Source organism: Lacinutrix salivirga, assembly GCF_053604675.1.
Genome location: NZ_JBSHNP010000088.1, coordinates 1 through 57,671 on the forward strand (window position 1 = coordinate 1; position 57,671 = coordinate 57,671).

General features: G+C 32.0%; 51 protein-coding genes and 1 pseudogene (1 of these 52 running past the window's edge). 26 read left to right on the top strand and 26 right to left on the bottom strand.

From position 1 onward, the window contains the following. Window positions 1-103, top strand: a pseudogene (locus ACVC5O_RS04325) (IS110 family transposase); the annotation flags it as partial. A gap of 152 nt (window positions 104-255) precedes the next feature. Here ACVC5O_RS04325 and ACVC5O_RS04330 read toward each other — a convergent pair. From ACVC5O_RS04330 to mnmA, 3 genes are all read right to left on the bottom strand, one after another. Then, window positions 256-576 (bottom strand): antibiotic biosynthesis monooxygenase, encoded by a 321-nt coding sequence (locus ACVC5O_RS04330; protein WP_452220240.1) that lies wholly within the window; start codon window positions 574-576, stop codon window positions 256-258. 185 nt (window positions 577-761) lie between these two features. Further along, window positions 762-1,703 (bottom strand): NAD(P)H-dependent flavin oxidoreductase, encoded by a 942-nt coding sequence (locus tag ACVC5O_RS04335; RefSeq protein ID WP_452220241.1) that lies wholly within the window; start codon window positions 1,701-1,703, stop codon window positions 762-764. 176 nt (window positions 1,704-1,879) lie between these two features. Further along, window positions 1,880-3,070 (bottom strand): tRNA 2-thiouridine(34) synthase MnmA, encoded by a 1,191-nt coding sequence (gene mnmA, locus ACVC5O_RS04340; RefSeq protein ID WP_452220242.1) that lies wholly within the window; start codon window positions 3,068-3,070, stop codon window positions 1,880-1,882. Window positions 3,071-3,248: 178 nt separating this feature from the next. On the opposite strand from mnmA, the gene ACVC5O_RS04345 reads away from it, so the two are divergent. Continuing rightward, window positions 3,249-4,238 carry a fasciclin domain-containing protein gene (locus tag ACVC5O_RS04345; RefSeq protein WP_452220243.1) on the top strand — a complete coding sequence of 330 codons (990 nt, stop codon included), beginning with the start codon at window positions 3,249-3,251 and terminating at the stop codon, window positions 4,236-4,238. A gap of 145 nt (window positions 4,239-4,383) precedes the next feature. Here ACVC5O_RS04345 and ACVC5O_RS04350 read toward each other — a convergent pair whose 3' ends face one another. From ACVC5O_RS04350 to ACVC5O_RS04360, 3 genes are all read right to left on the bottom strand, one after another. Continuing rightward, on the bottom strand, window positions 4,384-5,082 hold the full coding sequence (locus ACVC5O_RS04350) for a toxin-antitoxin system YwqK family antitoxin (protein WP_452220244.1): 699 nt from the start codon (window positions 5,080-5,082) through the stop codon (window positions 4,384-4,386). A gap of 94 nt (window positions 5,083-5,176) precedes the next feature. Further along, window positions 5,177-7,087, bottom strand: a complete 1,911-nt coding sequence (gene yidC, locus ACVC5O_RS04355; protein WP_452220245.1) for a membrane protein insertase YidC — start codon at window positions 7,085-7,087, stop codon at window positions 5,177-5,179. Window positions 7,088-7,240: 153 nt separating this feature from the next. Next, the gene (locus ACVC5O_RS04360) at window positions 7,241-8,851 is read right to left on the bottom strand and encodes a CTP synthase (protein ID WP_452220246.1); all 1,611 of its coding nucleotides are present in this window, start codon (window positions 8,849-8,851) and stop codon (window positions 7,241-7,243) included. Between the two features lie 229 nt (window positions 8,852-9,080). Here ACVC5O_RS04360 and ACVC5O_RS04365 point away from each other — a divergent pair, with 229 nt between their 5' ends. The 7 genes from ACVC5O_RS04365 (at window position 9,081) to ACVC5O_RS04395 (ending at window position 14,505) form a co-directional block, all read left to right on the top strand. Then, entirely contained in the window at window positions 9,081-9,326 is a 246-nt protein-coding gene (locus ACVC5O_RS04365) for a hypothetical protein (protein WP_452220247.1), read from the top strand. Between the two features lie 164 nt (window positions 9,327-9,490). Continuing rightward, window positions 9,491-10,312 carry a S41 family peptidase gene (locus ACVC5O_RS04370; protein ID WP_452220248.1) on the top strand — a complete coding sequence of 274 codons (822 nt, stop codon included), beginning with the start codon at window positions 9,491-9,493 and terminating at the stop codon, window positions 10,310-10,312. Window positions 10,313-10,674: 362 nt separating this feature from the next. Then, window positions 10,675-11,082 carry an ACT domain-containing protein gene (locus ACVC5O_RS04375; RefSeq protein WP_452220249.1) on the top strand — a complete coding sequence of 136 codons (408 nt, stop codon included), beginning with the start codon at window positions 10,675-10,677 and terminating at the stop codon, window positions 11,080-11,082. An 83-nt stretch (window positions 11,083-11,165) separates the two neighbouring features. After that, window positions 11,166-12,239 (top strand): ligand-binding sensor domain-containing protein, encoded by a 1,074-nt coding sequence (locus ACVC5O_RS04380; RefSeq protein WP_452220250.1) that lies wholly within the window; start codon window positions 11,166-11,168, stop codon window positions 12,237-12,239. Window positions 12,240-12,432: 193 nt separating this feature from the next. Then, complete coding sequence (locus tag ACVC5O_RS04385; RefSeq protein WP_452220251.1) at window positions 12,433-12,930, top strand: hypothetical protein; 498 nt, start codon at window positions 12,433-12,435, stop codon at window positions 12,928-12,930. 202 nt (window positions 12,931-13,132) lie between these two features. Then, a complete protein-coding gene (locus ACVC5O_RS04390) occupies window positions 13,133-13,720 on the top strand; it encodes a DUF6705 family protein (RefSeq protein ID WP_452220252.1) in 588 nt (195 codons plus the stop codon). Window positions 13,721-13,956: 236 nt separating this feature from the next. Beyond that, window positions 13,957-14,505: a DUF6705 family protein gene (locus ACVC5O_RS04395; protein WP_452220253.1), complete on the top strand. Its 549-nt coding sequence runs from the start codon at window positions 13,957-13,959 to the stop codon at window positions 14,503-14,505. Window positions 14,506-14,689: 184 nt separating this feature from the next. Here ACVC5O_RS04395 and ACVC5O_RS04400 read toward each other — a convergent pair whose 3' ends face one another. The 4 genes from ACVC5O_RS04400 to guaA form a co-directional block, all read right to left on the bottom strand. After that, complete coding sequence (locus ACVC5O_RS04400; protein ID WP_452220254.1) at window positions 14,690-14,929, bottom strand: DUF3820 family protein; 240 nt, start codon at window positions 14,927-14,929, stop codon at window positions 14,690-14,692. A 4-nt stretch (window positions 14,930-14,933) separates the two neighbouring features. Continuing rightward, window positions 14,934-15,473: a DUF922 domain-containing protein gene (locus ACVC5O_RS04405; RefSeq protein ID WP_452220255.1), complete on the bottom strand. Its 540-nt coding sequence runs from the start codon at window positions 15,471-15,473 to the stop codon at window positions 14,934-14,936. A 5-nt stretch (window positions 15,474-15,478) separates the two neighbouring features. Continuing rightward, window positions 15,479-17,443 carry an amino acid ABC transporter substrate-binding protein gene (locus tag ACVC5O_RS04410; protein WP_452220256.1) on the bottom strand — a complete coding sequence of 655 codons (1,965 nt, stop codon included), beginning with the start codon at window positions 17,441-17,443 and terminating at the stop codon, window positions 15,479-15,481. Between the two features lie 171 nt (window positions 17,444-17,614). Next, window positions 17,615-19,147: a glutamine-hydrolyzing GMP synthase gene (gene guaA, locus ACVC5O_RS04415; RefSeq protein ID WP_452220257.1), complete on the bottom strand. Its 1,533-nt coding sequence runs from the start codon at window positions 19,145-19,147 to the stop codon at window positions 17,615-17,617. Window positions 19,148-19,355: 208 nt separating this feature from the next. Here guaA and ACVC5O_RS04420 point away from each other — a divergent pair, with 208 nt between their 5' ends. From ACVC5O_RS04420 to ACVC5O_RS04430, 3 genes are all read left to right on the top strand, one after another. Then, the gene (locus tag ACVC5O_RS04420; RefSeq protein WP_452220258.1) at window positions 19,356-21,233 is read left to right on the top strand and encodes a tetratricopeptide repeat protein; all 1,878 of its coding nucleotides are present in this window, start codon (window positions 19,356-19,358) and stop codon (window positions 21,231-21,233) included. Window positions 21,234-21,469: 236 nt separating this feature from the next. Further along, window positions 21,470-23,158: a hypothetical protein gene (locus tag ACVC5O_RS04425; RefSeq protein ID WP_452220259.1), complete on the top strand. Its 1,689-nt coding sequence runs from the start codon at window positions 21,470-21,472 to the stop codon at window positions 23,156-23,158. A 71-nt stretch (window positions 23,159-23,229) separates the two neighbouring features. After that, window positions 23,230-24,270, top strand: a complete 1,041-nt coding sequence (locus tag ACVC5O_RS04430; protein ID WP_452220260.1) for a T9SS type A sorting domain-containing protein — start codon at window positions 23,230-23,232, stop codon at window positions 24,268-24,270. Window positions 24,271-24,323: 53 nt separating this feature from the next. Here ACVC5O_RS04430 and bshC read toward each other — a convergent pair whose 3' ends face one another. Further along, complete coding sequence (bshC, locus tag ACVC5O_RS04435) at window positions 24,324-25,919, bottom strand: bacillithiol biosynthesis cysteine-adding enzyme BshC (RefSeq protein ID WP_452220261.1); 1,596 nt, start codon at window positions 25,917-25,919, stop codon at window positions 24,324-24,326. A 119-nt stretch (window positions 25,920-26,038) separates the two neighbouring features. Here bshC and ACVC5O_RS04440 point away from each other — a divergent pair, with 119 nt between their 5' ends. The 4 genes from ACVC5O_RS04440 to ACVC5O_RS04455 all read left to right on the top strand — a co-directional run bounded on the left by ACVC5O_RS04440 (window position 26,039) and on the right by ACVC5O_RS04455 (window position 30,576). Beyond that, window positions 26,039-27,292, top strand: coding sequence for a carboxypeptidase-like regulatory domain-containing protein (locus ACVC5O_RS04440; RefSeq protein WP_452220262.1), 1,254 nt, complete (start codon window positions 26,039-26,041; stop codon window positions 27,290-27,292). 139 nt (window positions 27,293-27,431) lie between these two features. Continuing rightward, a complete protein-coding gene (locus ACVC5O_RS04445; protein WP_452220263.1) occupies window positions 27,432-28,472 on the top strand; it encodes an MBL fold metallo-hydrolase in 1,041 nt (346 codons plus the stop codon). A gap of 189 nt (window positions 28,473-28,661) precedes the next feature. Continuing rightward, entirely contained in the window at window positions 28,662-30,167 is a 1,506-nt protein-coding gene (locus ACVC5O_RS04450; RefSeq protein ID WP_452220264.1) for a hypothetical protein, read from the top strand. Beyond that, window positions 30,130-30,576 (top strand): ASCH domain-containing protein, encoded by a 447-nt coding sequence (locus tag ACVC5O_RS04455; RefSeq protein ID WP_452220265.1) that lies wholly within the window; start codon window positions 30,130-30,132, stop codon window positions 30,574-30,576. The genes ACVC5O_RS04450 and ACVC5O_RS04455 overlap by 38 nt, the downstream gene beginning before the upstream one ends. A 117-nt stretch (window positions 30,577-30,693) precedes the next feature. Here the strand turns inward: ACVC5O_RS04455 and rimO are convergent, their stop codons facing one another. From rimO to ACVC5O_RS04500, 9 genes are all read right to left on the bottom strand, one after another. Next, on the bottom strand, window positions 30,694-31,998 hold the full coding sequence (gene rimO, locus ACVC5O_RS04460; RefSeq protein ID WP_452220266.1) for a 30S ribosomal protein S12 methylthiotransferase RimO: 1,305 nt from the start codon (window positions 31,996-31,998) through the stop codon (window positions 30,694-30,696). Window positions 31,999-32,085: 87 nt separating this feature from the next. Continuing rightward, complete coding sequence (gene ftsY / locus ACVC5O_RS04465; RefSeq protein WP_452220267.1) at window positions 32,086-33,060, bottom strand: signal recognition particle-docking protein FtsY; 975 nt, start codon at window positions 33,058-33,060, stop codon at window positions 32,086-32,088. Window positions 33,061-33,277: 217 nt separating this feature from the next. After that, entirely contained in the window at window positions 33,278-33,430 is a 153-nt protein-coding gene (locus ACVC5O_RS04470; RefSeq protein WP_452220268.1) for a DUF4295 domain-containing protein, read from the bottom strand. A gap of 36 nt (window positions 33,431-33,466) precedes the next feature. Next, the gene (rpmG, locus tag ACVC5O_RS04475) at window positions 33,467-33,649 is read right to left on the bottom strand and encodes a 50S ribosomal protein L33 (protein ID WP_044399393.1); all 183 of its coding nucleotides are present in this window, start codon (window positions 33,647-33,649) and stop codon (window positions 33,467-33,469) included. Window positions 33,650-33,677: 28 nt separating this feature from the next. Then, a complete protein-coding gene (gene rpmB, locus ACVC5O_RS04480; protein ID WP_452220269.1) occupies window positions 33,678-33,914 on the bottom strand; it encodes a 50S ribosomal protein L28 in 237 nt (78 codons plus the stop codon). Between the two features lie 78 nt (window positions 33,915-33,992). After that, complete coding sequence (locus ACVC5O_RS04485) at window positions 33,993-35,243, bottom strand: competence/damage-inducible protein A (protein ID WP_452220270.1); 1,251 nt, start codon at window positions 35,241-35,243, stop codon at window positions 33,993-33,995. Beyond that, window positions 35,243-35,584 carry an Hpt domain-containing protein gene (locus ACVC5O_RS04490; protein WP_452220271.1) on the bottom strand — a complete coding sequence of 114 codons (342 nt, stop codon included), beginning with the start codon at window positions 35,582-35,584 and terminating at the stop codon, window positions 35,243-35,245. Before ACVC5O_RS04490 ends, ACVC5O_RS04485 begins: the two co-directional genes overlap by 1 nt. Window positions 35,585-35,588: 4 nt before the next feature. After that, window positions 35,589-36,200: a fumarylacetoacetate hydrolase family protein gene (locus ACVC5O_RS04495; RefSeq protein ID WP_452220272.1), complete on the bottom strand. Its 612-nt coding sequence runs from the start codon at window positions 36,198-36,200 to the stop codon at window positions 35,589-35,591. A gap of 91 nt (window positions 36,201-36,291) precedes the next feature. Beyond that, complete coding sequence (locus ACVC5O_RS04500) at window positions 36,292-37,065, bottom strand: exonuclease domain-containing protein (RefSeq protein WP_452220273.1); 774 nt, start codon at window positions 37,063-37,065, stop codon at window positions 36,292-36,294. Between the two features lie 79 nt (window positions 37,066-37,144). Here ACVC5O_RS04500 and ACVC5O_RS04505 point away from each other — a divergent pair, with 79 nt between their 5' ends. Genes ACVC5O_RS04505 through ACVC5O_RS04515 form a run of 3 tightly spaced genes read left to right on the top strand, consistent with a single transcriptional unit; the run spans window position 37,145 to window position 38,800 of the window. Then, window positions 37,145-37,789 carry a glutaredoxin family protein gene (locus ACVC5O_RS04505; RefSeq protein WP_452220274.1) on the top strand — a complete coding sequence of 215 codons (645 nt, stop codon included), beginning with the start codon at window positions 37,145-37,147 and terminating at the stop codon, window positions 37,787-37,789. A gap of 51 nt (window positions 37,790-37,840) precedes the next feature. Continuing rightward, on the top strand, window positions 37,841-38,425 hold the full coding sequence (locus ACVC5O_RS04510) for an N-acetylmuramoyl-L-alanine amidase family protein (RefSeq protein WP_452220275.1): 585 nt from the start codon (window positions 37,841-37,843) through the stop codon (window positions 38,423-38,425). A gap of 6 nt (window positions 38,426-38,431) precedes the next feature. Further along, the gene (locus ACVC5O_RS04515) at window positions 38,432-38,800 is read left to right on the top strand and encodes a DUF2200 domain-containing protein (protein ID WP_452220276.1); all 369 of its coding nucleotides are present in this window, start codon (window positions 38,432-38,434) and stop codon (window positions 38,798-38,800) included. 175 nt (window positions 38,801-38,975) lie between these two features. On the opposite strand, the gene ACVC5O_RS04520 is transcribed toward ACVC5O_RS04515, so the two are convergent. The 3 genes from ACVC5O_RS04520 to recR all read right to left on the bottom strand — a co-directional run bounded on the left by ACVC5O_RS04520 (window position 38,976) and on the right by recR (window position 42,115). Continuing rightward, on the bottom strand, window positions 38,976-40,292 hold the full coding sequence (locus ACVC5O_RS04520) for a dihydrolipoamide acetyltransferase family protein (protein WP_452220277.1): 1,317 nt from the start codon (window positions 40,290-40,292) through the stop codon (window positions 38,976-38,978). A 102-nt stretch (window positions 40,293-40,394) separates the two neighbouring features. Next, window positions 40,395-41,492, bottom strand: coding sequence for a glycosyltransferase family 2 protein (locus ACVC5O_RS04525; protein ID WP_452220278.1), 1,098 nt, complete (start codon window positions 41,490-41,492; stop codon window positions 40,395-40,397). Between the two features lie 5 nt (window positions 41,493-41,497). Continuing rightward, window positions 41,498-42,115 (bottom strand): recombination mediator RecR, encoded by a 618-nt coding sequence (gene recR / locus ACVC5O_RS04530; protein WP_452220279.1) that lies wholly within the window; start codon window positions 42,113-42,115, stop codon window positions 41,498-41,500. Window positions 42,116-42,197: 82 nt separating this feature from the next. On the opposite strand from recR, the gene ACVC5O_RS04535 reads away from it, so the two are divergent. Continuing rightward, complete coding sequence (locus ACVC5O_RS04535) at window positions 42,198-43,637, top strand: sodium:solute symporter (RefSeq protein WP_452220280.1); 1,440 nt, start codon at window positions 42,198-42,200, stop codon at window positions 43,635-43,637. Window positions 43,638-43,668: 31 nt separating this feature from the next. On the opposite strand, the gene ACVC5O_RS04540 is transcribed toward ACVC5O_RS04535, so the two are convergent. Next, on the bottom strand, window positions 43,669-44,031 hold the full coding sequence (locus ACVC5O_RS04540; protein WP_452220281.1) for a CoA-binding protein: 363 nt from the start codon (window positions 44,029-44,031) through the stop codon (window positions 43,669-43,671). A gap of 117 nt (window positions 44,032-44,148) precedes the next feature. Between ACVC5O_RS04540 and ACVC5O_RS04545 the strand changes: the two genes are divergently transcribed. After that, the gene (locus tag ACVC5O_RS04545) at window positions 44,149-46,617 is read left to right on the top strand and encodes a TonB-dependent receptor domain-containing protein (RefSeq protein WP_452220282.1); all 2,469 of its coding nucleotides are present in this window, start codon (window positions 44,149-44,151) and stop codon (window positions 46,615-46,617) included. A gap of 413 nt (window positions 46,618-47,030) precedes the next feature. Here ACVC5O_RS04545 and ACVC5O_RS04550 read toward each other — a convergent pair whose 3' ends face one another. Next, window positions 47,031-48,041, bottom strand: a complete 1,011-nt coding sequence (locus ACVC5O_RS04550; protein WP_452220283.1) for a 3-oxoacyl-ACP synthase III family protein — start codon at window positions 48,039-48,041, stop codon at window positions 47,031-47,033. Window positions 48,042-48,248: 207 nt separating this feature from the next. Here ACVC5O_RS04550 and ACVC5O_RS04555 point away from each other — a divergent pair, with 207 nt between their 5' ends. The 3 genes from ACVC5O_RS04555 to ACVC5O_RS04565 all read left to right on the top strand — a co-directional run bounded on the left by ACVC5O_RS04555 (window position 48,249) and on the right by ACVC5O_RS04565 (window position 54,808). After that, window positions 48,249-50,666: a prolyl oligopeptidase family serine peptidase gene (locus tag ACVC5O_RS04555; RefSeq protein ID WP_452220284.1), complete on the top strand. Its 2,418-nt coding sequence runs from the start codon at window positions 48,249-48,251 to the stop codon at window positions 50,664-50,666. Between the two features lie 177 nt (window positions 50,667-50,843). Further along, a complete protein-coding gene (htpG, locus tag ACVC5O_RS04560) occupies window positions 50,844-52,733 on the top strand; it encodes a molecular chaperone HtpG (RefSeq protein WP_452220285.1) in 1,890 nt (629 codons plus the stop codon). A 227-nt stretch (window positions 52,734-52,960) separates the two neighbouring features. Further along, entirely contained in the window at window positions 52,961-54,808 is a 1,848-nt protein-coding gene (locus ACVC5O_RS04565) for a cystathionine beta-synthase (RefSeq protein WP_452220286.1), read from the top strand. 7 nt (window positions 54,809-54,815) lie between these two features. Here the strand turns inward: ACVC5O_RS04565 and ACVC5O_RS04570 are convergent, their stop codons facing one another. Continuing rightward, on the bottom strand, window positions 54,816-55,466 hold the full coding sequence (locus ACVC5O_RS04570; protein ID WP_452220287.1) for a class I SAM-dependent methyltransferase: 651 nt from the start codon (window positions 55,464-55,466) through the stop codon (window positions 54,816-54,818). Between the two features lie 148 nt (window positions 55,467-55,614). On the opposite strand from ACVC5O_RS04570, the gene ACVC5O_RS04575 reads away from it, so the two are divergent. Then, a complete protein-coding gene (locus ACVC5O_RS04575) occupies window positions 55,615-57,447 on the top strand; it encodes a Xaa-Pro dipeptidyl-peptidase (protein WP_452220288.1) in 1,833 nt (610 codons plus the stop codon). 88 nt (window positions 57,448-57,535) lie between these two features. After that, window positions 57,536-57,671: the start of a tRNA dihydrouridine synthase gene (locus ACVC5O_RS04580; protein WP_452220289.1), read on the top strand. The gene runs 812 nt beyond the window's last position; 136 of the gene's 948 nt are visible here — the first part of the coding sequence; its start codon is at window positions 57,536-57,538; its stop codon lies beyond the right edge, outside the window.

Sequence of the window (57,671 nt, forward strand, 5' to 3'; positions counted from 1 at the left end):
ATTAATAGCAGTATGTAATAAGCTTTTAAAACAGGCTTTTGCAATTGCAAAATCGGGATTAATATATGATGATTCTTATAGAAGTACTTTAGTGAAAAATTAATGAGTTTTTACTTGTTTTTTACCACAGTACTTTGTTAGCTTTTAGTGCTTTTCTCAGTTTATAATTTGTTCTTTTTAAAATTCCTTAAACTTGCTCAAAACTCCGATTGAGTCTTATTCCGATTCCGATTACTGATTACTGATTACTGATTACTACAAGATTAATTCTTTTTTAAATTCATAATGTTGTGCAGTTTCTTCATATCTCGATAATACACGTTTTGCATTCTCAGGAATATATGCATTTTCATAATTTTCACCAGCGAACTTTTTCACTGAATCGATAGAATCGAATTGAAGAGTTAAAAAGAATTCAACCTCATTTTTTCTATTCTGTGTTGATATACTAACCTTTTCTAATCCATCAACTCCATTTTTTTTCACAGTTAGGAATACTTCATTAATAAGCATATCTTCGTAAATAGGTGCATTTTCTATTGTCGTCCAACCTTTCCAAGTTCTGATAATTTTCATTTTATTCTCCATTATATTCTTTTCCGAGTTTCGATTACACAAACTTGCTCTTGCATTTAAACTAACAGTTTTTGATATCAAACGTTTTAATGTTTAATATCATACGATAAGCTAAGTTAGCTTTTTTAATTTTTAAAGTCAATTCAATTATAGAATCAAAAAACGTATAAACACATTGTTATTAGTTATAGATTTTTCACTCTATTTTTAGCCTCCTCAAACTCTGTAACCATTTCCTTTACAATTTTAGCGACTGGTTTAATATCGTGTATTAAACCTGCTATTTGTCCTATTTCTAGTTCGCCTTCAATTAAATCGCCTTCGAACATGCCTTTTTTTGCTCTTGCTCGTCCTAATAATTCTTTAAGTTGTTCTGGTGTTGGTGCTGTTTTATATAAGGCTTCTAATTGGTTATAAAACTCGTTTTTTATTAATCGTACAGGAGCTAATTCTTTTAAAGTTAACTGTGTATCGCCTTCTTTTGCATCCACTACAACTTGCTTAAAAGCTTGGTGAGCACTAGACTCTTCGCTAGCTACAAAACGGCTTCCTACTTGTACAGCATCTGCTCCTAAAACCATACAAGCTAACATGGCTCTACCTGTTGCAATACCTCCTGCTGCTATTAATGGGATTTGCAGATGCTCTTTTACCATTGGTATTAAGGTTAGAGTTGTGGTTTCGTCGCGACCATTGTGTCCTCCTGCTTCAAAACCTTCGGCAACTACGGCATCTACTCCTGCATCTTGTGCTTTTAGTGCAAATTTTACACTACTTACTACATGTACAACTGTAATCCCTCTGTCTTGCAACCATTTGGTCCATGTTTTTGGATTTCCTGCGGAAGTGAATACAATTTTCACACCTTCTTCCACAATAATATCCATAATTTCTTCAATATTAGGATAGAGCATTGGGACATTAACACCAAAAGGTTTATTAGTTGCTTGTTTACATTTCTGGATGTGTTCTCTTAACACATCTGGATACATACTACCTGCACCTATTAGTCCTAAAATACCAGAATTACTTGCGGCAGAGGCTAAACGCCATCCAGAATTCCAAATCATTCCTGCTTGAATAATTGGGTGTTTTATATTAAAAAGTTGTGTTATTTTGTTTTGCATTTTAGTTTATGTTGTTAATTGACTGTTTGATTGACGTCTAAAATTATTTTGGTTTTACATATAAAGCACTTCGACTGCGCTCAGTGTGACGTTTTATTGGAACTGAAATTTAAGAATTTAATATAGTTTGGCAATTTTGAAACGTATTGTTATAATATTCCTGCTTTCGGAGGAATTTATGAAATCACTCCAGAACCAATAAGCTCATCCTCTAAATACCAAGCTACAAATTGTCCTTCAGTTATTGCAGATTGCAGGTTATCGAATTCTACATACAAACCAGAATCTACTTTATGCAATGTTGCTTTTTCCAAAGCTTGCCTGTATCTAATTCGTGCTAAAACCTGTAAAGTTTCGTCTGTGTTTAGTGCTAAATCTGGTCTTACCCAATGGAGTTCTTCATTAGACACAAATAAAGCTTTTTTATATAAACCAGGATGTGCTTTGCCTTGTCCTGTATAAATTACATTCTCTTTGACATCAGTATCAATAACAAATAAAGGCTCCACTTTACCACCAACAGATAAGCCTTTACGCTGTCCTTTGGTAAAATAATGCGCACCTTGATGTTTCCCAACCACTTCGCCATCTGCCACTGCATACTCAGCCTTACGTGATAAATACTGAAGTTCTTCCGTTTTTGTATTGAAAGTCTTTACTGTATTGTTATAATTAGAATTGCTTTTCGGGATTTCTACAATAACACCTTCTTTTGGTTTTAGCTGTTGCTGAAGAAACTCTGGTAATCTCACCTTTCCTATAAAACAAAGTCCTTGTGAGTCTTTCTTTTCTGCAGTAATTAAATCGGCTTTTGCAGCAATTTCGCGTACTTCTGATTTTTGTAATTCGCCAATAGGAAATAATGCTTTGGCTAACTGCGTTTGCGATAGTTGGCATAGAAAGTAAGACTGATCCTTATTACTATCTTTTCCTGCTAATAATTGAAATACCTCTTTTCCATCGTTTTCAATAACCCCTTTTCTACAATAATGACCTGTAGCTATATAGTCTGCTCCTAAATCCAATGCAATTTTCATAAAGACATCGAATTTAATTTCGCGATTACACAACACATCTGGATTTGGCGTGCGTCCTTTTTCGTATTCATTAAACATATAATCTACAATACGCTCTTTGTATTGTTCGCTTAAATCTACAGTTTGAAACGGAATACCTAGTTTTTCGGCAACTAACATGGCATCATTACTATCGTCCAGCCAAGGACATTCGTCTGAAATGGTTACAGAATCGTCGTGCCAATTTTTCATAAATAAGCCAATCACTTCATAACCTTGCTCTTTTAACAAATACGCAGCAACGCTAGAATCTACTCCTCCAGATAAGCCTACAATTACTCTTTTTTTCATCATTAATTATTGTGCTGCAAAGATACGTTTTAAAATAATTTAATTAATAAAATCCAATTTTGAAAACCACTCGTAGATTATAATAGAGACTAACTTGTGTAAGTTTAACAAAATTTTAAAACATTTTGTTTAACTTATACTTAAATTTGTTAAACAAACTATTAAAAAACAAAACATTATGAAAACATTAAAAAGTATTTTCCTTGTATTAACTCTTGCAGTATTCACCTTCTCATGTAGTAGTGATGATGACAATGGAGGAACTCCTCCTGCACAACCATTAAATATTGTAGAAACTGCCCAAGCGAGTGCAAATCTTAGCATTTTAGTTGAAGCAGCAATACAAGCTGGTTTAGTAGATGCATTATCCGCAGATGGACCAATGACGGTTTTAGCACCAACAAATTTGGCGTTTACAAACTTCTTAGCAGATAAGGGTTTTGACTCTTTAGAAGACGTACCGAACGATGTATTGAAACAAATATTATTAAATCATGTAATTGATGGCGAAGTACCATCTTCTGCTCTTTCAGGAAGTATGGGTTATACCAATACTATGGCAACAGGACCTAATGGAAACAATTTAAGCTTATATTATAATGGAGTTGGAGGAGTTGAATTTAATGGAGCCTCTTCTGTTTTAACAGCAGATGTTGATGCTACAAATGGAATTGTACATATAGTAGATGCTGTAATTGACATCCCTACTTTATTAACATTTGCAACTGCAGACGATACTTTTGCGAGTTTAGAAGCTTCAGTGTTATTAGATTCTCAAAGTGGAGTAGCAGCAGCTTTAACTAATGCAACACAAGCTAGTCCTTTAACCGTTTTAGCGCCAACAAATGATGCATTTACAGCGTTATTAGATTCTAATAATGATTGGAATGGACCTGCAGACATCGATGCTGCTTTATTAACTGCTGTATTAACACACCACGTGACTGCTGGAAATGTTGCCTCTGCAGATTTAACAAATCCGGGTACAACAACTGCAGCTAGTGTACAAGGTCAGGATTTTTCGATTACATTACCAGGAACTAATGGAAACATTGCAGATGTAACTGATGGAGCAGGAAATACAGATATAGGAATAATTGCTGTAGATGTACAAGCTTCTAACGGAGTTATACATGCAGTAAATAAAGTGTTATTACCAGCACAATAAAAAAAATAGTTAGTTAGTTAACGTTTTGTACGAATCCCTCTAATATATTGATTAATAGCATAACCATTAGTTTAGGTACAAAACAGAAAAAGTGTCATTATAAAATGACACTTTTTTTTATTGTTTTTTTGTTATTATTTTTTTGTTATTGTTTTTTTGGGTTTTTACTGCGTTTGGTAAAATCTTTTTGTCGCAATAATTTGCCATCTTTATAATATTTCCAGATACCATGCTTGCCATCGTTTCTGTATTGGCCTTGGATTAACAATTCTCCTTTTAAATCGTAACTTTTAAATGGACCATCGAGTATCCCATTTTTATAAGTTAAAAGTCTAATTAATTTACCATCGCGTTGATACCAATGCGCTTTACCTTCTAAAACACCATTAGCATAGAATTCCTTTTCTGCTACTTGTCCATTTTCATAATACACTAAACGCTCACCATCCAACTTTCCATTAGCGTTATAATTTTCAGAGATCATAATATCTTCTTTATTCTCATGGTTAAAACGCCATTTACCAACATAGGTTTTATGTTTCATTTTACCTTGGCTAATCATCAAACCTCTTGGATTATAAAAGGTAACGAGCGCTAAATCGTTATTGGTATTAAATACACGAGTTGCAGAGAGTACAGCTTTACCATTAATATTTTTATAAAACTTAAATGTATCTATTTCTTTACCATGGTTAAATTGCCCTTCGTAACGTAAGACCTTTGTATTCTCAAAGTTTTTAGACCATTTGCCATGGCGTTTACCTTGAGAGTCTAACTGATTTATGGTTTGCGCAGAAGCTACCATAGAAACCAGAACTAAAGCTATTAAGAGTATATTTTTCATAATGTGTTTAACGTATGTTGTAGTATTTAAATTGTATAAACAAAAAAGCTGCCAAATATTAAATAAGACAGCTTTTTGATAAAATTAAATAAGTTTATTTTTTTCTATTATTGTTTTGTGCATTTTTTTGTTGCTCTGCCTGCTCCATCATTTCTTTCATTTTTTTCTGAAAACGATTCTCTTTCTTAGGCTTCTTTTTATTGGTTTCAATTTTTGCTAGTACTTTATCTTCATCAATTATAAAGTTTTTAATTACTAACATAATAGCAATACTAATAAGGTTAGAGATAAAGTAATATAAACTTAATCCTGACGCATATTGATTAAAGAAAAACAACATCATTATTGGCGAGAAGTAAATCATATACTTCATCATTTTTGCCATATCTGGCATCCCTTCTTGTGTTGGTGCAGACATTTGTTGTTGTCCTGTGGTCATTTTCATGTAAAAGAAAATAGCAATTGCAGCTAATATTGGAAATAAACTTACGTGGTCTCCATATAATGGGATACGAAAAGGTAACTCTGCAATCACATCGTAAGACGATAAATCTTCTGCCCAAAGGAAACTTTTTTGTCTTAAATCGAAAGCTGTTGGAAAAAACATAAATAGTGCATAAAACACTGGCAATTGTATTAAAGCTGGTAAACAACCACTTAACGGACTTGCGCCTGCTTTGTTTTGCAGTGCCATAGTTTCCTGCTGCGCTTTCATTTTATTGTCTTTATGCTTTAAACGTATAGCTTCTAATTCTGGCTTTAATATTTTCATTTTAGCCTGAGATAAAAACTGCTTGTATTGTACAAAAGACATCACTAATTTTATTAAAACCGTCATTACAATAATTGCAATTCCGTAAGGTAAAAACGAGCTTAAAAAGCCAAATAGTGGAATAAATAAAGCTTTGTTAATCCATCCAAAAATTCCCCAACCAAATGGGATACTTTCTTCTAAATCATTATCATATTTTTTTAATATTTTACTATCTGTTGGACCATAGTACATTTTCAGGTTGGTATTAAACTCATTTCCTGATAACGCTAAAGGTGTTTTTAACGTGTAAAGTTTTGTAAAAACAGTGTCTATATCTTCATTTTCTACTAAATCTTTAGACGTAATTTTAACCGTTTTAAGAGGTTCTTTTGAAGTTAAAATAGAACTAAAAAAGTGTTGCCTGTACGATATCCACGTAGCATCTTCAATAACCTCATTATCTTCTCCTGCTTGAGAAAGTTTATCTATTTTCCCACCATCGTGTTGGTAGGTTAAGCGTGTGTATCTGTTTTCGTATTGGATACTTTTATCGTGACGATAGGTTTTTTGTTTCCAATCTAAATTAATGTCTTGCGAGCCATTAACAACATCACTTAATCCTTGTGATCGAATTGTAAAATCGATCATATAATCGTTTGGCTTGATGGTGTAAACGTATTCTAAAAACTTACTTTCGGATACTTTTAGCTTCATTGAAACTACTGTATTCTCTCCGTTTTTAGATATTTTAGGCTGAAATTTTCTGTCTTGTGTATTTAAAATTCGGCTATCTGCAGTGCCAAAATTGATATTAAATGCAGCGTTATTGTCTTTTACAAGGTAAATAGGAAGCGAATCGTAATCCACAAATTTCTTCAGTCTAACTTCAGAAAGGTAACCTCCTCTATTACTAAACGTTAATTCTAATACACCATTTTCTACAGTCGTATTTTCTTCAGAATTTAAGGTTTCGGAATATGCAAAAGAACCAATTTTGTTTTGCATTGCCACCATTTGTAACGAGTCGCCAGTTTCTATTTGTTGGTAATCTTCCGCAGTAGTTACTAATGTTTCTTTGTTTGCATTTGCCTCATTAGCTAGTTTAGCTTTGTCTGCTTCTACTTGTTCTTGTCTGGCTTGCTCTTCTAATTCTTCTTCGCTTGGTTTATTATTATAAAGCATCCATAATAATAACCCGAAGATTAACACATAACCTATAATGCTTTTAATATCTATTTTCTTTTCTTCCATCTGTTTATTAAAACTGTAGTCTAATTAGTGTTTTTGCTTAAAAAACCTGTCTGGTTTAAAAACCTTACAGGTTGTTGTACTATTCGATTACTAGTCAAAAAGTAATCCGTTATTTATTTTTGTGTCATAGTGACACCTTAAAATTGCTATATTTTACTTTTTATTTTTTAAAGCTGCTTTTATAAAGGCAACAAATAAAGGATGCGGATTGGCTACTGTACTTTTATATTCTGGATGGTATTGCACACCAACAAACCAAGGATGGCTTGGGATTTCAACAATTTCTACCAAGCCTGTTTCTGGATTTAAACCAGTAGCTAGCATACCTGCTTTTTCTATTTGCGCTTTATAATCGCTATTAAACTCAAAACGATGTCTGTGACGCTCGTCTATAGTTTTTGTTTTGTACACGTTATGTACAATACTGTTTTCTTTTAATTCACAATCCCAAGCACCTAAACGCATTGTTCCGCCTTTATCTGTAATGGTTTTTTGAGCTTCCATAAGATTAATTACAGGATGCTGAGTATGTTCGTCCATTTCTGTAGAATTAGCGTTTTCTAAACCTAAAACATTTCTAGCAAACTCAATAACAGCCATTTGCATACCTAAACAAATACCCAAAAACGGGATATTATGTTCTCTTACAAACTGTACAGCATCAATTTTACCCTCTACACCTCGTTCTCCAAAACCTGGAGCTACTAAAACACCATCTAAATGGTTGAGCTTTAATTTAACGTTATCTGCATTCAAATATTCTGAATGGATAGGCTCTACAACAACTTTTACTTCATTTTCTGCACCTGCGTGAATAAACGCTTCTAATATAGACTTATAAGAATCTTGTAACTCTACGTATTTACCAATTAATCCAATAGTTACTGTGGATTTTGGGTTTTTAATACGCTCCAAAAACTGGTTCCAACGTGTTAAATCTGGCACGTTGCTTTCTAATCCTAATTTTCTTAAAACTACAGTATCTAAACCTTCTTCCAACATTAAATTAGGCACATCGTATATAGTAGAGGCATCGATAGATTGTATAACAGAGTCTGGAGTGACATTACAAAAACGTGCTAGTTTATGTCTAATATCTTGTGATAATTCATGCTCTGTTCTACACACTAAAATATCTGCTTGCACACCACTTTCCATTAGTGTTTTTACACTGTGTTGTGTCGGTTTTGTTTTTAATTCTCCAGCAGCTGCTAAATAAGGAATTAAGGTTAAGTGAATGGCTAGAGCATTGTTTTCGCCAAGTTCCCATTTTAACTGTCGTACGCTTTCTACATAAGGTAAAGACTCAATATCACCAACTGTTCCTCCAATTTCTGTAATAACAATATCGTAATCGCCAGAACGTCCAAGGATTTGGATTCTGCGCTTAATTTCGTCTGTAATATGTGGTATGACCTGTACTGTTTTTCCTAAAAATTCACCTCTGCGCTCTTTTTCTATAACACTTTGGTAAATTCTACCAGTAGTCACATTATTTGCTTGACTAGTGGGTACGTTTAAAAAACGCTCGTAATGTCCTAAATCTAAATCGGTTTCTGCGCCATCGTCTGTAACATAACATTCGCCATGCTCATAAGGATTTAGTGTACCAGGATCTACATTAATATAAGGATCTAATTTTTGTATGGTAGTTCTGTAACCTTGTGCTTGGAGTAGTTTTGCTAAAGAAGCAGCAATAATGCCTTTTCCAAGCGAAGAAGTTACTCCTCCTGTTACAAATATGTATTTTGTTGTAGTTGCCATTGTGCGTTGTTAAACGCGAGCAAATTTACGATATTTTATGGAAGTTTTTGAGGTTTGAAGTTTTATTTTTTTGGAATGGTTTATGGTGTAATTCTCCTTTATTAATCCAATTCTTTTTGTTTGCTTTTAAATCTGAAAACCATTAGATTCGTTTTAATTATGCTAATGAACATTAAGGTTTGAGGTTAGAAGACCTTGTTAGTAATTTGAAAATAAACACAAAATCCACATGAAAAATCTAATTCTACTATATGTTTTATTCTTTTATACTGCTTGTATTACTTCGCAAAGCTACCAAATTGATAAAGAAAAAATACTAGTAGATTTAAATGATATTATTCACAATATAGAAAGTAGTTATGTGTATTTAGAGGACAAGAAAATTGATGTTGAATGCATAAAAGAAAGATACACAAGTAAAATAAATAACTTAAAAAACAAGGAGATGTCATTCTATTATTTGAGTATTTATTAAACGAGCTTTACGATAGTCATATCTCGCTTTCAACAAATATTAGAGAGTCTTATCGCTTATCTGCTCCAATTTATGTAGAACTTGAAAATAATAAAGTCATTATTAAAAATGTATGGCAAACACAAATTAAGAATTTAAAAACTCCCCTTTTAGGAGCTGAAATATTGAAGTTTAATGGTGTTGACTTTAACGCTAAAATTGAAAAATTCCCATCGTATTGTAACGATAAATCTATACTTGAAATAAGAAATTGGATAGCAAATAAAGTTATTGCTGGAAAATATAGCGAACACAGAATTTTAAAATTAAAATTAAAAAATGGAGATACTATAACTTTTGACGTTGATGGACTTAAAATAATCAATGAACAAAAATTATTAACACAGCAGACTATAAACGATATTGGGATTATTAGAATAAATAATTCTTTGGGAAATAATCAATTAATTGATGAATTTGATAAAGCACTTAATAGTTTATCTACTACTAGAGGTTTAATTATTGATTTAAGAAATACAAATAATGGAGGAAACACCTATGTAGCAAAAGGCATTATGAGTAGGTTTATAGACAAGGAATTACCATATCAAAAACATTTATATGTAGAAACTTACGACAACCAACCAAAAATAACTCGAAGCTGGTTGGAATTGGTAAGTCCAAGAGGCAAACAATATACTAAACCTGTAATAATACTTGTTGGAAGATGGACAGGAAGTATGGGAGAAGGATTAGCTGTTGGGTTTGACGGAATGAAAAGAGCTAAAATAGTTGGCACTGAAATGAAAAGATTAGCAGGTTCTGATTATAATTATAAATTTAAAAATCAAAATTTTGGATACAAATTAGTTTATCAAAAACTGTATCATATAAACGGAACTCCAAGAGAGAAATTTGTGCCATTTCATTATGTAAGTCAAACAACTATTAATAAAGACGAAACCTTAATTAAAGCATTTAAATTACTTAATAAAATTAGCAAATAAAAACAGTATGGCTAAACAAATTGGGTAAAATTTAAATCTGAAAACCATTAGATTCGTTTTAATTATGCTAATGAACATTAAGGTTTGAGGTTAGAAGACCTTGTTAACAACCTAAAAAGTACAATATGAATACTATAGATTGGATTGGCTTTATTGGAGTTTTTTAAATACTTTTAGCATATATACTAAAAGTAATAGGGAAAATAAAATCAATAATTTATTTTTTATCTTACTTAATCTCATTGGAGCAAGTATGCCTTCTTATGCTTCAATACTTATGGAGTACATTCAATTTATAATACTTGAAGCCGTTTGAGCTACAGTTTCTTAAATTGCCTTATAAAATTTAAATCAAAAAACTAATGTCTGGAGAAACTAATTTATCTGAATTAATTAAAGGAATGACACCAAAGCGAATTGATGGAGAATATGTGTTTTCTACAGTAAAAGATACTAGTATAATTAATAGAAAAGATACTATATGTGAATTTAAAGAACGTGAAGGAACAACTATTGTTATTGAAAGAAAAAAGGCAGACCAACTAAACTTAGAGTACAACTATGTTGCTTCTTGGATTACACTCATGATTCACTCTTCTCTTAATGCTGTAGGCTTAACTGCAATATTTTCGACTGAATTAGCAAGACACAACATTAGCTCCAATGTAATTGCTGGTTATTATCACGACCGTATTTTTGTTGATAAAAAAGACTCAGACAAAGCTATTAGAGTGTTAACAGCGTTATCAAAAAACAATGCTTCTATATAAAATTTCACACTTCTTTCACATAATTTTACATTTAATATTGCTAGAAAAAGATCTTTCGGTTTAAGTTTGAAAAATAAACACCAATGAAACCATCTAATTTATTTTCGAAAATCTATGCATTAGTCTTTGTTATTGCTTTAGTAACCTCTTGTAAAGGACAATCGCAATCCAACACAGATAATGCGACTAGTATTAATAATCCAACAAAAAAAGTAGGCTCACAAATTGCAGACTATGTAGTAGATGTATTTGAAGACTCTAAGGGAAATCTTTGGTTTGGAACGTTAGAAAAAGGAGTTGCAAAATTTAATGGAACCACACTAAGTTATTTAACAATAAAAGATGGTTTACCAAGTAATAGAATAACATGCATTATTGAAGACGCTTTGGGAAATTTATGGTTTGGAACAGGAGGAGGACTATCGAAATTTGATGGGGAAACGTTTACAAATTATTCTGAAAAAGAGGGTCTTAATAGTAATATGGTAAGCAATGTATTTATAGATAGTAAAGGCACTTTTTGGATTGGAACTTGGAACGGCGTTTGCAAGTTTGATGGTACACAATTTGAAAAATTTCCAATTCCCTACCCTAAAGTAAACACTAAAATTAATCCTGATACAAAAAATTGGATAACCACTATTACAGAAGACACCAACGGAACTATATGGATTGGTAGAGATGGTTATGGAGCTAGTAAATATAACGGAAACTCATTTGTGCACATCACAACAAAAGAAGGCTTAAACTCTAACAATATCCAATCTATTGTGGAAGACAAACAAGGAAACATTTGGATAGGTACAAGAGTCGCTGAGAAAGACAATGCTGACGCCAACAAACGGTTTGGTAAAGGTGGATTGAATAAATTTGATGGACAAAAATTTGTTGGCTTCCCAGAGATTAAAGGACTATACGAAAACGATGTTTACAACATTTATAAAGACCATTTAAATAAGTTATGGATTAGCACTACAAACAATGGAGTGTATAATTACACAGATAATGAATTTGTAAATTACAAAGTACCAACCTCAACAATGGCGTTTTTAATAGACAAAAATGGGACTATTTGGTTAGGTTGCGCTGGTGGATTATATAAAATTGACAACACAGGAAAAGCCATAAATGTAAAAACAACTGGACCTTGGCATTAGTAAGTTTTAGTCGAAGTGTTTGGGTTGTTTTTAAACTAAAAAATAATAAACATATTAATACTTAAATGAAAATTACATTAACAAATTATATGTAAAACCAGTTTACTCATCGAAAAAGTACTTTCACTCATTTATGATTTTGTAATACACAAATTAAGAATAATTTTGTTTTTAAACCAAAACAACGAAATTCATGAAAAATTTATTAACCCTTATGTTGCTTTTAAGCTTCATCAGTTGTGAATCTGAAAAAACAAAAGAAAAATCAATAGCAGAATCCAAAAAAATAAACCTAGAAATCAGAGGGATTTATGAATTAAAATCGTCCAAGAAAACTGAAAAGCACTTCATTATAATTGACACTCTTAATGGAAAATTTGCAGGCTCATATTTTGGAACTGAAAATAAAAACCAATATGGCACTGCTCATTTTAGTAATAGTTTAGAACACTTAACTATTGAAAAAAATAAAATCAAATTTGAAATTGGGAAAAGAAATCTTTATAAATCTACTTTGTTCAGAATTGCTAAATTTGAAAGTGATTTAGAAAACGACTCTATTATTGGAGTTTCGGAATATAGAATAAAATTTAAAGGCAAACTGTTTAAAAATGGATTTAAGTTTATTTGTGAATCCGAAATGCAGAATTGTTGGGATAAAAAACTAACCTTTGAGAAGGTATCTAAATAACTTACACCAAATCCTTTGTTGGTGTTTTCCACCAACAACAATCATTTTAATCACTACCTTTTTAGCTTAGCAATTTGGTTTGCTTCTAAACTTAAAAAATAATAATTTTATTTAACGACTGATATAAAACATTAGAACGTTTGATATCAAGAGTGCATTGTGGTTAATTTGACCAAACCAAGTTTAATAATCTCAGAGTTAAATGAAAAACATAGTAACGACAATATTAGTTTTAGCACTATATTCTTGTGGTAGTTCACAAACCGTTGTTGATATGGCTAATGAAAGAAAAGAAGAGTATTGCAAAAATGGAAAGTACTATATAAAAGACAAAAAAAACTTTATGAATTCTTTTATAGGTACATGTCAATATATAAATGATAATACAGAATTTAGAGTAACATTATCTAAAATTGAAAAGTATCATTATATAGGACCTTTTAATGTAAATTATTATAAAGATGGAATGGTAATTCAGTACCAAAAGTATAAAAATGGAGAATTAGTTTATAATTCTACTGTTGGTACACATCCAAATGGTGTTATAGAAGAATTTGGAAAATTATACATGTCTTTTAATGATTATGAAAAAAGAAATAACTACCTATTAGATTTAATTTTAATTCAAGAACCAGATAAAAGCGATAAATTAAGGTTTACTTTATCTAGTATTATATTAAGAAATAATCCAAACCCAAAAAGATTAGAATATTGGTTAAGTTCTGGTGAAATAAATCCAGGTGAGTCATTTTTTAGCGTGCCAGATGATATTGTCATGACTAAGATGTAAAAACTAACCACAACAAAGTACTGTGGTAAAAAACAAGTAAAAACTCATTAATAAGTATCACAGATTCAGATAACGATGCTGTTTTAGGTAAGTTTTTAACATTTTTAAATGAAGCAAATATGGGTATTACACTTTTTAAGACAGATGCAAATTTTGAAAATTTTGAACTTGTAAAATACAGTAGCAGCGCAACAAATAACACAAAAAAGTCTCCTTGTAATTAAAAAAAGAAAACAATGAAAAATATAAAAGTAATTTTAATCTTAACAATAGCAACTACAATGTTATCATTTACAATCTTAAAAAAAGAAGAAACTTTCTCAAATAATTTAAATTTTGAGTTAAATCAAAATAATCCATTTATTGGCACATGGAAATACCAAAATGGAAATGAGGTTTTTATCATAAACTTATTCACAAATCTAGAGAATGAAATTATTGGACATTATAAAAAAGTAATTATTGATAATAATGGTAATATAATTTCAGAAATTTATAATTCTAATAAAGAATTAGGTTCAACAAATCAAAATTGGCCTTACACTATTTTCTTAGGTCAATTTAATGGAGAAAATTCAATTGGAGGTGTAATAACTGACAATACTATCATTAATGCGCCAAGAAGCTTTTATAAAGGCAAATTAAAGATGAGAATTCAAGACAGTAACTGCTCTACTTGCTTAGTAACTGCTGTATGGAAAGTAGAAAAAAATCAAGGATTTAAATCACCTAATGAACCGGATTTTAGTATGCCAACAGATATTATATTAACAAAAATAGAATAAAAACAAACAACAACCACGTATATAAAAATAGTAGTTAAGAGCTAATCTTCTAGTTTAGTTCTTCTCTGCTATTTTTGTTTTTAACTGTAAAACGGCACAAACTAATCTGCTACTTTTCATATACAATACCGTTTCTGGTTAATGCTCTGCTAAGCTCGCATTAACCAGAAACCATTTCTAAACCTCATCTCTTAGGGAAATTACGTTGTATATTCCTTACCAAATCTTCTAAACCATTTAATTTTAGTGTATAAACGGTTTCTAGCATTTCGCCTAATTTACCTTTAGGGAAGCCTTTATTGTGGTACCAAACCACGTAAAATTCTGGTAAATCTATAAGGTAACGCCCTTTGTATTTACCAAAAGGCATTTTAGTATGTGCTAGTTGTATTAAAAAATCTCTATCTGGTGTAACTGGTGTCACTATGTTATTTAGATTTATAGGCTTTAAGCTTTAAAAGCTCTGCAGTTACAAAAGCTTGCCAAGCGGCTTGCTCTTCTTTATGTATAGAGTAATTACTTTCTGTATCGTATTTGTTTTGCATGGCAGCTAAATCGGTTTCAACTCTTTGATGTAGTGTTTGTAACGTTTTAGCTGTATTTTGATTAGCCTTAACTTTAGTGAGTAGTTTCCTAAAGTTTCTGGCATGTAACTCTGTAATGTCAAAATGCAATTGCTCGTGACTTAAAATATGATCATCTGCCAAATCTAACTTACACCACGAATGTTGTGGATAAAAGTAGGCTTCTACTTTAGTCTCAAAATCAACGACTTTTTTATTAATACGTTTTAGGGAATATCCAAAAGTAATACCAGAAGCAGTAACTGCCACAGCATCTGAGTTGTAGTCTGGTTTGGCTTTAAAATCGCTCCAAGACAGTTTATAAGTGGCATTCCAAGTCCGCTCTTTACTATCGCTAGTGAGTAGTACTGTAATACATATTGTAAATAGATACTTTAACATCATTAGGTTTAATCCTCCTCTATAATCTCAACGATTTTTAAATCGTCGTAACGTACTAAATACACAGTATCGTTATAATACCCTCCAAAGGTTTTTTTCTTGTAGGCGAACTTATTCTCAACGTAACTAGTTAAAGGAATATTGTTTGCTGCTGTATATAAATCTTCTGAAGTTGCTAATCGTAACACCACATCCATTGTTAGATCAAAACCTCTAACGGCTACTTTGCTTGGGTTTATTTTGTATATTTTTTTATAACGCTCTGCAAAGCTATTACTGTCTTCGTCATTATACATTTTTGCAATAGTTGGAAACATAAATTTTAAATTCGACAGATGGAAGTTAGACACCTCTTCGCCTTCAAAAGCAGTATTCATATCTGTTGTAGTTAAAATAATTTCTTTATCTGTAGCAATTAAAGCATTTAAAATACTGGTTACATTAGATACAAAACCATCGTTTTTAGTTTCTAAAAACACAATATTTCTTCCTGATTTTAGCTTTGGCATCACATCCATATCGTGAATGTAGTATTGTTCTTTTCCTGTTTTTCTATCTTTTCTGGAGCTAACGGTTTGAGCCGTTGGAAATTCTTTTTTAAGCTTTGCACTTGTTGCTATATTTTTGGAGTCTGAAATAATAATGATATTAGAATCTGCTCCATGTTTTTTAATATAGTTAACTATTTTTTCTTCTAATAAATCTTCTGAAGGTCTGGATTGAAACACATTAGACCTAACCTCTACAGTTTTAGTTAATGGAGACACCACAGGAATGTTTTTAGATTTTAAATCTGAAGCCACTTGATTAAATACTTTAGCGTCTAAAGGTCCGATGACTGCATCTACAGAAGAAAAGTCGTTGTTACGCACTATTCGTGATCCTTCGCTTATTTCTTTTCTAGTGTCGTACACATCGACTTTTATAGAAATACCAAGTTCTTTTAAAGAGTCTAAAGCCACTAAAACACCAGAATGAAAGTCTAAAGAGGTGTTAACGTAACGGTCGTTTGTAATTATACGCTTAGCATCGCTTACAGAATCTTTATTTATTCGATTGGCTTTAAAAGGCAACATCACTACCAAATGTTTTGTGTTTGGATTGTTTATTTGCTTTGTAAGATCAGAATTTACAAGGATTTCTCCTGTTGCTCCACCTTGTTCTGTATTATTATTTGTTGCTCTAACCGAAGGGTTGTAAGGTATTTTTAATACCATCCCTTCTTTTAATCCTGTTTCTTTTAGTGTTGGATTAAGTTTTTCGAGTTCCTTTTGCTCTAATCCTAATTTTACTTTTAGCCTGTAAAATCCTTCTGCTTTTAGAACAGTGTAATAACTATAACTTTCGTCTATTTCTTTTAGTTGGCTACCTGCTATATTTGGCACATTAATAAGTTGACCTGGTTGTAGAATGTCTCCCATATTTGGGTTTAATTCTGTTAACTCATCGGTTGTGATGCCATATTTATAGGCAATTCTCCACTTCCCTTCTTTAGGTTGTACTTTATATGTGGTTGTTTGTTGCTCTACTGCTTTAACAGCAACACGCTTTGTTTTATAAATTGGAATTTTAATTTTATCTCCTTTTCTAAGATTTTCTGCATAGAGTCTTGGATTCTGTTTTTTAATTTCGTCTTGGGAGACTTTATATTTTTTAGAAAGGCTATATAAGGTTTCTTTACGTTTTACTTTATGAGTTTTAAAACCTTCCAACTCCTTAACCTCTTCAAATCCTGGGTTTGTAGCTGTTGCGACTTTAGCTTTAGGAATAATTAGTGTAGCGTTAAGGCTAAGCGATTTTCTGGCATCTGGATTTAGCTTATAAATATCAAAAGAGGTGACATTATATAGTTTTGCGATGCTCTCTATAGTTTCTCCTGCTTGTACTTTGTGTGTTTTATAGTTTTGTGCTTGAGATGTTGAGCCACAACTAACTAATAGTATAAAACTGAGGATGTAAATTATTTTTTTCATATGTTTATTATACGTTCTAAATTGCGTTAGCGGTTGTAGTGGCATCCTTTTTTTGCTGCCATATATGGCAAAAAAAGATATAACGGAAGACGCGACCCTTGTGGTAACGCCCAACTTATTGATATTATATTCTTAAACTTCAAAAATCACTTGAAGCAACAAATTTGTGCTTTATTCCCACTCAATTGTTGCTGGTGGTTTACTACTAATATCGTACACTACTCTATTAACGCCTTTTACTTTGTTTATTATATCGTTACTGGTTTTTTGCAAAAATTCGTAAGGTAAATTTACCCAATCTGCTGTCATACCATCTGTACTTTCTACTGCTCTAAGCGCTACACATTTTTCGTATGTACGCTCGTCTCCCATTACGCCTACGCTATTTACTGGTAGTAAAATTGCGCCTGCTTGCCATACTTTATCGTATAATCCTGCTTCTCGTAATCCGTTAATAAATACAGCATCAACTTCTTGCAAAATACGAACTTTTTCTGGAGTAATATCTCCTAAAATACGTATCGCTAAACCTGGTCCTGGAAAAGGATGACGCCCTAAAAGGGTTACGTCCATTCCCATTGAGGCTCCTACTCTACGCACCTCATCTTTAAATAAGGCTTTTAGTGGCTCTACGATTTTAAGTTTCATAAAATCTGGCAATCCACCAACGTTATGGTGGCTTTTTATGGTTGCGCTTGGTCCTCCTGTTGCGCTTACACTTTCTATCACATCTGGATAAATAGTGCCTTGTGCTAACCATTTTACATTTTCAATTTCATTTGCTTCATCATCAAAAACCTCAATAAATACACGACCTATGGCTTTTCGTTTTTCTTCTGGATCGCTCTTTCCTGCTAGTGCATCCAAAAAGCGTGCCGAAGCATCTACGCCTTTTACGTTTAAGCCCATGCCTTTGTATTGCTCTAGCACATCTGTAAATTCGTTTTTACGCAATAAACCGTTATTTACGAAGATGCAATATAAGTTTTTGCCAATGGCTTTGTGCAATAGCATGGCTGCTACTGAAGAGTCAACTCCTCCAGATAAACCTAGAACAACCTTATCATTTCCTATTTGCTTTTTAAGCGCTTCTACAGTTTCGCCAACAAAGGCATTTGGCGTCCAATCTGCTTTTACATTTGCGATGTTAACTAAAAAATTTTCTAATAATTGTTTGCCATCTGTGGAGTGGTAAACTTCTGGATGAAATTGTATAGCGTAAGTACTTTCGCCTTCTATTTTATAGGCTGCATTTTCTACATCGTGTGTGCTTGCTAATAATTTTCCGTTAGTTGGTAAGCTTTTTATGGTATCACTATGGCTCATCCAGACTTGACTGCCTGACGAAATTCCTTTTAAAAACACATCATTTTCTACAAAACTTAAATTCGCTCGTCCATACTCACGTGTATTAGACTCTGCAACTTCACCTCCAGAAAAATGTGCTAAATATTGTGCACCATAACACACTGCCAGCATTGGTTTTTCGCCACGAATGCCTTTTAAATCTGGATGAAAGGCATCTTTTGATCGTACAGACATTGGACTACCAGAAAGAATAACCGCTTTATAGTCGTTTAAATTTTTAGGAATTTTATTAAATGGAACTATTTCGGAATAGATGTTAAGTTCTCTAACTCTACGCGCAATAAGTTGTGTGTATTGCGATCCGAAATCTAAAATAAGTACTTTGTCGTGTTGCATGCGCAAAAATAGTATATAGATTTTAGATTTACGAATTACTATTTACGATTTTTTTAATATACTTTTTAACAATTATGAGTGCTCTGAATTAAATTCTAAAAGCACTAAAAAAGCAGTTAATTAACCAATGTACCCCTTTTGTCTTACTCTTTATTTTATTACACCATCTTAGAATTTGTATTTTTATATTACTAAAAATTAACAACTTATGAAATGCATTAAACTTTTTATGGTTTTTTTATTGGTTTTAAATCTGCAGTCTTTTGCGCAAAACAAAAAAATTGTAGATAGCCTCACATTATTTTTAAAAATAAAACCAGATGACACGCTTAAAGTAGGTGCATACGGAACCTTACACGAAGAACTTATGTTTAGCAAACCCGAACTTGCATTAGAATATGCAAATGAAGCGCTAAAATTGTCTAAAAAACTTAATTATGTAAAAGGTATTTCGGCTAGTAATATCCAAATTGGTAACTTTTATTATAATAAAAGTGAAGTTGACTCGGCAAAATATTATTATAATAAAGGTCTTAAAATTGCTCAAGATAATGCGATAGTTCTTACTCAAATATTTGCAAACCACTCATTGGCTTCAATTGAAAAAGATGCTGGTAATTATGATTTAGCTATTGATATTGTTATGCGTAACATTAATTTATATAAAGAACATAGCAATTTAAAAGCGCTTCAAAATAATATACCTTTTAATCTCATAGGTGCAGAATACGAACTTTTAAGTCTAATCCATCTCTTAAAAGGCAATCACCACATCGCATTACAAGAATGTTTAAAAGCTTTAGATTTTTTTGAAAAAACAAATGATGCTATTAGAAAAGCTGATGCGCTAAAACAACTGGGTAATATAGATTATACTTTAGGAAACTTTAATACTAGTTTAAAGTATAGTAAAGAAGCGCTAGATATCTATAAAAAAAATAACGATTTATTTTATCAGTCTTCAACAGCAAATCAATTAGGACAAACCTATATCAAATTAAAGGAATTCACTAAAGCTGAAACTTCTTTTAAAGAAGCGTTGGAATTAGCAAAAAAAACAGAAAGCACAAATGATCAAGCCAATAGTTTACGTGGTTTAGGAAAAGTTGCTTTAAACAACCAAAATTATAGCGATGCACAAAATCAATTTCTAGCCGCTTTAAAAAAATACCAATCCATTAACTTTAGTAATGACGTTGCGCAAACACTAAACTTATTATCTAAAGTCGCACAAGCCAAAAAAAATTGGAATTCCGCATTAGATTACATTAACAAATCTATAATCATTAACAAAGATATTGGTGCACAATCTAATTTAAAAGATGACTATTTACAACGATCTATACTTTACGAAAGGTTAAATAATACCCAATCTGCATTAATCGATCTTAAAAAATATCAAGTTATTAACGATTCGATATTCAATAAAGAAAAAACCCAACAAATAGAAGAACTTAGAACTATTTATGAAACCGAAAAAAAAGAACAGCAAATCCAAATTCAAAAAAACGAAATAGATTTACTGAACTTAAAAGGAAAGACTAATAATCTACAACGTCTATTATTAATAATTGGGTTATTAGCATCATTAATTGCCGTATATGCCTTTTACCAAAGAAACAAACGAAACAAATTGGCAAAAGAAGCTGCACAAGCCGAATTAGAATTTAAAACCAAAGAATTGACAACTCATGCTTTACATTTAGCGAAAAAGAACGAAGTCTTAAACGATTTAAAACAAAAAGCTAAAGTTTTAAAAGCAGACGCTAATGCAGATCCTGGTTACCAAATGCTTATACAGACTATAAATTTTGATTTACAAGACGATAATAATTGGGAAAACTTCTCTCGCTATTTTGAAGAAGTCCACAAAGATTTTAATAGTAAAGCGCAACAACAATTCCCAAATATTACCACTAACGATTTACGTTTAATGGCATTATTAAAAATGAATTTATCTTCAAAAGAAATTGCAAATATTCTAAACATTTCTAGCGATGGCATTAAAAAAGCAAGACAACGACTTCGCAAGAAAATGGGTATTGCTTCTACCGAATCTCTAGAGGCTATTGTTATTGCTATTTAGTAAAAAACCAAATACTTAAAACCATTTAAAACACCTGTATTTACAGGTGTTTTTTTATGTACCCTTTTTGTACCCTAGCGTTTTTTTGGCAATCTAAAATACACCATTATGTTTGCTTTGTCATTAGGTTGACAATAACCGTTTTTGTGGTAAGCTTGTTCAAAAAAAGCTGCAGACTATTTGAGCAAGTTTCACACAAAACAATTTAAACAATTAACCACAAAAATTAATTTATTATGAAAACGCTATTAAAAACAACTGCTTTTTTAGCACTTATTCTATTCATTATTGCATCATGTTCAAAAGATGAACCAACACCAGACCCTGGAAACCAAGGTGAAGGAGAACTTATTCAAACGACTGGCCAAGTTACAGAAGATGATTTTGAAACCTATGAAGGTGATATTGGTGTTGTAATAGATGCTAGACCATTGGCTCGTAAAGGCTACAAACCCACTCAAGTTACTTTAAATATAACAGGAGAGGTTGTTAATTTTACAGAAACTATCCCATTGGATGAAGACTCTTATATGGGACAACTTAAACTGCCGCTTGAAAATTTAAGTGACGCTGATAAAGGTGACTTAATCGACGGTGTAAATATTATACCAGAGTATAAAGACGAAAATGGTGCTATTATTTATACTGAACCTTTATTTACGAAAACTTTTCTATCCAACCCAGAACCGCGAACAGCCAATGTAGCAGGTCTTCAGGAAACAGAAGAAAATCAAACATTAAGCTTTAGACCAGGCACATCGTATTACATACAGCGTATGAATGCAGATGGAAGTCCAGATTCGGGATCAATGAATATTACTGCAAGTGCATCTTTAGACAATGTTATCTCAGCCACTAGTAATGCTACATTTGATGGTACAGATACACAAAGAATCTTTACCTTTCATCCAGTACCTAATAATCCAAATACATTTTTGATAAGGCACGCAGAAACGGGACGATTTATTAGATATGCAGGCGTAACCACCACATCTAGTTATAGTGGCTCCTTTTTTGGAATGAAACTAAGACAAAATACCAACCTTGCGCAAATAGAAGCAGCATCAGATTATCATCATTACCAATTTACATTCGAAAAACAAGATAATGGCACGTTTATTATTAAAAATTCGGCAGGATTACCAGTGAAACAAGCGCCTGGCTTTGGATTAACTTTTGATGATACTATAACAAATACAACTAGTGGGAACGTTGTAACTCCAGAAGACAGAACATGGCGCATGGTATCGACAAGCATCGATTGGACCATTAGCAACATTAGCACCTCTTTTTTAGAGCCTATACTTCCACCAGCTGAAACCTCTTTATCAATTAATAGTGTGCTTACTAATTGTGGAAGTGGAACTTTAAGTCAAACCGTTGGTGTGGCGCATAGTGAAAATCAACAGCGTACTGTTGGTTTTGAAGAAACACTTTCTGCTACGACCTCTAACTCTTTTGGTGTAAATGTAAGTTTAAATGTAGAGTTCTCTGCTCAAATTTTAGGAACAGGCACCACTGTAAATGCAGGTATTGATACTAGTTATGACCATTCTTGGTCCTCAACAGAAACAAGTAGCGAATGGGAAAGTACGCATACTGGACAAACACAGGAAATCACCTCTACACGAACTGTTACAGTCCCTTCAGGAAGTGCCTCTTTGGTTTATGATGTCGTTCAATTTTACCCAGAAACACGAGTTAATTTTGCTCAACGTTTACGAGTTGAAGGAATTGATTCTGAATCTGGATTAGCGTTAACTGGAGAAGAAATTAGAACATTATTTTACGTTAATGGATTTAATGGTGTTGTTTCTGCCGTTGAGCCTAACTCAATGGTAGTAACGCTTAGAGGAACTTTAACCTTAGATAAAATTATAGATTCTGATAGCAACGTGCAAGATGTACCAGCTAATTGTAATTAGTCTTATTTTAAAGGAAGTGCATTTTATTAATGTACTTCCTTTTATTATATAAACCACAAAACTAAAACATTATGAAAACAATTTCAATTACAATACTTTTATGTTTAGCACTGCTGGACTTAAATGCTCAAACCAATGTTGCTTTAGGATTAAACGGAACAAAACGAATACTTGCATCAGATAATATTATTTACATAGCAAATCGTAGTGACGGAACAATTTCTAAAATTAATGTAAATAATACTTTACCAACTGTAGCAACAGAAATTATTTCTGGTTTAAATGGTCCATTTGGCATGGCCATTAAAGGTAATGACTTATACTTTACTCAATTTTTTGGAAATAAGGTTTCAAAAATTGATGTCACACAAAGTAATCCTGTAATCGAAGATGTAGTTACTGGCATTTCATTGCCTACAGCGTTAGAATTTAAAGGTAATGAGCTCTACATAGCTATTGGTGGTGCTCACAAAATTTCAAAAATCGACGTTACAGCATCTAACCCAACACTCATAGATGTTGTTAACATGGGATTACAATTTCCTATAGATTTAACCTCGGACGAAAACAACTTATATCTACTAGATGACGACAGTCATATTATATATAAAATAGATATTAACGCACCTCTTCCTGTTATACCACAACCTATTATAACCTTAGAAAATGCTTTTGCTTTAACTCTCATAGATAGTAGTTTGTATTATGGAGAACTCACAGAACGAAAAGTTTATAAAATAGATGTTACGCAAACTAATCCACAACCTCAAGAAGTCTTAAACAATAGCTCAGCCACTGGCTTTACAAATATTAATAATGAATTGTACATTGCTGATACTGGAAAAATTATAAAAACAACTATTGAAACCCTTTCATTGCCTAATTTAGTTTCCGAAACTGAAATTAGTATTTACCCTAATCCAAGTTCAGATTATATAACTATTTCAAATAATAATAGCGATAAAAATTATACTATTTATAATGTTTTAGGCGAAAAAGTAATTTCTAATGAGCTCTTAAAACAGTCAAAAATTTCAATATCACATTTAGAAAATGGAATCTATTTTTTAAAACTAGACAGCTACAAAACGTTAAAATTCATTAAGCAATAAGTAAGAACTCTATATTCTATATTAAAAAGCAAATCGAAAGGTTTGCTTTTATTTTACATAGTAATAATAGTAAATTCGCCTTTTAACGGTTCTAATTCCTGTATTAAATTTGGAATTAAGTCTTCTCCAAACTCCAAATACAACTCGCTAAAATTAGTATTACGCTCTTGTAAACTACCATTAGGGAAGAGCTCATTTTGAAGCTGCGTCATGCGCTCCACTTGGTCTTTTAATTTTCGTTTTTGCGCTGTTAACAAGCGTTTTTCTAAATGTTGCAAGCCGTTAATTTGCTTTTTTTCTTGTGCTGCAACTGCGCCAATAAAAGAAGCATCGGTTTTTTCGGCAAGAGTATATAAGTCTTTAAATTGTGTTTTTAAATGGTTGAGTTGTGCAGAAAAGTCAATATTTATATTAGATATTTGCCTCACTTTTTTATTGATGAAGGATTCGCGTTTTAAAAAAATATCGGTATTAGAAATAGTGAGTTTATTAAGCTTTTTTGCTTGCTGTTTCGTTTTTATTAATACCGAATTTCGCAGTAATAGCATTGGGAACACTACATTATTAGCCTCGAAATTAGATTTTAATTGAAACCAATACGCTAATTCTCCGCCTCCTCCAATATAACAGAGATTTGGTAAAATCACTTCTTGATATAATGGCCTTAAAATTACATTTGGCGAAAACCGTTCTGGGAAGTCATTGACTTCTTTTAGTATTTCGCTCTTGCTCCAACTTAACGTTGTGTTGAGCACTTTATACGTTTCGTTTTCTAAAATAATACGCTCACGCAAACCTTTGGTTAGATAAAAGAGATTTATAGCTCTTGGGTTTACTTGTATTCCAAAATCTAAGGCTTCAATTTTTTTATTTGTATCTAAAACGGTTTGCTCCGAAATTTGATCGGCTAACTCACGTTTTATTTGCGGAATAAATAAGTGTTTTAAATCACTATTATTAGCATCAACTATAATCAAACCATAATCTTTAAACAACTCGTTTGCTAAATATTTAGTAGCTTCTGCTAAATTTGCATGCTCTAAATAAGCCTTTCTGAATAATTCTCTAAGCGCATCTGCGTTTTTACCAATGCCTAATTCTTTAGAAAAAATATTGAACACAGCCTCTAAACCTTCGGTATTTAATTCGCCAACAGCTCCTGAAGCGTTTCGGTTCCATTGTATTTTTTTGCCTTTAAAATTAAAGTAATTGATTTCTTCAAAATCATGATCTTCGGTTGCCATCCAATAAATTGGCACAAAATTATATTCAGGATAGTGGTCTTTTAAACACTTAGTTAAGTTTATAGTAGAAATTATTTTGTACAAAAAATACAAAGGTCCTGTAAACAAATTAAGTTGGTGACCTGTAGTTACTGTAAATGTTTTTGGTGACTCTAAGGCTTCAATATTATTTTGTGTAGCTTCAGAAGTATTGGTATTTTTATAGTATTGTTTTAACACATTTACTAAAACGGTTCTTGTCTTTACCTCAAAATTCTTGCTTTTCTCTTCAATTTGCGATTTAAAATTTTCGATTTTAGGAAAACGATTGTATAATGGTTTTAGCGTTTCAGCTTCAGCTAAATAATCACAAATAAGATTAGAAAAATAACCCGTTTTACTAAATTTTATATATTCTTTTGGCATAACAAACTAAAATGTGTTGTAAATATAATGCTCTTTACTATAATGTCTCTCTTAAAATTAACATAAAACAGCAGTGCTTTTTTTTCGTTTTTCATTAACTTGAAGTAAATTTTATTTTCATGAAAACTCACTTTAGTCCTCTCGTATTATTTTTCTATGTTCTGTTAACAATTACCACAACAAGTTATGCTCAAACTAATACTGAGTTTTTTGAATTTACAGGAACAGTGGTTGATAATAATACAAATAAAAAACTATCGCTTGTTAACCTTAGAATAGAAAACACCAACGTTAGCACAGTGACTAATGCCGAAGGCGATTTTTTAATTAAACTTACTAAAGATGAACTTACAAATCCTCTTGTAATTAGCCATCTTGGTTACAAAACTAAGCGTTTAAACCTAAGCAATACAAACAACAAAAACTTAACTATAAAACTAGAAACAGCCTATACTGCTTTAGAGGCTGTAGATGTAAATACATTTAAAGACGCAGAGTTATTAGTGAGAAAAACGTTAAAACTGAAAGCTGAAAATTATTTAAACGACCTTACAGAAATGACTGCTTTTTATAGAGAAACTATAAAAAAACGTCGCAGAAACGCTTCTTTATCTGAAGCTGTTTTAACTGTTTACAAACAGCCTTACACTAAAAACAAAAAAGACAACATAAAACTTATTAAAGCAAGAAAAAACACAAATTATAAACGATTAGACACCTTAGCTTTTAAATTGCAAGGCGGACCATTTAGTGCCTTATACACCGATTTAATTAAATACCCAAGTTATATTTTTGACAATGATTTTGAGTACTACACTTTTAAATTTGATAGTCCAACAGAAATAAATAACAATGCAGTTTATGTGGTTAGTTTTAAACAAAAAGAAGAAATAGCCTATCCTCTGTATTACGGAAAACTATATATAGATAAAAACACCAAAGCCCTAATACGAGCAGAATACAAGCTAAATGTAGATTATAAATATTTAGCAAGCAAAATTTTTATACGCAAAAAACCTAAAAAAGCAAAAGTATATCCAACAGAAGCTGCTTATAGAGTAGATTACACAGTTAAGGATGGAAAATGGCATTATAGTTATAGCAATATTCTATTAACCTTTAAAGTAAACTGGAAAAACAAATTGTTTAATAGTAAATACACTTTGCAAAGTGAAATGGCAATTACAGACTGGAAAATTGCTACCTCCAAAAACAACACCTCTAAGTCTTTTTTGAGACCAACTGTAATTTTAAACGATGAAGTTTCTGGATTCTCTGATCCAGAATTTTGGGGACAATACAACATTATAGAACCCGAAAAATCCATTGAAAGTGCGATTAAAAAAATTAAGAAACAGTTGGAAAATAAGTAGTGGTTTTTAGTCAAATTTTGCTTTATAATTTGGTTTGTTTCTAAATTTGAAAATCGGTAGCTTCGTTTAACGTATGATATTAAATGTTGAGATGTTTGATATTAAGAGCACATTAGGCAACATATAACCAAAAATGAGAATGATTAACATAAAAAAAACTTTCTACTCTATTGGACAGGGTTGTTTTTATTCAGAAAAAATTTATTTCGATAATGAAGTAAAAACGATAGTTTATGATTGCGGCTCTGAAAATGGAAAATCACCAAACAAAAACCGACTAGAAAAAGAAATTCAACAATCTGGACTTAACACAATTGATTTTTTAATTATTAGCCATTTTCACGCAGACCACATAAATGGTATTGATGAATTAAAAAAGAATTGTATAATTAAAAATGTTATAATTCCAAAAATAGACGCGTTAGACATAGCATTCTATCTTGGAACAGGAAATACAGTTTCAGAATTGTTATTGAACCCAACTTCGTACTTTCGAGGTTCAAATAATTCAGACAATCCTAACATTATTGTGGTTGACTCAGAAGGAGAAGAAAATCAAATCGATGATCTTGTAAAAATCCCTAATAGAATTTCTCAAAACTCTAATATTCCTGTTTTAAAATTCGATAATCGAATAATTTGGATTCTTAGATTTTATATAGATAAAAGAGTTTTTAAAAATGATAACAGAACTGATGAACAGAAAAAGATTATACGTGAAACATTGAGTATAACTGATTACGAAAAGAACAAAACTGAATTAATTGCTGCGTACAAAGCTTTAAGTAAAAAAGACATTAATTTAACTACAATGTCAATGATTTCTACACCAACTAATAACCATCCTTTTTTCCATAGACACGACTATCCAATATCTGCAATGAATGGAGATATTCTTCTAAGTGATGAAAACAGGATAAAAGATTATGTAGAACATTTTTCTGATTTTATAAATAATTCAGTTCATTTCCACATACCACATCACGGAAGTCATAAAAATTTATGTCGTCCAATTAATGAATGGCAAATAGAGAGTGGAATTATAATGTCTGGTTATGAAAATAAATACGGACATCCTTCTGGAATAATTCTTAGAAAATTTAAAGATTCTAACATACCATTAAAAAAACTAACACAATTTGATAGGAACTTTACGAAAACCTATAGACTTTGGTATTGAAAAAATAGAATATACAGTTCCAAAATCTAAAGATACTTGTCAAAAATGTGGTGATGAATTCGATATTGAGGATATGATTGAAAACTTATGCATTGATTGCGAAAACGTATACTCATATGGAAAATAAAACAACGATAAACATTATTAACCCAAAAGGTCTATAATTCTTATCAAAAATCGACTTAAAAATTGAGAATATTAATAGACACGAACATTCTGATTGAACTCGAAGACAATCGAGTAATTACGGAAACTTTCGCTAAATTCTACAGAATTGCAAACACCAACGATTTTGAAATTCTTTATCATCCTAAAGCTATACCAAATGATGTTAGTAGAGATAAAAATAATGACAGAAAAAAAATAATTTTATCTAAACTCAACAAATATCAACCTTTACAAGATTATGCAAAACCAACATTAGAATTTACTTCTAACCTTAAGAATAGTAAAATCAATGATGAGATTGATAATAAACAGCTTTTCCAACTAGAAAAAGGATTCGTTGACTTCTTCGTTACGCAAGATAAAGGAATCCATAAAAACGCATTAAAAACTAACTTAAACGATAAAGTTCTGACTATTGATGAAGCATTAAAAATGCTTGAAGAACAATTTACTTTTAAAATACCATCACATCCAATACTTCGTGAACATAGCATAAGAGAAATTGAATCAAAATTCAATAGTACATTTTTCGATAGTTTACGAAAAGACTATGGAATCATTGAATTCAACGAATGGTTGCAAAAATGTGCCAAAAAAAACCGAAAATGTTACACGCTTATAATTGAAGATAATCTTCAAGCGATTTTAATTTACAATTTAGAAAATGTAGAAGATCATCAATTACCTAACATTTTTGATGAAGCATTAAAAATATGCACCTTAAAAGTAGATGATACTGCTTTTGGAATAAAATTGGGAGAACTATTTTTAAATAAAATGTTTGAATTATGTATAAACCGTAAAATTAAATATTTGTATCTCACAGTATATGAGAAACAAATTCATTTAATAAAGCTACTTGAAACATTTGGATTTTATCGTAATGAATTTAAGAACAGCCAAGGGTTAATAGAGATTCGATTGATAAAATGTTTAGATAAAGCTAAAATTAAAATAATAGAAAATGATATTTCTGCTCACCCATTTTACTTAAACAATTCAACCGTAAAAAAATATGTAATCCCGATTCGTCCAGATTTCTATGGTAGTTTATTTAAAGATGGTAAGTTAAGACCGCCAACCCTATTTGATAAAGCACCTGATAGTATTAATGAGATTCAAGGTAATACAATTGTAAAAGCATACATTTCAAATTCTAAAAATCAAAAACCAAAAAAAGGAGATTTACTGTTTTTCTATTCATCTAAAGTCAATCAAGTAATTGAACCATTTGGTGTTTTAGAAAGTATTGAAATTGTCAATGATTTTGAAAAATTATGGAATATTGTAAGAAAAAAAACTGTCTTTACAGAATCAGAATTACAAAAATGGTTAGAAGAAAAAGGAGAATTACACGTTATTACATTTAGATTAATAGCATATTTGAAAAAAAATATTAGCTTACAAAAAATTAAAAAAATTGATAGTTTTAGGAATAAACTACAAACGATAACAGAATTAAAAGAAACCGATTATATCAAACTAAACAATGAAGGATACTTTGACAAGCGTTATATTATCAATTAAACCTGTTTATGCACAGGCAATTATGTCAGGAACTAAAAAAGTGGAATTTCGAAAGAAAATTTTCAAAAGACCAGTTGACAAAATTTTTGTTTACTCTTCATCACCTGAAAAGAAAATAATTGGTTTTTTTACGATTAAAGAGATAGTTGAGAATAATCCAAAAAAGCTTTGGCAAGAATTCAATAAAGTTGGAGGTATTGAAAAAAATGATTTCTTCAATTATTATCAAAACTCTGAAACAGGGTTTTCGATTAAAATTAATGGAGTTCAGAAATTTAAAAACGGAATTGACCCTTCAGATATTTTTGATAATTTTTGCGCACCTCAATCATACATATATCTAGAAGAAAAAACAGCTTTGAATATGGAGAGAAAACAGCTGCCAACAACATGTATAATTAATTGCTAGGTACTCGCCTATTTGGAAATCCCTTCGGAATTTCCACTGATTCGTTTTTGTTTATTAAATAAGTTGCTCAAACACGCAACAAACCATATACACAAACGTCAAACGAACTTTTCAAAATTATTCCACCAACTCACCATACAAATCAAAATCCTCAGCTTCTGTGATTTTAATGTTGTAATATTCTCCTGTTTTTAGGTAGCTTTTGGTCGCATCAATTAAAACTTCGTTATCCACATCTGGACTATCAAATTCTGTACGACCAACAAAATAATTTCCTTCTTTACGATCAATAACTACATTAAAGGTCTCTCCTATTTTTGCTTGGTTTAACTCCCAAGAAATTTGAGACTGGATTTCCATAATTTGGTTAGCTCTGTCTTGCTTTACTTCTTGTGGCACATCATCTTCTAAATTATAAGCGTGTGTGTTTTCTTCGTGCGAATAGGTAAAACAGCCTAAACGCTCAAAACGCATGTCTGTAACCCATTGCTTTAAAGTTTGAAAATCTTCTTCAGTTTCACCAGGATAACCAACAATAAGCGTGGTACGAATGGTCATATTTGGTACAGCTTTCCTAAATTCTTTTAATAATTTAGTCGTTTTTTCTTGTGTTGTACCACGACGCATACTTTTTAAAATCTTATCAGAGATATGCTGTAAAGGAATATCTAAATAATTACAAATTTTAGGCTCCTTGTTCATTATATCCAACACATCCATTGGAAAACCTGTTGGGAATGCATAATGCAATCTAATCCACTCAATCCCTTCTACTTTTACTAAATTTTCGAGGAGTTCGGCAAGGTTTCTCTTTTTATATAAATCTAAACCATAATAGGTTAAATCTTGTGCAATTAAAATTAACTCTTTAACGCCATTTGCTGCTAATTTTTCAGCTTCGGTTACCAAATCTTCAATAGGTGTACTTTTATGTTTTCCTCGCATTAAAGGAATGGCACAAAAGCTACAAGGTCTGTCGCAACCCTCTGCAATTTTTAAATACGCATAATTTTTAGGCGTTGTAGTTAAGCGTTCTCCAATAAGTTCGTGTTTATAATCTGCACCTAAAGCTTTTAATAAACCTGGTAACTCTGTGGTTCCAAAATACTGATCTACATTAGGTATCTCCTTTTGTAAGTCTGGCTTGTAACGTTCGCTTAAACAACCAGTAACAAATACTTTATCAACTTCGCCATCTTCCTTTTTCTGCATGTACTCTAAAATAGTGTTCACGCTTTCCTCCTTTGCATTGTTTATAAAACCACAAGTATTAATCACTACAACATTACCTTCTTGCTCGTGTACTACTTCTTTTCCGTTAGCTTTTAATTGTCCCATTAAGACTTCACTATCGTAAACGTTTTTACTACACCCTAAAGTGATAACGTTGATTTTATTTTTTTTAAGCGACTTTGTTCTCATACCTCATTTTTGGATTGCAAAGATACAACCTTATTAACTAAAAAAGCTTCAAGAAAATCTTGAAGCTTTATCTTATATCCTTTTATTTTATTTAAAAAAGCTATCTACAAACTCAAATTTATTAAACACTTGCAAGTCTTCAATACCTTCGCCAACACCAATATATTTTACAGGTATTTGAAACTGGTCGCTAATACCAATAACAACACCACCTTTTGCTGTACCATCTAATTTGGTAACTGCCAGAGAAGTCACTTCAGTAGCTGCAGTAAACTGCTTAGCTTGCTCAAATGCATTTTGACCTGTTGAGCCATCTAAAACCAATAATACATCGTGTGGAGCATCTCCAACCACTTTTTGCATTACACGTTTTACTTTTGTTAACTCATTCATTAAATTAACCTTATTATGCAAACGTCCTGCAGTATCAATAATAATAACATCTGCATTTTGATTCACACCAGATTGCAGAGCGTCAAAAGCTACAGAAGCAGGATCACTTCCCATCTCTTGCCTTACCATTGGCACATCTACACGATCTGCCCAAACTTGTAATTGCTCAATTGCTGCAGCTCTAAAGGTATCTGCAGCACCTAAAACAACTTTTAATCCTTGTTTTTTAAATTGATAAGCTAATTTTCCAATAGTTGTTGTTTTACCAACTCCATTAACACCAACAACCATTAATACATAAGGTGTTTTTGTACCATCTGCTTGTTTTGGTAATTCCGGAATTACGTAGTCTGTATCTTCGCCAGAATTGGTTTCGGAGAGTAAACCAGCGATTTCTTCTCTAAGAATTTTATTAAGCTCGTCGGTTCCTAAATATTTATCTTTTGCAACACGTGCTTCAATACGCTCAATAACTTTAAGTGTAGTGTTTACACCTACATCACTAGAGACTAGTACTTCTTCAAGATTATCTAATACCTCATCATCGACTTTAGATTTTCCTGCTACTGCTTTGCTTAATTTGCCTAAAAAACTGGTGCTTGTTTTCTCTAAGCCTTTATCTAAAGTTTCTTTTTTATCTGAAGAAAATATTTTTTTAAAAAAACTCATTCGTTGTAATTGTTTTATTATTTGCGAGTTATTACGCTGTTTTGCAATAGCAATTGTTAAGCCTAATTTAAAATTACTGCTACTTTGTCATTATGTTAAGCTATAAAGAAAATAAAATTTATTGAATTATAGAAACTAAGTACTAAAATGAAGCTAAGAAATAAAAAAAGCTGCTTTTTGATAAAAAGCAGCTTTTAAATATGTTGTATAAAATTGATTAATTTTTTTTCAAAAAATCATCAACTAATTCTGGAGACATAATAGATTCAACAAACATGTAAGATCCTGTTTTTGGAGATCTTACCATTTTTATTGCTTTTGATAATCTTTTAGATCCTGTTTGTAACGTTGCTACGGATTTCTTTGCCATGTCGCTATGTTTTTTATTTTCTTAAAAAGAAAATTATTATTTAATTTCTTTATGAACAGTCATTTTCTTCAAGATTGGATTAAATTTCTTAATCTCCATTCTATCTGGTGTGTTCTTTTTATTCTTAGTTGTAATATAACGAGATGTTCCTGGTTTACCAGACTCTTTGTGCTCTGTACACTCTAATATTACTTGTACTCTGTTACCTCTCTTTGCCATTGTAAACTATTTTTATGCTTAGGCGCTATTATTTAATAAATCCGTTTGCTCTTGCTCTTTTTAAAGCAGCAGCAATACCAATTTTATTGATTGTTTTTAATGCTGATGTAGACACTTTTAAAGTTACCCACTTATCCTCTTCAGGAATATAAAAACGTTTTTTGATTAAATTAGCATCAAATCTACGCTTTGTTTTATTCATTGCGTGAGACACGTTGTTTCCAACCATTGCCTTCTTTCCTGTAAGTTCACAAACTCTTGACATTACTATATAACTTTAATTTGTTATTAAAAATCGAGGTGCAAATATACTAATAAATTACTATTTACAACACGTAAATTATTAATTTTTTAAAATTTCTTTTTGAAGCATTTCTAAAGCTTTATTTACAGCCTTATTAATTACCTTAGTTCTATGGTTTCCGAAGTTAAACATTTCGGAATAAACTCCTGTATTCGTAGCTATTGCAATTACTACTGTACCAACCTCTACATCACTATCGCCTTTCTCTGGTCCTGCATTCCCAGTTGTGGCTACTGCAAAATCTGAATCATATAACCGTTTAGACGCTATAGCCATTGCTTCTGCAACTTCTTTACTAACCACAGAATGATTTTCAATTAAAGCCTTACTTACACCTAAAACATCAATTTTAGATTGTGTGGCATAAGTGACTAATCCACCATTAAAAAATGCTGATGCGCCTGCGTTTGCAGTAAAAGTTTCAGCTAGTTTACCTCCTGTGCAACTTTCGGCAACAGATAAGGTAAGTTTTTTTTCGGTTAATAATTGCGCAATAATATGTTCTAAAGCGGTTTGCTCATCTTCAAAGCCAACAAAAATATCTTTTAGAGCAGGTAATACTGCTTCTATTTGTGCTTTAACTTCAATATTAATTCTTTCTTCGTCAAACCCTTTAGCAGACAAACGCAAACGCACTTTACCTAAACTTGGTAAATAGGCAAGTTTTATAAAGTGTGGTAAATTATCTTCCCATTGCTCAATACGTTGCGCAATTGCGCTTTCGCCTAAACCATACGTGAGTATTGTTTTGTGTAATATATATGGTCGTTTGTATTTTTTTACAAGCTTAGGAAGCACCTCATCTGTAATTAAACTTTTCATTTCGTAAGGCACTCCTGGAAGCGAGACAAATACTTTCTCGTTTTTTTCTATCCATAGTCCTGGAGCTGTTCCGTATTTATTAGTTAATACTTGAGCCTTAGTTGGCACTAAGGCTTGTTGCCTGTTTAAATCTGAAATTGGTGTAGAAATATACGTTTTAAAAAGCGCTTCGACATGCTCTAAAACAGAAGTGTTTACAACTAGCGTGTCGTTAAAATATTCTGCGAGTGTGTGTTTAGTAATATCGTCTTTAGTTGGCCCTAAACCTCCTGTTATTATTATAATATCTGCATTAGCTTCTGCTGCTTTAAAGGCTTTTAAAAGGTGTTCTTTTTCATCTTGAATAGATGTAATTTGATAAACTGAAACACCAATATTATTAAGTGCTTTGCCTATAAAGGCAGAATTGGTGTCTATAATTTGACCAATAAGAATTTCATCTCCAATGGTAATTATTTCTGCTTGCATTACAATTCAAAATCTGAAGTGATCTCATCTGCTGCGAGTTCCACAGCCTCTAAAACGTTGTTTAATTTATCTGTAACATCTTTATCTATCTGCTCGTATTTTCCCCAATCTTGCACTGTAATTAAATCGTCTAAAACACCTAATTCAAACATATCTACAGTAGGTTTCATTTTATGAGCAGTCTGGTAAGTTAATTGGTAGTTTTTATTTTCTACAGCTATTTTTAGCACTTTGGCATCACCAGGAACTTCTTCAATAAATGTTTGAACTAATGCCAGAATAAACTCTTGGTCGTTATCTGCTAATTCTCGTAATCGGTTTAGTTTGTAATGTTTTTCCATAGTGTTATTTAACGTTTATAGAAAATAATTCTTTGTTTTCTATAAAACCTGTTAGCTTATCGTTAGCAAGTACCTTGCCAACTCCTGCTGGAGTTCCTGTAAAGATAATATCTCCAATCTTTAAAGTAAAATATTTTGACACATATTCTATGATTTCGTCAATTTTCCAAAGCATCATACTTGTATTGCCTTGCTGTACAACGGTTTCGTTTTTTTTAAGCGAGAAATTAATGGCGTTTACATCTGTAAACTCACTTTTTTGCAACCACTTGCCAACTACTGCAGAGCCATCAAACGATTTTGCTTTTTCCCAAGGTAAGCCTTTTTCTTTTAATTGTTTTTGTAAGTCTCTAGCTGTAAAGTCTATACCTACACTAATATCGCTATAATATTTATGTGAGAATTTACGATCTATATGTTTTCCTAATTTATTAATTTTTACAATTACTTCTACTTCGTAATGGACATCGTCTGAAAAATCTGGAATAAAAAAAGGTTGTTTTTTTAAAAGAATTGCATTATCAGACTTAATAAATACTACAGGATCTGTAGGCTTTTCGTTTTCTAATTCTTTTATGTGGTCTGTGTAATTACGACCTATACATATTAGTTTCATGTTCGATTGTTCGATTTTTTTATTGTTCCGATTACACGATAATCAATTTTTTTAATACCAAATGCCTAATGCCTAATGCCTAATGCCTAAATTATAACTTATTATTAAACGCTCTCAACTTAATAGCAGTTAGGACTTTTTTAGTATATAACGGAAAATCTGCATTTAGCAACCAACCAAAATAACCTGGTTCTTTATCCATAACATCTACCACACGCTTTCCTTTGTGTTTCCCAAAAGAAAAACACTCTTCACCTTCTTTATTATAAATTATAAAACCAGCAAAATCGGCAAACTTTTTACGAGAACTGAATTCGGCTAAAAACTTAGTATCATTTTCCAACTCGTCGTAACGCGCTAATTGTGCTTTTAAGACTTCGTATGTGGCTTTAGTATCTGCTTCTGCAGAGTGTGCATTTTCTAAACTTTCATTACAATAAAACTTATAAGCTGCACTTAATGTACGTTGTTCCATTTTATGAAAAATAGTTTGTACATCTATGGCTACTCTCCCTTTCATATCAAAATCAATGTCTGCACGTAGCATTTCTTCAGCTAATAAAGGAATATCAAAACGGTTAGAATTAAAGCCTCCTAAATCGGAATCTTTAATCATATTATAAATATCTTTTGCCAACTCTTTAAACGTTGGTTCATTAGCCACTTTCTCGTCTGTAATACCATGTATTGCAGAAGTTTCTGCAGGTATAGGACGTTCTGGATTTACCAACCACGTTTTACTTTCTTCTGTACCATTAGGAAACACTTTTAATATAGAAATCTCTACAACTCGGTCTGATGTAATATTAATTCCTGTGGTTTCTAAATCGAAAAAGCAAATAGGCTTTGTGAGTTGTAATTGCATGTCTAATTTTTAAATTATGGTATGGTTTATGCAAATATAATTGTAATATCTTATTTTTACTTTTTATAACTACTAATTAATGAAACTTACCAAATTATTATTTTGCTTTTTACTAATTGTAACGTCTTCTATTTATGCTCAAAACGAACATAAATTTGTAAAGCTTGAAGAAATAAAAAAAGGAAAACGCTTAGATTTATACGCTAATAATACAGGAGAAATTGCCTACGATGTATTTTTAAAAGTAGATACAGATAATTACAGACGTAGCAGTAACAGACCTATTATACGTACCATTGCACCAAACACAAGATTAAAACTCATTACGCTAATACAGCTTAAAGACAAACCAGAAACGTATAACTCTGTGTTTATTGTAAACGAAGTTGCCTATGCATTAGATGTACAAAAAGACAAGGAACAGCTAGATTTTAAAATAGACGACCAACTAAAACAAAAAAAAGTTACTTTATTTACTAAGGATGATTGTGTTATTTGTCCAAATGCAAAAGCCATTTTAAACAAAAACAACATTCCTTTTAATGAGTATAATGTAGATAAAGACACTACCAACTATAATAAACTTATTAAAGAGTTTAAAGCCATTAAACCTAATAGCGACTTTAATCGTATTCCTATTTTAAAAGTAGAAAATCAGATTTTTAATACTATTGAAACGTTAGACGATTTTGTAAATGCTTTACGTGTTGGATTGAATGATTAAATTCACAATAATAGATCACTAAATCGCGTTACTATTTTTAAACCAACTATTATGAAAACTATATTTATAACTATCGCTTTAGCCTTTTTAACACTATCGCTTGCATTTACAAGTGCCGAAAAAAGAACAATTATAATAGATGTAAGTCATGGTGGACAAGATAATGGCGTAACTGTTAACAATATAAACGAGAAAGCAGTTGCTTTATCTATTGCTAATAAAATTAAAGACTTAAATGCTAATGCTAACCTTGAAATTATTTTAACTAGAGATTCTGATGAGTTTATGACTTTACGTAATCGTGCTAAAATGATAAATAACATAAAACCTGAATTTGTTATCTCAATTCACGCCAATAAATATATAGATGAAGCTGTAAAAGGCACTGAAATTTATATTAGCAATAATACTAAAGAAAAGGAGGCGTCTAACGCACTTGCATTAAAACTTAAAACAGCGTTTCAGTTTCAAAATTCTTCAATTAAAAAAGCAGATTTCTATCTTTTAAAACACGTAAACCATCCCATTGCTATGGTAGAACTAGGTTTTCTTTCAAATAAAAAGGATAGAGCTTTATTAACCCAAGAGGAAGGACAACTAAAAATAGCTAAAGCTATACTTAACGCTATAGAATAATTAAAAATGAGCGACACAAGTCATCACGATGAGCGTATTGCAAACATGAAATTTGCATCTGTTTATCCACATTACGTCACTAAAGTTGAGAAAAAAGGAAGAACTATAGAAGAGTTACACCAAGTTATTACATGGCTAACTGGCTATAATAGTGAACAATTAAAAGCACTTATTAATAGCGATACTACTTTCGAAACCTTTTTTAAAGATGCAACTTTACATCCTAACGCAAAACTCATTACTGGAGTAATTTGTGGCTATCGTGTAGAAGACATCCAAAATCAAACAACACAACACACCAGATATTTAGATAAATTGGTGGACGAATTGGCAAAAGGTCGTAAAATGGATAAAATATTGAGGGTTAGTAAATAAAGATTAGATAGGTTTCTAACCTATTAGGTATTTAGGACTAGTTTGGCTTTTTTAACCTTTTATAATAAGAACACAGTAAACAAACTCTTCAACAATTAATAAACAAAAAACACAATCCGAAGATTGTGTTTTTTGTTTTATTCTCTAATAAAAACTCTGCTTTTACAGTAGTTTGTTATAGCTCTCTATTACTGTCCCAACCTTCTAAATAGTCTTTTACAGCTTTTACAAACTGTCCTCCAAGTGCTCCGTTTACTACTCTATGATCGTAAGAGTGCGACAAGAACATTTTATAACGTATGCCAATAAAATCGCCATCTGGAGTTTCTATTACTGCTGGCACTTTACGTATAGCGCCTAAGGCTAAAATACCTACTTGTGGTTGGTTAATAATTGGCGTTCCCATTATACTACCAAATGTACCAACATTGGTCACTGTATATGTTCCGCCTTGTATATCGTCTGGTTTTAATTTATTATCTCTTGCTCTGGTTGCTAAATCGTTAACTGCCTTCGTCATACCAACTAAGTTAAGTTGGTCTGCGTTTTTAATCACTGGCACAATTAAATCGCCATTACCAAGAGCAGCTGCCATACCAAGGTTTACGTTTTTCTTTTTAATAATGGTATCGCCTTGTACAGAGATATTCATCATTGGGAAATCTCGTAATGCTTTAGCAACAGCTTCCATAAAAATTGGAGTAAAGGTTAGGTTTTCGCCTTCGCGTTTCATAAACCCGTCTTTTACTTTTTTACGCCAATTCCAGATTTTAGTTACATCTGCCTCAATAAAACTTTGTACGTGTGCACTAGTTTGTACAGACTCTACCATGTGATGCGCAATTAATTTGCCCATTCTGGTCATTTCTATAATCTCGTCACCTTCGCTAGCTACAATTGGTGCAGTGGTTTTAGCTTTTGGTGCTTCTGCGTGTTGTGTTTGTTTTGGTGGTGTTGCTGTTGTAGTTTGTGTAGGTTGCGAGCCTCTATTTTTTAAGTAGGCCAACATATCGTTTTTAGTCACTCTACCTTCTTTTCCTGTTCCAGGAATAGCGTCTAATTCTTGCTGTGCAATACCTTCGGCTTTAGCCATATTTTTCACTAATGGCGAATAAAAACGCTCACCATTACTTGTAATTGGTGTAGTCGCTTCTTGTGCTGCAACAACAGTTTGTGCAACAGCTTGCGCAGCAACAGGAGCTTCTGCTTTTGTGTCTTGCTTAGGCGCTTCTGCTGTAGTATTACCTTCGCCTTCAACCTCTATAACAGCTATAGTTTGACCAACCTGTACTACATCGTCCACATTAAATAGCTTTTCTACTAACACTCCATCTACTTCACTTGGTACTTCGCTATCTACTTTGTCTGTAGCAATTTCTAATACTGCTTCATCTGCCTCAATGGTATCACCAACTTCTTTAAGCCATGATGTTATGGTTGCTTCCGCAACGCTTTCTCCCATTTTTGGTAACTTAAGTTCAAATCTTGCCATATCTATAATGTAAAGCCTGTTTTTGGTTTTTCGTTTGCAAAATTAATAAAATTTGAATGGATTTGTTCAAAATTTATCAAAATTTTAAATCAACATAGTCTATTAAAAATGAATCACTTCTCCTCTACTTTTAGAGTGATTGCTTCCAATGATAAAATTAGAATTTTTTGGTAGAATTTTAAATGTTAATCCTTTATTTTTTGCTGAAGTGTTTATTATTTTAATAATGGTATTAAAGTCTAAGTAATTAGCATCCAGAATAAGTTCTGTATTCGAAATATCCTGAGGTATTTCAGTTGAAACTAAATGCTCTACAGCTAATTTTTGTTCTAAAGCAGCATAGCTTGTATTAGAAATTAAATAAAAGTTTTGTTTCTGGATTTCTTCTGCGGAAGCGTTATTATTAACCCATTTGGCAGTCTGGATTCCGAACCAAACCATAGCATCAAAAAACAAATTGCTTTTAAAATGCTTTTTATAAAAAATTTGCATGGCACCATAAAAACGTTTAGCATAAGTTTTATCTTTTAAGGTGCTTTCGCCTTTATAATGAATAATAGTTGTGGTACCAAAATAGTAATTATCGTAGCCTGCTTTTAGGATTTTATAGGACAAATCGATGTCTTCGCCATACATAAAATACTCCTCGTCAAAACCGTTAACCTTGTTATAAATATTACGTTTTATAAGCATAAAAGCACCAACAAAAATAGAGGCTTTACCAATTTCATTTTCGGTTAAATGGTTGGCATAATAGTTTTTACCATTGCCAATCATTTTTTGGAAAGCCACTTTTACCACTGGCACATTGCGCTTACTTTCTGGTAAATAATGGCCTTGACCATCTATTAACCTGCAACCAACAATCCCTAAGTTTTTTTGCAAATTGGCAAAAGTTAATAGCTCTAAAAAGGTGTTTTCGGTAACTACTGTGTCTGGATTTAATATGCACAAATACTCGCCTTTTGCGTGTTGTACTCCTATATTATTGCCTTTAGAGAATCCTAAATTTTCTGTATTCTCAATTAACTTTACTTTTGGGAACAGTTGTTTTACCATCTCACAACTCGCATCGTGAGAGTTGTTATCGACTACAATAATTTCGGCATCCAAGTTTTTTATTGCTGCTTCTACACTCTGCAAACACAATTGTAAAAAGTGTTGCACATTGTAGTTTAATATAATGACAGAAAGTTGCAAATCTGTTAGTGTTTTAATGACGATTCGAAAGGAATTCGGTTTACAATACTGCGTCCAAGTGTAATTTCGTCGGCATATTCCAACTCATCTCCAACCGAAATTCCTCTGGCAATTGTAGAGGTATGCACTTCGCAATCTTGGATTTGTTTAAAAATATAAAAATTGGTGGTATCGCCTTCCATTGTGGAGCTTAGTGCGAAAATAAGTTCTTTTATTTCGCCTTCTTTTACTTTATTTACTAAGCTGTTTATGTTTAAATCGTGTGGTCCAATGCCATCCATTGGCGAAATTTTGCCTCCTAATACGTGGTATAACCCTTTATGTGATGCTGTGTTTTCTATTGCCATAACATCGCGAACATCTTCGACCACACAAATAATATCTTTTTTACGATGCGGATTTGCGCAAATTTCGCACAACTCTACATCACTAATATTATGGCACGATTTACAGAATTTTATCTCTTGTCGCATTTTAGATAGTGCCTGTGCTAATCCAGTGGTTTGCTCTTCTGGCTGGCGAAGTAAATGCAATACTAAACGTAATGCTGTACGTTTACCAATACCTGGTAATTGCGACATTTCGCTCACTGCATTTTCGAGAAGTTTTGAAGAAAATTCCATAAGTGCGAATTTAATATTTATTCTCAACTTGTTTGAGAATCTTTTAAAGTAATTTGTATTTTGCCTGTATTAAATAAAGTCTATGTCTGCTACACAAATAATTTTACTAATTGCTGCCTATTTTGGTGTGCTTATTTTAATTTCTTATTTCACAGGAAAAAAATCTGGGAATGATGCCTTTTTTAAAGGAAACAAACAATCGCCTTGGTACGTGGTTGCTTTTGGTATGATTGGAGCGTCGCTCTCTGGTGTTACTTTTATTTCGGTTCCTGGTTGGATTGAAGCGTCTCAGTTTAGTTATATGCAAGTGGTTTTAGGCTACATTGTAGGTTATTTAGTGATTGGTACAGTTTTACTGCCTTTATATTATAAATTAAACCTGACCTCTATTTACACCTATTTAGACGAACGTTTTGGCAATTATGCGTATAAAACTGGAGCGTCTTTCTTTTTAATATCTAGAGTCATTGGTGCAAGTTTTAGACTGTTTTTAGTAGCAAACGTGTTACAAATTATTTTGTTTGATGATCTTGGTGTTTCATTTTGGCAAACCGTTACCATTACTGTGCTCTTAATTTGGCTATATACGTTTAAATCTGGGATAAAAACTATTGTGTGGACAGATACATTGCAAACCTTATTTATGCTTATTGCAGTTGGTGTAGCTATATATTTTGTTAGTGATGAATTAGGTTTAAGTGGTAATAATATTCTAAGCTTTGTGCTAGATAGTGACTTAAGTAAAACTTTCTTTTTTGATGATTTTAAATCTGGAAATTACTTCTGGAAACAGTTTATTTCTGGTGCTTTTATTGCTATTGTTATGACAGGATTAGACCAAGATATGATGCAAAAAAACCTTACCTGTAAAACCTTAAAAGATGCACAAAAAAACATGTTTTGGTTTACTATTGTATTAACTGTTGTTAACTTTATATTTTTAAGTTTAGGCTTATTATTAACAGTTTACGCACAACAAAACGGAATAGATGCTCATAAAGATGATTTGTTCCCAATTTTAGCCAAAAATCATTTAGGCATTGGTGTGTTCGTGTTTTTCCTACTAGGTTTAATAGCTGCTGCTTACAGTAGTGCAGATTCGGCTTTAACTTCATTAACCACATCGTTAAGTATAGACATATTAGATATTGAAAAAAAGCACAGTCCAGAAAAACAAGTGCGTATTAGAAAACGCATTCATATATTAATTTCCCTTGTTTTAATTTTAGTGATTATTGCTTTTAAATACATTATTAAAGACGCTAGTGTAATTGCTAAACTCTTTGTTTTTGCTGGCTACACTTATGGTCCTCTTTTAGGATTGTATGCCTTTGGATTATTTACTAAATGGCAAGTAAAAGACAGATTTATCCCAGTAATCGCAATACTTTCGCCTATACTTTCTTACATTATAAGTATAAATAGTTTAAAGTGGTTTGGTTTTGAATTTGGCTTCTTTATATTAATATTAAATGGCTTATTAACCTTTTTAGGGTTGCTATTAATTAAGAAAAACAACTAAGTTCTTCTAAACTCTAAGCATTTAAAACTTATCAATATTGGTTTATTGACAATAGTACCAATGTACAAGCCTCTTCAAAAGCAATATTATGGTCTCTTAAAAGTTTGTAAAACTCAGGATTTTCAGTTCCTGGATTAAATAGTACACGCTTTGGACTTAACGAAATAATGTAGTTGTAATACTCTTTTTGACGTTGAGGATTTAAGTATAAAGTTACAGTATCTATAGCGTCGTAAGGCTTTAACTCTGTTTCTATAGTAACTCCTGCTACTTCGCCTTCGCGCAAGCCAAAGGCAACAACCTCGTGATTGTAACTCACTAACCTATTGATTGCAATATTGGAATAGCGATTTGGTTTTAACGAGGCTCCAATGACTAAAGTTTTTTTCGACATAATGTTAAAGTGGTGTTAAGTAATGTTAAAATAAGTAACAGACTATAAAAATAAACGTCTTTACTGTATTAGCAATGATAATCAATCAAAAAATAATCAACTCAAAAACCAATCACAATGAAACATTTTATTCTAAGTGCTTTACTATTATTTAGTATAATGCTACAAGCACAAACAAGTACTAAAGCACTTCCTAAAATTGGAACTGTTACAGGTACTGTTTTAGACGCAACATTAAACCAATCCTTACCTTATGTAAGTGTAGTAGTAAAAGATTTGCAAAACAACATAATTACTGGAGGAATTACAGACGATGACGGAAAATTTACAGTTCCAGATTTACCTGAAGGGAAATTAACAGTAAATATTCAGTTTATAGGTTTTAAAACTTTTACACAAGACATTTCTATTTCAAAAAGTAATAGACTTGTAGATATTGGCACTGTAAGGTTGGAAGAAAACGCAACAAGTTTAGAAGAGGTTACTGTTGTTGCAGAAGTCACTACCATACAGCAAAAAGTAGATCGTAAAGTGATCAATGTTGGTAAAGACTTAACCACAGCAGGAGCAACTGCCAGTGATATTATGAATAATATTCCCTCTGTAAACGTAGATCAACAAACAGGAAACATTAGTTTGCGTGGCAACCAAAATGTACGTGTAATGGTAGATGGCAAACTTTCTAACGTACCAATTGCGCAGCTATTAAAACAAATTCCTTCTACAGCAATAAAGCAAATTGAGTTAATTACCAACCCATCGGCTAAGTATAATCCTGAAGGGATGAGTGGAATTATAAACATAAAACTCCATAAAAACACTAAAATTGGTTTTAATGGAAATCTAAATTTTGGATTAACTAAAGAGGTTTATGCAAAGTTTAATAGCTCTATAGATATGAATTACCGAAACGGAAAATTCAATTTTTATGGTAACTACGGAAACAATATTGGAAAATATGATAACTTCGGAAACATAGAACGTTTTGATGATGATTCTCGTCAAGATTTTAAATTTTACAACAATAACAAATCGCACTTGTTTAAAGCTGGAGTAGATTATTATTTAAATGAAAAAAATACCATTTCATTTTTTACCAATCAAAATATATACGATGGAAAAGGCAATGGAAACACCATGATTTCTTACGAAAATCTAACACAGAATCAGCTATTTAATAACGTGTCTGAAAACACTTCTGGACAATACAACTTAGCATACAAGCATGAGTTTGACAACGAAGAAGAAACCTTAGAAGTTGAAGTAGATTACAATGATTTTACTCAAAATGAAGTAGCCGATTTTAAATTTAAAAACTTTAGTTTTCCACCAAATTATACAGATGTTGTAGATACAAAAAGAGATCAAACTACAATAAATGTAGATTATGTAAAACCAATTGGAGAAGAAGGGAAATTAGAATTTGGATCTGAAGTGCGTTTATTTAATACAAATGTAGATTATAACTCAACAGGTTTATCATTTAACGCTTCTGGAGAAATTGCACAAACACCAAGTACAGATTTTGAATATAATAGAGATATTTATGCGCTATACGCAACTTATGGTAAAAAATTAGATAAATGGAGTTACCAAGTTGGAGCTCGACTTGAGCAAGCTAACGAATCTGCAAATGCATTGCAAACCACAGCAACCTCAACAGAAACTATTCCTTTTAAAAACGACTATTTTAAAGTGTACCCATCGGCTTTTTTAACCTATGAGGCTTCAGATAAAAACTCGTACCAATTAAGCTATAGTCGTCGTGTGGACAGACCAGGTTTACAGCAAGTAAACCCAATTAGAGAATGGAGTACACCAAGAGTGTCTTCTTTTGGAAATTCAGAATTATTACCACAGTTTACTAACTCTATGGAGGTAAACTATACTAGAAAATTAGGAAAAGGAAGCTTAACAGGTGGTGTATTTTATAGGTTAATTGAAGACAATATTAGTCGTGTAGTATTTATAGATAGAAACGATGTTACTGCTGGAAACTCAATTCTGTCCTACGGAAATTTTGATAATACTAGCGCTTATGGTGTTGAAATTTCTGGGAATTACAGACCTACAAAATGGTGGAACTTTAATACTAGTTTTGATTTATACTCACAAACACAAACTGGTATTACAGAGATTTTAGATACAGACGACATTAGTACTGCAACTATAGACGATATTGTTAGTAGAGAAAGTGAAATAAAAAATGTAGTGTGGAATTTTAGAATGTTTAACAACTTTAAGGTTACAAAGCAGCTAAATTTATCTGTTTTTGCTATGTACAGAGGCGAGGAAAAAGGAATCCAATTTAACAGAAAACCAATGTATTTTGTAAATACAGGTTTACGTTATAGTTTCTTAGAAAATAATAGAGCGACATTTAGTTTTAATTATAGCGATATTTTTAATACCATGCGTTTTGAATTTGATAGTGATTCCCCTTATCCTTCTCGTGGAGACTTTAACTGGGAAAGTAACACTTGGAATGTTGCATTGTCCTACCGTTTTGGTGGAGGAAAATATTCTGCAATGAAACGAAAAAATAGAGATAAAAATGAAACCTCTGGTGGTGGTGGATTTTTATAAAAAAAGCACTAATTAGTTACGATAGCCAACACATAATAGTTGATGGTTAGTGTTAATGTTTGGTTATTGTATAAGAAAACCCAAAACGTTTAAAGTTTTGGGTTTTTGTTTTGTTAACTATAGATTAAGAAAATATATTACTATTTGTTAAATAGCGTTAAAGTTTGACAACCAGTGTAATAAAACAACATTTTTTAGCGTCTAATAAGTAACAACACTATATTACAAGTTATAATTTATTTGAATTAGTCTTCTTAATAAAATAAACAATATATAGTTTAGTTTAAATGGTTAATTAAACAGAAAAAAAATCCGAAGCAGCTAAGACTTCGGATTTTTTTTTATTCAATCTCTTTAATAAAGGTATCTTATGTTAGATTTTATAATATTTTCTACTTCTAAATCTTGCTATTTTACCACTTCATAATCACACTTCCCCAAGTAAAACCACTTCCAAAAGCAGCAAGTACAACAGTGTCGCCTTCTTTTATTTTGCCTTCTTCCCAAGCCTCGGTTAAAGCAATAGGTATGGAAGCTGCTGTAGTATTTCCGTATTTCTGTATGTTATTAAATACTTGATTGTCGCTTAATTTAAATTTACGTTGTATAAATTGTGCTATACGTAAATTGGCTTGGTGTGGTATTAACATATCAATAGCATCAACCTCTAAGTTGTTTTTCTTTAGGCCTTCATTTATAACTTCACTAAAACGGACTACTGCATTTTTAAACACAAACTGTCCATTCATATACGGAAAATAACTTTCGTCGTTTGGATCATTTTCGGCTATAATATCATTAACCCAACGTTTTCCCATTCCAGGAGCGACTAAAACAAGCTCTTCGGCATGTTCTCCTTGACTATGCAAATGTGTAGATAAAATACCTTTAGAGTTATCTTCTTCTCTTGTTAAAATTGCAGCTCCTGCTCCATCACCAAAAATAACTGTTACACCTCTTCCTCTCGTGGTTTTATCCAAACCATGAGAATGTAATTCGCTACCAATTACTAATATGTTTTTGTACATACCAGTTTTAATAAAGTTATCTGCCACAGAAATAGCATATACAAAACCAGAGCATTGATTACGCACATCTAAAGCTCCAACAGTTTTAATATCTAAAGCATGTTGCACTTGTACGCCTGGACCAGGAAAATACATGTCTGGACTTAAGGTCGCAAATATTATAAAGTCAATATCGTCTTTATCTATTCCTGCACGTTCAATGGCTTGTTTGGCTGCCTTTACTCCCATTGTTGCAGTGGTATCGCCAGAGCCTTTTTTTACCCAACGACGTTCTTTAATTCCTGTACGTTCGGTAATCCAATCGTCGTTTGTATCCATCATTTTAGACAGATCATCGTTGGTAACTACGTTATCTGGTACGTATTTACCAAGTCCTATAATTTTTGAGTTATACATCGAAAGCCTTTTATTTTTACTTCTGCGATGGCAAAAGTTTAATTGTTTTTAAATTCTTAATGCAATTTAAGTTTTTCAGCACTAAACAATCTACGAAACTATTTTATTAGTTATGCATGCATAGTATTCTATAGTTTTCTCAACCTAAAGTGCCATTTTATAAGCTATGTTTTCATTATATTTAGGCTTCAAAAAAAACTTATATTTATGAAATCATTACTATCATGTTGCCTATTATTATTTGTAATTTTAGGGTATTCTCAAGAAAATCTTACCTATCAAAAACCGCATAAAAATATTTTAGAATTGGCTGAAGCGCCTTTGGCTCCAAGCATTAGAATGGACAACGAAGGTGAAAATATTGTTTTTCTCTACAGAAGTGCATATAAATCTATTGAAGAACTCTCTGAAACCGAAATGCGTTTAGGTGGTTTACGTATTAATCCAGTAACTAATATTGGAAGCAGAACACGTTATTACACTAATATAAAGGTTAAAAATGATAAGAGTGGAAATCCAAAAAATGTTGAAGGTTTAACAGAGAATGGTCGTTTTGCAAACTTCTCATGGTCTCCAAACCAAAAATATATGACCTTTACAAATACGGTTTCTAATGGAGCAGAATTATGGTTATTAGACATTGCAAATGCCGAAGCAAGACAATTAACTAAAGCACAACTAAATGCTAATATGCGAAATCCTGCGGTTTGGATGAAAAATAGCGAAGCATTATTGGTAAAAATGTTACCAGAAAGTAGAAAACCACTTATTAACACTAAAGAAGCCGTTCCAACAGGGCCTACAATTTCTGTTAGTGAAACTGGTGTAAAAGCGCAAAACCGAACTTACCAAGATTTACTTAAAAACCCAAACGACGAGCATAATTTTGAGCAATTAGCACAATCAGAACTTTATAAAGTATCGCTTAATGGTAATGCTAGCCTTTGGAAATCTGCAGACATGTATCGTGGCATATCCTTCTCTCCTAATGGGAATTATGTAATGATTACAACCATTAAAAAGCCTTTTTCTTATTTAGTGCCTTACTATAGATTTCCGTCGCAAACCAACATCTATCAAAGTAATGGCGATTTAGTAAAAACCATGCTAGAAGTTCCTTTAATTGAAGATTTACCTAAAGGTTTTATGGCAGAAAGAACAGGTATGCGTAATTTAAGTTGGAGAAGCGACAAACCTGCAACTTTGTATTGGGCCGAAGCTTTAGATGGTGGAGATCCTGAAAATAAAGTAGAATATAGAGACCAAGTGTTTCAGCAAGATGCACCTTTTAATGGTAAAATCACTTCACTTTTAAAAACCAAAGACAGATTTAGTAGTATTATTTGGGGAAATGATAACGTAGCAATAGCTAATGATTATTGGTGGAATACCAGAAACACAAGAACTTATATTTTTAATCCCTCTAACCCTAACCAAGAACCAATAGTTTTATTTAACAGAAATTACCAAGATGTTTACAGCAATCCAGGAAGTTTTGTTTACACAAAAAACAACTTTAATGAATATGTTTTAGATATAGAGGCTAACAAGGCCTATTTAATTGGCGAAGGATATAGCGAGGCTGGTAAATTTCCTTTTATAGACGAAATAAATTTAGAGTCTCAAAAAACAAAACGATTATACCAATCTACTTTAACAGACAAAGTAGAAAGCATTAGCTCTGCTTTAAATGCTAAAAAGGGAACATTTTTAGTGCGAATAGAATCTAAAAATGAATTTCCAAATTATTATATTAGAGATATTAACAAACAAAATAGCTTAACACCATTAACGACGTTTGAAAACCCATTTAAAAGTATCCAAAATGTAAAAAAGGAAGTGATTACTTACAAACGTGATGATGGCTTAGATTTATCAGGAACTTTATACTTGCCTACAAATTACCAGAAAGGCAAAACATACCCTATGATTTTATGGGCTTATCCTCGTGAGTTTAAAGATAAAAGTAGTGCAGGACAAAACACCTCAAGTTCTAATGAGTTTACATACCCTTATTATGGCTCACCAATTTACTGGGTAACTAGAGGTTATGTAGTATTAGACGATGCTGCTTTTCCAATAATTGGCGAAGGAGACGAGCAACCAAACGACACCTTTATTAAACAATTAGTAGCCAATGGAAAAGCTGCTATTGATGCTGTAGATGCTTTAGGTTATATTGATAGAGAACGTGTGGCAGTTGGTGGCCACAGTTATGGTGCCTTTATGACCGCAAATTTATTAGCGCATTCAAATTTATTTGCAGCAGGTATTGCTAGAAGTGGTGCATATAATAGAACACTAACCCCTTTTGGTTTTCAAAGTGAAGAGCGCAACTATTGGGAAGCTCCAGAAATATATTATAACATGTCGCCTTTTATGCATGCCGATAAAATGAAAACACCTCTACTTTTAATTCATGGAGAAGCCGATAATAATTCTGGTACTTACCCTTTACAAAGTGAGCGTTATTTTAATGCTTTAAAAGGACTAGGAGCACCTGTTAGATTAGTTATGTTGCCTAAAGAAAGTCATGGTTATGCAGCAAAAGAATCTATTTTACACATGCTTTGGGAACAAGACCAATGGTTAGAAAAGCATGTAAAAAATAAAGAAAACCAATAATTAAATAATTATATAATTTTAAATGCCATTCCTCAACGAATGGCATTTTTTGTATTAAAATGTCACTTTGTCACTTTTACCTTATTGGCATTTTTGTTGACTTGCTTGTAATACAGATTAAAAATTAGATATATTAATAAAATTCTTGTTTTGCAGGAATAACAAATAATTTAAATTATGACAAAAGGAAATATTAATGTTTCGGTTGAAAACATTTTCCCATTAATCAAGAAATTTTTATACAGCGACCACGAAATCTTTTTACGTGAGCTTATTAGTAATGCTACAGATGCCACTTTAAAACTGAAGCATTTAACTAGTATTGGAGAGTCCAAATCAGAATACGGAAATCCAATAATTGAAGTTAAAATTGATAAAGAAGGTAAAAAACTTCATATTATCGATCAAGGTTTAGGGATGACAGCAGACGAGGTTGAAAAATACATTAACCAAGTTGCTTTTTCTGGAGCCGAAGAGTTTTTAGATCAATACAAAGATGCTGCAAAAGATTCTGGAATTATTGGTCATTTTGGTCTTGGTTTCTATTCTGCTTTTATGGTTGCAGAAAAAGTAGAAATCATTACTAAATCACATAAAGAAGGAACAACAGCAGCACATTGGACGTGCGATGGCTCTCCAGAATTTACTTTAGAACCTCACGATAAGACAGAAAGAGGAACAGAAATTATACTTCATATTGCAGAAGACTCTACAGAGTTTTTAGAAGAAGCGCGTATTGGAAGCTTATTAACAAAATACAATAAGTTTATGCCTATTCCAATTAAATTTGGAACAAAGGAAGTTAATGTAGAACTTCCAGAGGACGCTCCAGAAGATGCAAAACCAGAGAAAAAAACTATAGATAATATAATTAATAATCCTAATCCTGCTTGGACAAAACAACCCACAGAATTAGAAGATGAAAATTATAAAAGTTTCTATAAAGAGTTATACCCTTCGCAATTCGAAGACCCACTTTTTCACATACATTTAAATGTAGATTATCCTTTTAATTTAACAGGAATCTTGTATTTCCCAAAAATGACTCAGGATATGGCTATGCAAAAGGATAAGATTCAGTTATATCAAAATCAAGTTTTTGTAACCGATAATGTAGAAGGTATTGTACCTGAATTTTTAACCATGTTACGTGGTGTAATCGATTCGCCAGACATCCCATTAAACGTGTCGCGTTCTTACCTCCAAGCAGATGGAGCAGTAAAAAAGATTTCGTCTTACATTACTCGTAAAGTTGCCGATAAATTAAAATCCCTATTTAATAACAATCGTGAAGATTTTGAAAAAAAATGGGACGATATTAAAATAGTTATTGAATACGGAATGCTTTCTGAAGAAAAATTCTTCGAAAAATCCGAAGCTTTCGCTTTATATCCAACAGTAGATGGTACATATTACACCTTTGCAGAGTTAGAAGAAAAAATTAAACCTGCTCAAACAGACAAAGACAACAAATTAGTTGTGCTTTATGCAAGCAATAAAGATGAGCAACACAGTTATATTGAAGCTGCAAAAGCTAAAGGCTACGAGGTACTTTTATTAGACTCTCCAATTGTGTCGCATTTAATCCAAAAATTCGAAACCACTAAAGAGAACGTAACTTTTGTACGTGTAGATGGCGACCATATTGACAACCTAATTAAGAAAGATGAAGAGGCAATCTCTAAACTTTCTGAAGAAGAAAAAACAAGTTTAGAGGCTTTGTTGAAAGAGGTTATTCCTTCAGAAAAATTTATGGTACAATTAGAAGCTATGGATAGCAATGCAACACCATTTATGATTACACAACCAGAATTTATGCGACGCATGAAAGAGATGCAGCAAACTGGTGGAGGCGGAATGAATATGTTTGGTAACATGCCAGAAATTCACAACCTAATTGTAAACACTAACTCGGAGTTAGTTAACGAAATTTTAAATACTAAAACTAAAAAGAAACAAGAGCGTTTAATTACGCAAAGCTTAGACTTAGCGCGTTTATCGCAAGGCTTATTAAAAGGCGAAGAACTTACAAATTTTATTAAACGTAGCTACGACATGATTAAGTAAGCGAAGTGTAATTTAGAGAGTTTTGTTATTGCGAGTCGCTCATTTCAGCGACGTGGCAATCTCAATAATTAAAATAGATTTCGCTTTCGCGAAAACAAAAAGCCACTTGTAAATAGTGGCTTTTTTTATAAGCAAGGCTACGGTTTAAATTATAAGAAAATGCGCGTTCAGGCTTCTAAAATATATCTTATTAATGTATCTTGCCAACCAATAAAAAGAAGCGATTTATGAACGATAATAGAGTATTAAATTTTATAAAAGACGTTTTAAAAACTATGCCAAATGGTTGGTTGAGTACAACAACACACCGACTAGATATTTATAATGAAGCATTGGCAAAAACTGAGTTTTTAAATGAATTTGAAGCTTTATTTAAAACAAATACTGCTCAAACATTTGCACTAAATGAGTTACCAACTGCATACGATTATATAAGATTAGGGCATCCATTATCTTGTGTTTTAGAATGGGGAATTGCAAAATTACACCATATAAAACCAGAACAAGTTATTAGTTTTGCATCTCAAACGATGCCAATTTTAGCAATACTTAGAACCAATTTATTAGCAAAAAAAAACACTCAAATTGTATATACTGATGAGCTACCAAAGTATTTTAATGAAAAGCTTTTAAAAGTAGTTTATGGCTATAACTTTGAACTTAAACGTATCAAAAATGCTTCAGAAGTATCTAAATACAATGGCTCAACAATCTTCTTTTCAGAAGAAAATAAAATAGACACCATTACGCTTCATCCCAATATTGATTTTTATTGTAACAATTATGCGCACTTTGGCAGCATTTTTCTGGTAAATGGAGAGCATAACAAAAATTACATTTCAGAGATACAACACGTACGACGAAGAGAAACAATTGCTATGACACCAGAAAATTGTCATACAATTTTAAAAGCGTTTATAAATCAAACGTTAATAAACTCGACTAAAAACAACACTGTTGAAGTTGATAAAAAAAGTGTTTTGGATGCTATTACATCTATTACTGGCACAGCTACAAAACCACTTGTTGGATCCAGCGGACTATCTATTCAATATGCCATAATGATGGGACTTATTGACCATGCACTGCAACATTATAAAGGAAAAGATATTAAGTTTATTGTGCCTCCAAATTGTTATGGTGGTACAAATGACCAAGCACGTCGTGTTGCTGCTTGTATTAATAATGTTGAGATTGTAGATTTACCTGTGGATGGAGATAACGATATGGTTAAAAGTATTGACCGTGTTTTACATTCTATAGCTCAACAAGATGCAATCCCTTATATTATTGCAGAAATCCCAACAAATCCAAGGGTTGAAGTTCCTGATTTAGATAAATTAAAAGCCACTTTAAGTACAGTTCGTAAAACAAAAACAGGATCGACTGCTATTGCTCCAGTTTTTATTTTAGATCAAACGTTTTGTCCAAATGTGCTCTTTTTAGCCGAAGGCAAAATACTGTCTAATGTAAAAACAATTTCTTATGCTAGTGGCTCTAAATTCCCAAGTGGAGGACAATGTACTGCTGGTTATTGTGTAGGCAATACACAAACAGAAACGTTGATGCATAACATAAAAAAACATCTTACACTTTGTGATAACGAAGCGACAGCGCTTCAATACAAAATATTAGCCAAGCAGTTACCTTCTATGAACCAAAGAATTAAGGAGGCTTATAAAAACACTCGTGAGTTTGTTAATTACATTAATAAAACTTTACCAAAAGCCAAAATCAATTTTGTTTCCGAAGAACTCGCAAAACAAGATTTTACACCATCTGTATTCTCTTTAGATTTACCTACAAAAGGAGACACAGACAAAGAAAGAGAAACCTACAAAAGAGCCTTAAATCTTAAATTAATTAATTTAATGATTACCGAAATTCCTAACGAGAGTAAGTATTGTGTAAGTTACGGACAATTACAAGGTTGCTATTGGACTATTCCTGCAACCTCAACACAAGGTACCACTAAAGAAGGAGATAAAGATTATATTGTACGTGCTTCACTTTCGGCTAATATGGATTTGGAAAAACATAAGGCTGTGTTTTTAAAATTTGTTGAAAGTATATAGTAATACACTAAAAAACGCTATACAACGTAGTGACAATTACACCTTTATTTTCCTTTAAAGTAAAAGACGCTAATTCCTTTTCTTCTTTTACCTTAAAATTAAATGGTGGAGCTAATAAATTTAAACCACTTTGCTTTTTTATTCTTATTCCTTGTCCTGAGATTATGTTTTTGTTAGGTATAAAATTAGCTTCTGGTACATGTTCAGTTAAAATAATATACTTAAACTTGGTTAACTTTTCAACTATACTCAGCACTTCCTCATTAGATAAATGCTGAAGTACCTGTCTTAATATCGCACAATCTGCAAAAGGCAAATTATCTACTGCAATATCCAAGCATTTAAACTCTAAATTTTCGGCTTTAAAATGCGCTTTATTATATTCAATAAGAGCAGCGACTATATCTACTGCAATATATTTTTTGGTATATTTCACCAAATGGTTCCCAATATTAAAATCGCCACAACCTAAATCGCAAACTGTAAGTGAGTTTTTAAAACTGTTTAAAAATGAGCTTACAGCTTTTAAATAAGGTGTAATTATTTCTGGATTATGCGATCCTACACCTGAATAAAATTTGGAAGAATTATTTCCCCAAAGTTGCATTTCATAAACCTGTTCCATGACTTTTTTGGTTGGCCAAGGTATTTTCTTCATTTTAATAAATTATATGATTACTCTTAATTTTATTCTATTAAAAACCACACTCAAATATAAATGATATGGCTTTTGAATCCGAAAAAGTTAAATATTATATTTTAAATAAAATGCTTAACTTGTTTGCTTAAAATAATTTGCATAATTTATGAAAAACATACAACAATTAATCATAATAGGTTTGCTTTCAATAGTGTTTACGAACACCAGTATCGCTCAGGAAAAAACTGTACCTGTCTTTGAGAATGGCGAAGCACAAATAGTAAAAGAATTTAGTAATTACAAGGATTGGATAAGGCACGATCTTTGGGTGCAAACACCTTTTAATACTGATGGAGATAACGCTTTAGATCGTGTACACGTCTCTGTAACCAGACCAAAACAAACAGACACCGAAGGTTTAAAACTACCAGTTATATACATTACAAGTCCTTATTTTGCTGGAGTTGCACCAGACCTTCCTGGTTCTATGTGGAATGTACAGCACGAACTTGGAGAACCAGCTCCTACAGAACGCGTGCATCCAGAAGTTACTAGACGTGGAGAACGACCAATAATTTCTAACTCGCACATCACTAAATGGGTACCTCGTGGTTATATTGTTGTGCACTCGTCTTCTCCTGGAACAGGTTTATCGCAAGGAAGCCCAACTGTTGGAGGCGAAAACGAATCGTTAGCTCCAAAAGCTGTTATTGATTGGCTAAATGGACGTGCAAAAGGGTATACTACTCCAGATGGAGATGAAGAAGTAAAAGCAACTTGGACTACAGGAAAAGTAGGAATGACAGGAACATCGTACAACGGAACCTTACCTCTAGCTGCAGCAACAACTGGTGTTGAAGGCTTAGAAGCCATAATACCTATTGCACCTAACACATCGTATTATCACTATTATAGGTCTAACGGTTTGGTACGACATCCTGGAGGCTATTTAGGGGAAGATATTGATGTGCTTTATGATTTTATACATAGTGGAGACGAAAGTAAACGACCATATAACAATAAAACTGTTAGAGATACAGAAATGGTAAACGGTATGGATAGATTAACAGGAGATTATAACGATTTTTGGGCTGGAAGAGATTATATTAATCACATGGATGGCATGAAGGCTGCTTTGCTAATGGCACATGGTTTTAATGATTGGAATGTTATGCCAGAGCATAGTTACCGAATTTACAAAAAAGCCAAAGAAATGGGTTTGCCAACTCAAATTTACTATCACCAATTTGGTCATGGTGGTCCTCCTCCATTAACTATGATGAATCGTTGGTTTACACGCTATTTACATGGAATAGAAAATGGTGTTGAACAAGATAAACAGGCATGGATTGTTAGAGAAAACGATAAAATGGATCAACCTACAGCCTACGATGCGTACCCAAACCCAAATGCAAAGGAAGTGACTTTATTTTTAAATAAAGGAGGAAATACTGTTGGCGCTTTATCTACTAAAAAGAAAAAAAGGCAAAAAACTGAAACTTTAATAGACGATTTTAATGTCTCAGGAAAAGAACATGCACAAGCAACAAGTTCTAAAAACAGATTACTTTATGCTACACCAAAGCTAACAAAAGATGTTCACATTTCTGGCGAAAGCCAAATTACTATTAGTATGTCTAGTAGTAAACCTGCTGTAAATTTAACAGTTTGGCTAGTCTCACTACCTTGGGAAAATAACACTAAACTACTTACAGATAATATTATAACTCGTGGTTGGGCCGATCCTCAAAATCAAAAATTACTAAGAGAAAGTGCTCCTTTAAAACCAGGTAAATTTTACGATGTCTCCTTTAAATTACAACCAGATGACCAAATTATTAGAGCTGGACAACAAATTGGATTAATTATTTTTTCAAGTGATAAGGATTTTACAATTCATCCAAAACCAGGCACAGAATTAACTGTAAACTTAGATAAAACGCAATTGGTTTTACCAGTTGTTGGTGGCCTTGAAGCATTAGAAAAAGCAACAAAATAAATACACTAAAACTATATGTGTTTAAAACCACTTCTTCGTTGAAGTGGTTTTTCATTTTAAACTATATTTGCTTAACGCTTATAATCCCATGTCAATTTCATTACTTTCTTCCCCTTTACAAGGTTTTACAGATTTTAGATTCCGTAATGCATTTCATCATTATTTTGGAGGTATCGATACATTTTATGCGCCTTATATAAGGTTGAACGGAAAACTAAAAATTA

Coding starts and splice junctions, on each gene's coding strand:
- recR (WP_452220279.1), bottom strand. CDS start 42,115: ATGGAATTTTCTTCAAAACTTCTCGAAAATGCAGTGAGCGAAATGTCG.
- ACVC5O_RS04470 (WP_452220268.1), bottom strand. CDS start 33,430: ATGGCAAAGAAATCCGTAGCAACGTTACAAACAGGATCTAAAAGATTA.
- ACVC5O_RS04540 (WP_452220281.1), bottom strand. CDS start 44,031: ATGTCGAAAAAAACTTTAGTCATTGGAGCCTCGTTAAAACCAAATCGC.
- ACVC5O_RS04490 (WP_452220271.1), bottom strand. CDS start 35,584: ATGGAAAAACATTACAAACTAAACCGATTACGAGAATTAGCAGATAAC.
- bshC (WP_452220261.1), bottom strand. CDS start 25,919: ATGCCAAAAGAATATATAAAATTTAGTAAAACGGGTTATTTTTCTAAT.
- ACVC5O_RS04390 (WP_452220252.1), top strand. CDS start 13,133: ATGAAAAACATAGTAACGACAATATTAGTTTTAGCACTATATTCTTGT.
- ACVC5O_RS04405 (WP_452220255.1), bottom strand. CDS start 15,473: ATGATGTTAAAGTATCTATTTACAATATGTATTACAGTACTACTCACT.
- guaA (WP_452220257.1), bottom strand. CDS start 19,147: ATGCAACACGACAAAGTACTTATTTTAGATTTCGGATCGCAATACACA.
- ACVC5O_RS04420 (WP_452220258.1), top strand. CDS start 19,356: ATGAAATGCATTAAACTTTTTATGGTTTTTTTATTGGTTTTAAATCTG.
- ACVC5O_RS04410 (WP_452220256.1), bottom strand. CDS start 17,443: ATGAAAAAAATAATTTACATCCTCAGTTTTATACTATTAGTTAGTTGT.
- ACVC5O_RS04360 (WP_452220246.1), bottom strand. CDS start 8,851: ATGGCAACTACAACAAAATACATATTTGTAACAGGAGGAGTAACTTCT.
- ACVC5O_RS04515 (WP_452220276.1), top strand. CDS start 38,432: ATGAGCGACACAAGTCATCACGATGAGCGTATTGCAAACATGAAATTT.
- ACVC5O_RS04430 (WP_452220260.1), top strand. CDS start 23,230: ATGAAAACAATTTCAATTACAATACTTTTATGTTTAGCACTGCTGGAC.
- ACVC5O_RS04440 (WP_452220262.1), top strand. CDS start 26,039: ATGAAAACTCACTTTAGTCCTCTCGTATTATTTTTCTATGTTCTGTTA.
- ACVC5O_RS04575 (WP_452220288.1), top strand. CDS start 55,615: ATGAAAAACATACAACAATTAATCATAATAGGTTTGCTTTCAATAGTG.
- mnmA (WP_452220242.1), bottom strand. CDS start 3,070: ATGAAAAAAAGAGTAATTGTAGGCTTATCTGGAGGAGTAGATTCTAGC.
- ACVC5O_RS04495 (WP_452220272.1), bottom strand. CDS start 36,200: ATGAAACTAATATGTATAGGTCGTAATTACACAGACCACATAAAAGAA.
- ACVC5O_RS04445 (WP_452220263.1), top strand. CDS start 27,432: ATGATTAACATAAAAAAAACTTTCTACTCTATTGGACAGGGTTGTTTT.
- ACVC5O_RS04565 (WP_452220286.1), top strand. CDS start 52,961: ATGAACGATAATAGAGTATTAAATTTTATAAAAGACGTTTTAAAAACT.
- ACVC5O_RS04505 (WP_452220274.1), top strand. CDS start 37,145: ATGAAACTTACCAAATTATTATTTTGCTTTTTACTAATTGTAACGTCT.
- rpmB (WP_452220269.1), bottom strand. CDS start 33,914: ATGTCAAGAGTTTGTGAACTTACAGGAAAGAAGGCAATGGTTGGAAAC.
- ACVC5O_RS04510 (WP_452220275.1), top strand. CDS start 37,841: ATGAAAACTATATTTATAACTATCGCTTTAGCCTTTTTAACACTATCG.
- ACVC5O_RS04335 (WP_452220241.1), bottom strand. CDS start 1,703: ATGCAAAACAAAATAACACAACTTTTTAATATAAAACACCCAATTATT.
- ACVC5O_RS04380 (WP_452220250.1), top strand. CDS start 11,166: ATGAAACCATCTAATTTATTTTCGAAAATCTATGCATTAGTCTTTGTT.
- ACVC5O_RS04550 (WP_452220283.1), bottom strand. CDS start 48,041: ATGTATAACTCAAAAATTATAGGACTTGGTAAATACGTACCAGATAAC.
- ftsY (WP_452220267.1), bottom strand. CDS start 33,060: ATGAGTTTTTTTAAAAAAATATTTTCTTCAGATAAAAAAGAAACTTTA.
- ACVC5O_RS04365 (WP_452220247.1), top strand. CDS start 9,081: ATGAAAAATCTAATTCTACTATATGTTTTATTCTTTTATACTGCTTGT.
- ACVC5O_RS04520 (WP_452220277.1), bottom strand. CDS start 40,292: ATGGCAAGATTTGAACTTAAGTTACCAAAAATGGGAGAAAGCGTTGCG.
- ACVC5O_RS04535 (WP_452220280.1), top strand. CDS start 42,198: ATGTCTGCTACACAAATAATTTTACTAATTGCTGCCTATTTTGGTGTG.
- ACVC5O_RS04345 (WP_452220243.1), top strand. CDS start 3,249: ATGAAAACATTAAAAAGTATTTTCCTTGTATTAACTCTTGCAGTATTC.
- yidC (WP_452220245.1), bottom strand. CDS start 7,087: ATGGAAGAAAAGAAAATAGATATTAAAAGCATTATAGGTTATGTGTTA.
- ACVC5O_RS04555 (WP_452220284.1), top strand. CDS start 48,249: ATGAAATCATTACTATCATGTTGCCTATTATTATTTGTAATTTTAGGG.
- rimO (WP_452220266.1), bottom strand. CDS start 31,998: ATGAGAACAAAGTCGCTTAAAAAAAATAAAATCAACGTTATCACTTTA.
- ACVC5O_RS04375 (WP_452220249.1), top strand. CDS start 10,675: ATGTCTGGAGAAACTAATTTATCTGAATTAATTAAAGGAATGACACCA.
- ACVC5O_RS04500 (WP_452220273.1), bottom strand. CDS start 37,065: ATGCAATTACAACTCACAAAGCCTATTTGCTTTTTCGATTTAGAAACC.
- ACVC5O_RS04545 (WP_452220282.1), top strand. CDS start 44,149: ATGAAACATTTTATTCTAAGTGCTTTACTATTATTTAGTATAATGCTA.
- ACVC5O_RS04570 (WP_452220287.1), bottom strand. CDS start 55,466: ATGAAGAAAATACCTTGGCCAACCAAAAAAGTCATGGAACAGGTTTAT.
- rpmG (WP_044399393.1), bottom strand. CDS start 33,649: ATGGCAAAGAGAGGTAACAGAGTACAAGTAATATTAGAGTGTACAGAG.
- ACVC5O_RS04350 (WP_452220244.1), bottom strand. CDS start 5,082: ATGAAAAATATACTCTTAATAGCTTTAGTTCTGGTTTCTATGGTAGCT.
- htpG (WP_452220285.1), top strand. CDS start 50,844: ATGACAAAAGGAAATATTAATGTTTCGGTTGAAAACATTTTCCCATTA.
- ACVC5O_RS04485 (WP_452220270.1), bottom strand. CDS start 35,243: ATGCAAGCAGAAATAATTACCATTGGAGATGAAATTCTTATTGGTCAA.
- ACVC5O_RS04395 (WP_452220253.1), top strand. CDS start 13,957: ATGAAAAATATAAAAGTAATTTTAATCTTAACAATAGCAACTACAATG.
- ACVC5O_RS04455 (WP_452220265.1), top strand. CDS start 30,130: ATGAAGGATACTTTGACAAGCGTTATATTATCAATTAAACCTGTTTAT.
- ACVC5O_RS04385 (WP_452220251.1), top strand. CDS start 12,433: ATGAAAAATTTATTAACCCTTATGTTGCTTTTAAGCTTCATCAGTTGT.
- ACVC5O_RS04425 (WP_452220259.1), top strand. CDS start 21,470: ATGAAAACGCTATTAAAAACAACTGCTTTTTTAGCACTTATTCTATTC.
- ACVC5O_RS04330 (WP_452220240.1), bottom strand. CDS start 576: ATGAAAATTATCAGAACTTGGAAAGGTTGGACGACAATAGAAAATGCA.